At 65.7% G+C, this 55,928-nt stretch carries 55 protein-coding genes and 2 tRNA genes (1 of these 57 running past the window's edge); 36 read left to right on the top strand and 21 right to left on the bottom strand.

From position 1 onward, the window contains the following. Positions 1-765 carry the 3' portion of a methyl-accepting chemotaxis protein gene (locus ACX17K_RS15880; protein WP_493775576.1) on the top strand. The gene continues 1,113 nt to the left of window position 1, outside the view, so 765 of the gene's 1,878 nt are visible here — the last part of the coding sequence; its start codon lies off the left edge, out of view; its stop codon occupies positions 763-765. A 174-nt stretch (positions 766-939) separates the two neighbouring features. Further along, positions 940-2,583, top strand: a complete 1,644-nt coding sequence (locus ACX17K_RS15875; RefSeq protein WP_493775575.1) for a methyl-accepting chemotaxis protein — start codon at positions 940-942, stop codon at positions 2,581-2,583. Positions 2,584-2,667: 84 nt separating this feature from the next. Here ACX17K_RS15875 and lnt read toward each other — a convergent pair whose 3' ends face one another. The 12 genes from lnt to ACX17K_RS15815 form a co-directional block, all read right to left on the bottom strand. Beyond that, positions 2,668-4,158, bottom strand: a complete 1,491-nt coding sequence (lnt, locus tag ACX17K_RS15870) for an apolipoprotein N-acyltransferase (protein WP_493775574.1) — start codon at positions 4,156-4,158, stop codon at positions 2,668-2,670. A gap of 64 nt (positions 4,159-4,222) precedes the next feature. Beyond that, entirely contained in the window at positions 4,223-5,074 is an 852-nt protein-coding gene (locus ACX17K_RS15865; RefSeq protein ID WP_021477432.1) for a CorC family transporter, read from the bottom strand. A gap of 3 nt (positions 5,075-5,077) precedes the next feature. Then, positions 5,078-5,584, bottom strand: a complete 507-nt coding sequence (gene ybeY, locus ACX17K_RS15860; protein ID WP_493775573.1) for an rRNA maturation RNase YbeY — start codon at positions 5,582-5,584, stop codon at positions 5,078-5,080. Continuing rightward, on the bottom strand, positions 5,571-6,530 hold the full coding sequence (locus tag ACX17K_RS15855) for a PhoH family protein (RefSeq protein ID WP_493775572.1): 960 nt from the start codon (positions 6,528-6,530) through the stop codon (positions 5,571-5,573). Before ACX17K_RS15855 ends, ybeY begins: the two co-directional genes overlap by 14 nt. Continuing rightward, positions 6,520-7,197 (bottom strand): HAD family hydrolase, encoded by a 678-nt coding sequence (locus ACX17K_RS15850; RefSeq protein ID WP_493775571.1) that lies wholly within the window; start codon positions 7,195-7,197, stop codon positions 6,520-6,522. The genes ACX17K_RS15855 and ACX17K_RS15850 overlap by 11 nt, the downstream gene beginning before the upstream one ends. Then, on the bottom strand, positions 7,194-7,481 hold the full coding sequence (locus tag ACX17K_RS15845; RefSeq protein WP_231154866.1) for a YciI family protein: 288 nt from the start codon (positions 7,479-7,481) through the stop codon (positions 7,194-7,196). Before ACX17K_RS15845 ends, ACX17K_RS15850 begins: the two co-directional genes overlap by 4 nt. Positions 7,482-7,560: 79 nt before the next feature. Next, complete coding sequence (gene miaB, locus ACX17K_RS15840) at positions 7,561-8,895, bottom strand: tRNA (N6-isopentenyl adenosine(37)-C2)-methylthiotransferase MiaB (protein WP_231161348.1); 1,335 nt, start codon at positions 8,893-8,895, stop codon at positions 7,561-7,563. A gap of 30 nt (positions 8,896-8,925) precedes the next feature. Continuing rightward, the gene (locus ACX17K_RS15835; RefSeq protein ID WP_231154868.1) at positions 8,926-9,306 is read right to left on the bottom strand and encodes a hypothetical protein; all 381 of its coding nucleotides are present in this window, start codon (positions 9,304-9,306) and stop codon (positions 8,926-8,928) included. A gap of 108 nt (positions 9,307-9,414) precedes the next feature. Then, entirely contained in the window at positions 9,415-10,617 is a 1,203-nt protein-coding gene (locus ACX17K_RS15830) for a cation:proton antiporter domain-containing protein (protein WP_493775570.1), read from the bottom strand. A 235-nt stretch (positions 10,618-10,852) separates the two neighbouring features. After that, positions 10,853-11,554: a S4 domain-containing protein gene (locus tag ACX17K_RS15825; protein WP_493775569.1), complete on the bottom strand. Its 702-nt coding sequence runs from the start codon at positions 11,552-11,554 to the stop codon at positions 10,853-10,855. 69 nt (positions 11,555-11,623) lie between these two features. Next, positions 11,624-12,568: a DMT family transporter gene (locus ACX17K_RS15820; protein ID WP_493775568.1), complete on the bottom strand. Its 945-nt coding sequence runs from the start codon at positions 12,566-12,568 to the stop codon at positions 11,624-11,626. Beyond that, positions 12,555-13,772, bottom strand: coding sequence for a tetratricopeptide repeat protein (locus ACX17K_RS15815; protein ID WP_493775567.1), 1,218 nt, complete (start codon positions 13,770-13,772; stop codon positions 12,555-12,557). The genes ACX17K_RS15820 and ACX17K_RS15815 overlap by 14 nt, the downstream gene beginning before the upstream one ends. Before the next feature lie 106 nt (positions 13,773-13,878). Between ACX17K_RS15815 and ACX17K_RS15810 the strand changes: the two genes are divergently transcribed. From ACX17K_RS15810 to ACX17K_RS15795, 4 genes are all read left to right on the top strand, one after another. Next, positions 13,879-14,796, top strand: a complete 918-nt coding sequence (locus ACX17K_RS15810) for a LysR family transcriptional regulator (RefSeq protein WP_493775566.1) — start codon at positions 13,879-13,881, stop codon at positions 14,794-14,796. 115 nt (positions 14,797-14,911) lie between these two features. After that, positions 14,912-16,609: a hydrogenase maturation protein gene (locus ACX17K_RS15805; RefSeq protein ID WP_493775565.1), complete on the top strand. Its 1,698-nt coding sequence runs from the start codon at positions 14,912-14,914 to the stop codon at positions 16,607-16,609. A gap of 132 nt (positions 16,610-16,741) precedes the next feature. Further along, complete coding sequence (locus tag ACX17K_RS15800) at positions 16,742-17,602, top strand: AraC family transcriptional regulator (protein WP_493775564.1); 861 nt, start codon at positions 16,742-16,744, stop codon at positions 17,600-17,602. Between the two features lie 112 nt (positions 17,603-17,714). Then, positions 17,715-19,358 carry an acyl-CoA dehydrogenase family protein gene (locus tag ACX17K_RS15795; RefSeq protein WP_493775563.1) on the top strand — a complete coding sequence of 548 codons (1,644 nt, stop codon included), beginning with the start codon at positions 17,715-17,717 and terminating at the stop codon, positions 19,356-19,358. Positions 19,359-19,434: 76 nt separating this feature from the next. Here the strand turns inward: ACX17K_RS15795 and ACX17K_RS15790 are convergent, their stop codons facing one another. From ACX17K_RS15790 to ACX17K_RS15775, 4 genes are all read right to left on the bottom strand, one after another. Then, complete coding sequence (locus tag ACX17K_RS15790) at positions 19,435-21,135, bottom strand: sensor domain-containing diguanylate cyclase (RefSeq protein WP_493775562.1); 1,701 nt, start codon at positions 21,133-21,135, stop codon at positions 19,435-19,437. A gap of 185 nt (positions 21,136-21,320) precedes the next feature. After that, a tRNA-Met gene (locus tag ACX17K_RS15785) sits at positions 21,321-21,397 on the bottom strand. Between the two features lie 36 nt (positions 21,398-21,433). Next, positions 21,434-21,510 (bottom strand) — tRNA-Met (locus ACX17K_RS15780). An 87-nt stretch (positions 21,511-21,597) separates the two neighbouring features. Next, entirely contained in the window at positions 21,598-22,755 is a 1,158-nt protein-coding gene (locus ACX17K_RS15775) for a class I SAM-dependent methyltransferase (protein WP_493775561.1), read from the bottom strand. Positions 22,756-22,840: 85 nt separating this feature from the next. Between ACX17K_RS15775 and ACX17K_RS15770 the strand changes: the two genes are divergently transcribed. The 17 genes from ACX17K_RS15770 (at position 22,841) to ACX17K_RS15690 (ending at position 40,016) form a co-directional block, all read left to right on the top strand. Next, on the top strand, positions 22,841-23,599 hold the full coding sequence (locus ACX17K_RS15770) for a pteridine reductase (protein ID WP_493775560.1): 759 nt from the start codon (positions 22,841-22,843) through the stop codon (positions 23,597-23,599). A 75-nt stretch (positions 23,600-23,674) separates the two neighbouring features. Then, positions 23,675-24,640: a tRNA 2-thiocytidine(32) synthetase TtcA gene (gene ttcA / locus ACX17K_RS15765; RefSeq protein WP_231154880.1), complete on the top strand. Its 966-nt coding sequence runs from the start codon at positions 23,675-23,677 to the stop codon at positions 24,638-24,640. Next, on the top strand, positions 24,630-25,430 hold the full coding sequence (locus ACX17K_RS15760; protein WP_021477413.1) for a polyamine aminopropyltransferase: 801 nt from the start codon (positions 24,630-24,632) through the stop codon (positions 25,428-25,430). Before ttcA ends, ACX17K_RS15760 begins: the two co-directional genes overlap by 11 nt. A 219-nt stretch (positions 25,431-25,649) precedes the next feature. After that, positions 25,650-26,960, top strand: coding sequence for a nucleotide sugar dehydrogenase (locus ACX17K_RS15755; RefSeq protein WP_493775742.1), 1,311 nt, complete (start codon positions 25,650-25,652; stop codon positions 26,958-26,960). Between the two features lie 3 nt (positions 26,961-26,963). Beyond that, on the top strand, positions 26,964-27,548 hold the full coding sequence (locus ACX17K_RS15750) for a YdcF family protein (protein WP_493775559.1): 585 nt from the start codon (positions 26,964-26,966) through the stop codon (positions 27,546-27,548). Further along, complete coding sequence (locus ACX17K_RS15745; protein ID WP_493775558.1) at positions 27,545-28,603, top strand: Gfo/Idh/MocA family protein; 1,059 nt, start codon at positions 27,545-27,547, stop codon at positions 28,601-28,603. The genes ACX17K_RS15750 and ACX17K_RS15745 overlap by 4 nt, the downstream gene beginning before the upstream one ends. A 22-nt stretch (positions 28,604-28,625) precedes the next feature. Beyond that, on the top strand, positions 28,626-29,204 hold the full coding sequence (locus ACX17K_RS15740; RefSeq protein ID WP_493775557.1) for an acyltransferase: 579 nt from the start codon (positions 28,626-28,628) through the stop codon (positions 29,202-29,204). Positions 29,205-29,302: 98 nt separating this feature from the next. Then, positions 29,303-30,400, top strand: a complete 1,098-nt coding sequence (locus ACX17K_RS15735) for a DegT/DnrJ/EryC1/StrS family aminotransferase (protein WP_493775556.1) — start codon at positions 29,303-29,305, stop codon at positions 30,398-30,400. Positions 30,401-30,404: 4 nt separating this feature from the next. Next, positions 30,405-31,676, top strand: coding sequence for a lipopolysaccharide biosynthesis protein (locus tag ACX17K_RS15730; protein ID WP_493775555.1), 1,272 nt, complete (start codon positions 30,405-30,407; stop codon positions 31,674-31,676). Beyond that, the gene (locus ACX17K_RS15725) at positions 31,673-32,254 is read left to right on the top strand and encodes an acyltransferase (RefSeq protein WP_493775554.1); all 582 of its coding nucleotides are present in this window, start codon (positions 31,673-31,675) and stop codon (positions 32,252-32,254) included. Before ACX17K_RS15730 ends, ACX17K_RS15725 begins: the two co-directional genes overlap by 4 nt. Continuing rightward, on the top strand, positions 32,247-33,329 hold the full coding sequence (locus ACX17K_RS15720; RefSeq protein WP_493775553.1) for a glycosyltransferase: 1,083 nt from the start codon (positions 32,247-32,249) through the stop codon (positions 33,327-33,329). The genes ACX17K_RS15725 and ACX17K_RS15720 overlap by 8 nt, the downstream gene beginning before the upstream one ends. Positions 33,330-33,334: 5 nt before the next feature. Then, positions 33,335-34,429 carry a glycosyltransferase family 4 protein gene (locus ACX17K_RS15715; RefSeq protein ID WP_046157461.1) on the top strand — a complete coding sequence of 365 codons (1,095 nt, stop codon included), beginning with the start codon at positions 33,335-33,337 and terminating at the stop codon, positions 34,427-34,429. Between the two features lie 3 nt (positions 34,430-34,432). Then, positions 34,433-35,668, top strand: a complete 1,236-nt coding sequence (locus tag ACX17K_RS15710; protein ID WP_493775552.1) for a glycosyltransferase family 4 protein — start codon at positions 34,433-34,435, stop codon at positions 35,666-35,668. 172 nt (positions 35,669-35,840) lie between these two features. After that, complete coding sequence (locus ACX17K_RS15705) at positions 35,841-37,004, top strand: DegT/DnrJ/EryC1/StrS family aminotransferase (RefSeq protein WP_493775551.1); 1,164 nt, start codon at positions 35,841-35,843, stop codon at positions 37,002-37,004. Continuing rightward, positions 37,001-37,669, top strand: coding sequence for a sugar transferase (locus ACX17K_RS15700; RefSeq protein ID WP_493775550.1), 669 nt, complete (start codon positions 37,001-37,003; stop codon positions 37,667-37,669). The genes ACX17K_RS15705 and ACX17K_RS15700 overlap by 4 nt, the downstream gene beginning before the upstream one ends. Continuing rightward, positions 37,666-38,133, top strand: coding sequence for a GNAT family N-acetyltransferase (locus tag ACX17K_RS15695; protein WP_493775549.1), 468 nt, complete (start codon positions 37,666-37,668; stop codon positions 38,131-38,133). The genes ACX17K_RS15700 and ACX17K_RS15695 overlap by 4 nt, the downstream gene beginning before the upstream one ends. A gap of 2 nt (positions 38,134-38,135) precedes the next feature. Beyond that, complete coding sequence (locus tag ACX17K_RS15690) at positions 38,136-40,016, top strand: polysaccharide biosynthesis protein (RefSeq protein ID WP_231154891.1); 1,881 nt, start codon at positions 38,136-38,138, stop codon at positions 40,014-40,016. Between the two features lie 35 nt (positions 40,017-40,051). Here the strand turns inward: ACX17K_RS15690 and ACX17K_RS15685 are convergent, their stop codons facing one another. Next, on the bottom strand, positions 40,052-40,606 hold the full coding sequence (locus ACX17K_RS15685) for a hypothetical protein (RefSeq protein ID WP_493775548.1): 555 nt from the start codon (positions 40,604-40,606) through the stop codon (positions 40,052-40,054). A 126-nt stretch (positions 40,607-40,732) separates the two neighbouring features. On the opposite strand from ACX17K_RS15685, the gene ACX17K_RS15680 reads away from it, so the two are divergent. The 5 genes from ACX17K_RS15680 to ACX17K_RS15660 all read left to right on the top strand — a co-directional run bounded on the left by ACX17K_RS15680 (position 40,733) and on the right by ACX17K_RS15660 (position 44,825). Next, the gene (locus ACX17K_RS15680; protein ID WP_493775547.1) at positions 40,733-41,641 is read left to right on the top strand and encodes a LysR substrate-binding domain-containing protein; all 909 of its coding nucleotides are present in this window, start codon (positions 40,733-40,735) and stop codon (positions 41,639-41,641) included. Positions 41,642-41,933: 292 nt separating this feature from the next. Then, positions 41,934-43,337: an aspartate ammonia-lyase gene (aspA, locus tag ACX17K_RS15675; protein ID WP_493775546.1), complete on the top strand. Its 1,404-nt coding sequence runs from the start codon at positions 41,934-41,936 to the stop codon at positions 43,335-43,337. A 143-nt stretch (positions 43,338-43,480) separates the two neighbouring features. Then, positions 43,481-43,843: a hypothetical protein gene (locus ACX17K_RS15670; protein ID WP_493775545.1), complete on the top strand. Its 363-nt coding sequence runs from the start codon at positions 43,481-43,483 to the stop codon at positions 43,841-43,843. Between the two features lie 71 nt (positions 43,844-43,914). After that, positions 43,915-44,154, top strand: a complete 240-nt coding sequence (locus tag ACX17K_RS15665; RefSeq protein ID WP_493775544.1) for a DUF2164 family protein — start codon at positions 43,915-43,917, stop codon at positions 44,152-44,154. Between the two features lie 71 nt (positions 44,155-44,225). Next, positions 44,226-44,825, top strand: a complete 600-nt coding sequence (locus tag ACX17K_RS15660; protein ID WP_231154896.1) for a YdcF family protein — start codon at positions 44,226-44,228, stop codon at positions 44,823-44,825. A 100-nt stretch (positions 44,826-44,925) separates the two neighbouring features. Here ACX17K_RS15660 and ACX17K_RS15655 read toward each other — a convergent pair whose 3' ends face one another. Further along, positions 44,926-45,285 (bottom strand): 50S ribosome-binding protein YggL, encoded by a 360-nt coding sequence (locus ACX17K_RS15655; RefSeq protein WP_231154897.1) that lies wholly within the window; start codon positions 45,283-45,285, stop codon positions 44,926-44,928. Positions 45,286-45,470: 185 nt separating this feature from the next. Between ACX17K_RS15655 and ACX17K_RS15650 the strand changes: the two genes are divergently transcribed. The 3 genes from ACX17K_RS15650 (at position 45,471) to ACX17K_RS15640 (ending at position 48,162) form a co-directional block, all read left to right on the top strand. Beyond that, the gene (locus ACX17K_RS15650) at positions 45,471-47,219 is read left to right on the top strand and encodes a M30 family zinc metallopeptidase (protein ID WP_493775543.1); all 1,749 of its coding nucleotides are present in this window, start codon (positions 45,471-45,473) and stop codon (positions 47,217-47,219) included. After that, positions 47,216-47,524 (top strand): hypothetical protein, encoded by a 309-nt coding sequence (locus ACX17K_RS15645; protein ID WP_231154899.1) that lies wholly within the window; start codon positions 47,216-47,218, stop codon positions 47,522-47,524. Before ACX17K_RS15650 ends, ACX17K_RS15645 begins: the two co-directional genes overlap by 4 nt. 68 nt (positions 47,525-47,592) lie before the next feature. Next, entirely contained in the window at positions 47,593-48,162 is a 570-nt protein-coding gene (locus ACX17K_RS15640) for a HutD/Ves family protein (protein ID WP_493775542.1), read from the top strand. 60 nt (positions 48,163-48,222) lie between these two features. Here ACX17K_RS15640 and ubiD read toward each other — a convergent pair whose 3' ends face one another. Continuing rightward, positions 48,223-49,698 carry a 4-hydroxy-3-polyprenylbenzoate decarboxylase gene (ubiD, locus tag ACX17K_RS15635; RefSeq protein ID WP_493775541.1) on the bottom strand — a complete coding sequence of 492 codons (1,476 nt, stop codon included), beginning with the start codon at positions 49,696-49,698 and terminating at the stop codon, positions 48,223-48,225. A 142-nt stretch (positions 49,699-49,840) separates the two neighbouring features. On the opposite strand from ubiD, the gene ACX17K_RS15630 reads away from it, so the two are divergent. The 5 genes from ACX17K_RS15630 (at position 49,841) to ACX17K_RS15610 (ending at position 54,907) form a co-directional block, all read left to right on the top strand. Next, complete coding sequence (locus ACX17K_RS15630) at positions 49,841-50,452, top strand: OmpW/AlkL family protein (RefSeq protein WP_493775540.1); 612 nt, start codon at positions 49,841-49,843, stop codon at positions 50,450-50,452. 458 nt (positions 50,453-50,910) lie between these two features. Beyond that, positions 50,911-51,996 carry an ABC transporter ATP-binding protein gene (locus ACX17K_RS15625; RefSeq protein ID WP_493775539.1) on the top strand — a complete coding sequence of 362 codons (1,086 nt, stop codon included), beginning with the start codon at positions 50,911-50,913 and terminating at the stop codon, positions 51,994-51,996. A 3-nt stretch (positions 51,997-51,999) separates the two neighbouring features. Further along, on the top strand, positions 52,000-52,893 hold the full coding sequence (locus tag ACX17K_RS15620; RefSeq protein WP_493775538.1) for an ABC transporter permease: 894 nt from the start codon (positions 52,000-52,002) through the stop codon (positions 52,891-52,893). Beyond that, positions 52,886-53,680, top strand: a complete 795-nt coding sequence (locus ACX17K_RS15615; protein WP_021477382.1) for an ABC transporter permease — start codon at positions 52,886-52,888, stop codon at positions 53,678-53,680. Before ACX17K_RS15620 ends, ACX17K_RS15615 begins: the two co-directional genes overlap by 8 nt. 162 nt (positions 53,681-53,842) lie before the next feature. After that, the gene (locus tag ACX17K_RS15610; RefSeq protein ID WP_493775537.1) at positions 53,843-54,907 is read left to right on the top strand and encodes an ABC transporter substrate-binding protein; all 1,065 of its coding nucleotides are present in this window, start codon (positions 53,843-53,845) and stop codon (positions 54,905-54,907) included. A 70-nt stretch (positions 54,908-54,977) separates the two neighbouring features. On the opposite strand, the gene ACX17K_RS15605 is transcribed toward ACX17K_RS15610, so the two are convergent. Both ACX17K_RS15605 and ACX17K_RS15600 read right to left on the bottom strand, forming a co-directional pair. Then, positions 54,978-55,613, bottom strand: a complete 636-nt coding sequence (locus tag ACX17K_RS15605) for a pyrimidine 5'-nucleotidase (protein ID WP_493775536.1) — start codon at positions 55,611-55,613, stop codon at positions 54,978-54,980. Positions 55,614-55,718: 105 nt separating this feature from the next. Then, positions 55,719-55,928, bottom strand: a 210-nt coding sequence (locus tag ACX17K_RS15600) for a hypothetical protein (protein ID WP_493775535.1), incomplete at its 5' end; no start/stop codon positions are given.

Here is a 55,928-nt window from a genome sequence, read left to right as displayed (position 1 = left end):
GCGCACGATTCGCGGCAGATTTCCGACGTGTCCAGCTCCAATGCGGCCACGCTGGAGGAGATCACCGTCAGCATCTCGCACATCGCCGACGCGGCGCGCGAGGCGGACAGCCTGGTCAACCATACCGGCCAGGTCTCCAGCGAGAGCGCGCACGGCATGCAGCAGATCTCGCAGGAGATGAACAGCACCGTCGAGGCGGTGAAGGGGTTGTCCACGATGCTGGGCTCGCTCGATCAGCGCTCGCAGCAGATCAGCGGCATCACCAATGTGATCAAGGACATCGCCGACCAGACCAATCTGCTGGCGTTGAACGCGGCGATCGAGGCGGCGCGCGCCGGCGAGATGGGCCGCGGCTTCGCGGTGGTGGCCGACGAAGTGCGCAAGCTGGCCGAGCGCACCGGCCAGGCCACGGTGGAGATTTCCGGCATGGTCAGCACCATCCGCGAGGAAACCAGCCAGGCGGTCAGCAATATGCAGCGCACCGTCAGCTCGGTCGACGGCGGCGTGGAGTTGACGCTGGGCGCGGTGCAGCGCATCGAGCAGATCCAGCAGGCGATGCAGGAAGTGATGGCCAAGATGAACGAGATCACCTTGTCCACCAGCGAGCAGCACAAGGCCACCACGATGATCGCCCAGAGCACCGAGCAGATCAACGGCCGCATCGTCGACAGCGACGACGCCTTGCAGACCGTGCGCGACACGCTGTCCGAACTGTCGCACTCGGCCAGCAGCATGCGGCAGCTGTTCTCCAGCTTCCGCGTCTGACCGACGCTCAATCCTCCCGCCCGGCATGCCCGGGCTTTTTCATGCCCGCAGCTTGCCGGACACCGCGTTTGGCAAAACGGCGTGGCGGCGGGAGGCATCCGTTTCTAGAATAATTTTGTAATCGAACTATCAAAACAAGCACGAATACGTGCGGGGTTGGGGAAGGAGCGGGAAATGGCAAACGCAGGCATGAGCCTTAAGGCCCGGCTGGTCGGGTTGATGGCATTGGTGGTGGTGGTGGTGTGCAGCCTGGGCGTGGTGTCGGTGTACAACCAGCGCCAGGTGATGTTGCAGGACAGGCAGGACAAGGTGCGCAATCTGGTGCAGAGCGCAGTGGGCCTGGTCTCCAGCTACGAGAAACTGGTGGAAAGCGGCAAGATCGGCGAGGCCGACGCCAAGCGCATGCTGTCCAAGGCGCTGAGTTCGATGCATTACGAGAAGGCGGATTATTTCTTCGCCTATGACTCGGACTGGAATTACGTCGCCCACGGCGCCAAACCGGAGCTGATCGGCAAGAACCTGGCCGGAGTGAAGGACCCGAACGGCGTCGAGTTGAAGACGCTGTTCCAGAACGCGATTTCATCGCCGGGCGGCGGAGGCTATGGCGAGTATGTGTGGAGCAAGCCCGGCTTCGACCAGCCCCAGCCCAAGATTTCCTATGTCACCACCACGCCGAAGTGGCATTGGATCGTCGGCACCGGCATTTATCTGGACGACGTTTCCGCCGCCTTCCATCGGGAGCTGCTGTGGTTGGCCGGGGTGCTGGCGGCGGCGCTGCTGGTGCTGCTGGGAATGGGCGGTATGATCCTGCGCAATGTGCTGGGGCAGCTGGGCGCCGATCCGCAGGAGACGGTGGCGGTGGTCAAGCGCATCGCCGCCGGCCAGCTGGACCAGGAGGTGGCGGTGAAGGAGGGCGATCAGGACAGCCTGATGTCCGCGGTGGGCGCGATGCAGCGCGAACTGGAGCGTCTGGTGCGCGACATCATAGACGGCGCCAACCAGCTGTCCCAGGTCAGCAGCAAGGTGACTGGCGAGGCCGAGGCGGTGGGGCGCGGCTCCGAGCAGCAAAGCGCGGCGGCCACCGCGATGGCGGCGTCGATCGAGCAGCTCACCGTCAGCGTCAACCACATTTCCGACCGCTCGCAGGATGCGCGAAACCTGGCCAACGAGTCCGGCACGTTGTCCAAGAGCGGCGGCGCGGTGATCGCCGAGGCGGTCAGCGAAATGCGGCGCATCAACGACGCGGTGGACCAGACCTCGGGCATCATCACCAGCCTGGCGGACAAGACCCAGACCATTTCCAGCATCATGCAAGTGATCAAGGACATCGCCGACCAGACCAATCTGCTGGCCTTGAACGCGGCGATCGAGGCGGCGCGCGCCGGCGAGATGGGCCGCGGCTTCGCGGTGGTGGCCGACGAGGTGCGCAAGCTGTCCGAGCGCACGGCGCAGGCGACGCAGGAAATCGCCTCCATGATCCAGGATGTGCAGCAGGGAGCCGAGCATTCCCGCCACAGCATGGAGGAGGCGGTGGGGCGGGTGAAGGCCGGCTTGGATCTGGCCGAGCAAGCCGGTTCCGAAATCGCGCGGATCCAGGACAGCGCCAGCGGCGTGGTGGCGGTGATAGGCGACATTTCCCACGCGCTGCGGGAGCAGAGCGCGGCCAGCCAGGCCATCGCCCAGCACGTGGAGCAGATCGCCCACAGCGCCACCAGCAACGCCTCGGCGTCGCAGTCGGCGTCGCAGGCCATCCACAATATGCATCAATTGGCGGCCAATCTGCGGCAACTGGTGTCGCGCTTCTCAGTCAGGGGCTGAGCGGCGCGGCGGCCGTGCTGGATTGGATGGAAAAAGCCCGGTGGCGGACACCGGGCTTTTTGTTTGAGGCGCGCGGATTGGTTCTTAGTGCTGGCCGCGGCGGCGCCAGCCCAGCAGCAGGGCCAGCAGCAGCAGCGCGCCGCAGCCGATGATGACCGGCAGATTGCCGACGCGCATGTAAGGCGTCAGACCCTCGCGGCTTTGGGCGAAGCCGGTCAGCACCTGGGCGGTGAACGGCGCCGCCACCGCGGAAATCTCGCCGTCCGGGCGGATGATGGCGGTCATGCCGTTATTGGTGGCGCGCAGCATGTAGCGGCCGGTTTCCAGCGACCGGGCCTGCGATAGCTGCAGATGCTGGCTCATCGCCTCGCTCTTGCCGAACCAGGCCAGATTGCTGACATTGGCGAGCATGCCGGCGCGGGAGGCCGGGCCGATCAGCTCTTCGCCGAAGCTGTCCTCGTAACAGACGTTGAACGCCACCTGATGCCCGGCCAGCGTCAGCGGCGGCTGGTCCGCGCCGCCGCGGCTGAAGCCGGACAGCGGCATGTCCATGTGCTGGTAGATCCAGCCGATCAGTCCCGGCAGCGGCACGAACTCGCCGAAGGGCACCAGATGATCCTTGGCGTAGTAGGGCATTTTCGGGTCGGACAGCGCCACCACCGAGTTTAGATAGCCGCGGCCGTCGTTGGTGCGGCGGGGGATGCCAGTGGCCAGCGCCATGCCGGAGCGGGACGCTTCGCCGCGGATCATCGACAGGTAGCCGGACGGCAGGTCGTCGAGGAACAAGGGCAGCGCGGTTTCCGGCAGGATCATCAGGTCGGCGCGGGTCATCGCCACCTGGCGGTAATAGGTGAGCAGCGAGTTTTCCAGGTTCTCCGGCGACCACTTCAATTCCTGGGCGATATTGCCCTGGCCCAGCGCCACCGTGATCGGCTTGCCGACCGGATGGGTCCATTCGATGTCGCGCAGCCACACGCCGCTGCCCCAGACCAGCGCCGCGGCGATCAGGATGCCGATGCGTTGCCGCATGCCGGCGCGCGCGAGCATGGCCAGCGCGCCGGCGGACAGCGCCACCAGATAGCTGACCAGGTGAATGCCGCCGACCGGCGCGTAGCCGGCCAGCGGGCTTTCGGTGATCTGCGAGTAGCCGGCCGCGCCCCAGGGAAAGCCGGTCATCACCCAGCCGCGCAGCCATTCTCCCAGCTCCCAGGCGGCCGGGAAGGCCAGCAGCCAGCGCACGCCCGGCCGCGGGTCGATGCGGCAGGCCAGCCAGGACGCCAGGCCGGGATACAGCGCCAGGTAGGCCGGCAGCAGCAGCACCAGCGGCGCGGCGATCCAGGCCGGCAGGCCGGCCACGTCGTGCAGGCTGTCGTAGATCCAGCGGAAGTTGCTGACATAGGCGCCCAGGCCCCAGGCGTAGCCTATCCAGAACGCGCGGCGCGGCTCGCGCTGCAAGAGTTCGATCAGCGCGGCCAGCGCGATCGGCATCAGCCAGAACAGCCGATAGGGGGCGAAGGCAAACAGGGTGAAGGCGCCGGCCAGCGCGGCGGCCAATAGCAGGATCAGGATTCGCATGGGGCTTGTTGCAGTTGAAGACGAGAGTTGCAGCCGGCGGCTACCGGCTGCATTCAGCATAGCCTTATTCGGCCATGTCGAGGGAGGCCTGGATGCGTTCCACCAGCAGGGTGTCCAGGCGGCGGCTGTCGGCGCGCAGCACGGTGAAGCGCAGGCCGGCGGCTTCGATCTTTTCGCCGCGCTTGGGCAGGTGGCCGGTCAGCGAGATCACCAGGCCGCCGACGGTGTCGACGTCGTCGTCGGCGTAGTCGGTGCCGAAGTAGTGGTTGAAGTCTTCGATCTCGGTCAGCGCCTTGACGCGGTAGCGCTCGTTGCCGCGCACCGGCACGATGTCGTCCTCGTCGTCGTCGATGTCGTACTCGTCCTCGATGTCGCCGACGATCTGTTCGATCACGTCTTCGATGGTCACCAGGCCGCAGACGCCGCCGTATTCGTCGACCACCACCGCCATATGGTTGTGGGTGGCGCGGAAGTCGCGCAGCAGCACGTTCAGCGGCTTGGACTCCGGCACGAACACCGCCGGGCGCAGCACGTTCTTCAGATTGAAGGTGGAGGGCGCATGGAAGTAACGCAGCAACTCCTTGGCCAGCAGGATGCCTTGCACGTCATCCTTGCTTTCGCCTATCACCGGGAAGCGCGAGTGGCCGGAATCGATCACGGTCGGCAGGAAGCGGGCGATGGGGTCGTCGATGTTCAGCACGTGCATCTGGCTGCGCGGAATCATCACGTCGCGCACGGTCAGCTCGCTGACCTCCAGCACGCCTTCGATCATGCCGAGGGCCTCGGCGTCGAGCAGGTTGCGCTCGAAGGCGTTATGCAACAGCTCGATCAACTCCTCGCGGTCTTCCGGCTCGCGCAAGAGCATGGTGGACAGGCGTTCAAGCCAACTGGGCCGCGGTTTACTGGGGTCTTCCATTTCTTAGATGTGCTCCTCGTGGTAGGGATCGGGATATCCTAGCTGTTTAACGATTACGGTTTCAAGCGCTTCCATCGCTTCGGCCTCTTCGTCCTCTTCGTGGTCGAAGCCCTGCAGGTGCAGCATGCCGTGCACCAGCAGGTGGGCGTAGTGGGCCATCAGGTCCTTGTTCTGCTCGGCGGCTTCCTGCTCCACCACCGGCGCGCACAGCACCAGATCGCCGAACAGCGGCAGGCCGGCCACCGGCTCGCCTTCGTTCAGCGCGAAGGACAAAACGTTGGTCGCATAATCCTTGCCGCGGTAATCGTTGTTGAGCTGACGGCCTTCAGCGGCGTCGACGATGACGATGCTGACCTGCGCTTGTTTGATGTCGCGGCGCAGGGCGGCCTGGCAGGCGCGGCGGATCAGCGCGGGCTCGGGCAGGACGCCGGCGTCGCTGCGCACGTCCAGGGTCAGTTCCAGCCGTCCGGCCAGGCGGGCCAGCAGCGGGTTGCGTTTAGCTTTTTTCATCTTGCTTGCTTTGGTAATGGTCGTAGGCGTCGACGATTTTCTGCACCAGCGGATGGCGCACCACGTCGTTGCTGTTGAAATGATGGAAGTGGATGCCGCGCACATGGTCGAGGATGCGCTCCACCTCCACCAGGCCGCTCTTCTGATGGCGGGCTAGGTCGATCTGGGTGACGTCGCCGGTGATCACCGCCTTGGAGCCGAAGCCGATCCGGGTCAGGAACATCTTCATCTGCTCCGGCGTGGTGTTCTGCGCCTCGTCCAGAATGATGAAGGCGTGGTTCAGCGTGCGGCCGCGCATATAGGCCAGCGGCGCGATCTCGATCAGGTTCTTCTCGAACAGCCGGGTGACGCGGTCGAAGCCCATCAGGTCGTACAGCGCGTCGTACAGCGGCCGCAGATACGGGTCCACCTTCTGCGCCAGGTCGCCGGGCAGGAAGCCTAGCTTCTCGCCGGCTTCCACCGCCGGGCGCACCAGCACGATGCGCTTGACCGCGTCGCGCTCCATCGCGTCCACCGCGCAGGCGACGGCGAGGTAGGTCTTGCCGGTGCCGGCCGGGCCGATGCCGAAAGTGACGTCGTGCTGCTGGATGGCTTTGATGTAGCGGGACTGATTGGGCGTGCGGCCTTTCAGGTCGCCGCGGCGGGTGGCCAGCACCGGCGATTCTTCCTGCTCGGTGGCGGATTGCTGCTGGCGCAGCTCCACCAGCGTCAGTTGCACGTCGTCGACCGAGATGTCCTGTTTCTCCGCCAGCAGGTAGAGCCGGGTCAATGCCTCCACCGCCAGCTTGGCGGCCGGGCCTTGGGCGCGGAAGGCTTCGCCGCGGCGCTGGACGACGACGTCCAGACCGGTCTCCACCTGTTTCAGGTTTTCGTCCAGCGGGCCGCACAGGCGGGCCAGACGCTCGTTGTCCACCGGGTTGAAGCTGAGGGATTCGCTAGTGCTCATGCGTGTGCAATTGTTCGCTTAACTGTTGAAAAACGGCGGCGTGGCGGTCGTGTGACACATGGCAGGCCGCCATGCCCAGCCGGCGCGCCGGCTCGATGTCGCGCTCCAGATCGTCTCCCACCATCAGGCAATGTTCGGGCGCGAGGCCTTCCAGCGCCAGTGCGTGGCGGAAGATGCGCGGGTCCGGTTTGGCGGCGCCGGCGTCTTCCACGGTCACCACGTGGCGGAAGTGGTGGGCGATGCCCAGGTGCGCCAGTTTGGCCCGCTGCTGTTCAGCGCCGCCGTTGCTGACGATGATGCGGATCAAATGGCGGGTGGCGTCGAGAAAGTCCGCCGCTCCGGGCGTGAGCCGGCGGTGGCGGCGGTAGGCGTCCATATACGGCTGGAACAGCCGCGCGGCTTCGTCTTCGGCGATATGCGGCAGGCTGAGAAAGTCGCGCAGCCGCTCGTGGCGCTGTTGCGCTATCGTCAGCTCGCCGGCTTCGAAGCGCCGCCAGTGGCGGTCGACGCAGACGCGCCAGCGGCGGAGCAGCTCGGTTTCGGATTCGGCGAAGCGGGCGGCATGCGGCCCGATGAAGGCGGAAAACGCCTGATGGGTGGCGTGGCTGTCGTCGAACAGCGTGTCGTCCAGGTCCAGCAGCAGGGCCTTGATGCCGCTCGCGTTCATGCTTCCTTCAGGCTTTCCAGCCCGGCGGCCGTCATGCCGGGCACGAATTCGATGATGTCATAGCGGGCGACGCCGCCCTGGGCGAACGGATCCTTCGCCAGGCGGGCCTCCAGCGCCGCGCGCTCGCCGCGCGCCAGGATCACGCCGCCCTCGCGCGGCACCTTGCGGCCGGAGGCCAGGAAGGCGCCGTCGGCGTAGGCTTGTTTCAGCCAGGCGACGTGGGCATCCAGTAGCGCGTCGACATCTGACAGCGGGGCGGTATAGGTCAGCGAGACGACGAACATCTTGAAATCCTCCGTATCGGAACCAGCCGAGCATACGCCGCCCGATGCGCATTGCATAGCAAGCCGGCTCCGTTCACGGTCAGGCGATCTCGTTGATCACCACCTCGCCGGCCAGCGAGTGCGGGCGGGCTTCGGTGATTCTGACGTCCACCGTCTGACCCAGCAGGCGCGGATGGCCGGCGAAGTTGACCACGCGGTTGTTGGCGGTGCGCGCCGCCAGCATCGCGGCGTCTTTCTTCGAGACGTTTTCCACCAGCACGCGCTGCACGGAGCCGACCATCGCTTTATTGATCTCGAAGCCCTTGGCTTCGATCACCTCGTTCAGCGCTTCCAGGCGGCGCACTTTCTCGGCGTGCGGCGTGTCGTCCGGCAGGTTGGACGCCGGCGTGCCCGGACGCGGGCTGTAGATGAACACGAAGCTGAAGTCGAACTCGCAGTCGCGCACCAGTTTCAGCGTCTGCTCGAAGTCGGCCTCGGTTTCGCCGGGGAAGCCGACGATGAAGTCCGAGCTCAGGCACAGGTCCGGACGGATCGCGCGCAGCTTGCGGATGATGGACTTGTATTCCAGGCCGGTGTAGCCGCGCTTCATCGCCATCAGCACGCGGTCGGAGCCGCTCTGCACCGGCAGGTGCAGGTGGGAGACCAGCTTGGGCAGCTTGGCGTAGCAGTCGATGATGCGCTGGCTGAACTCGCGCGGGTGGCTGGTGGTGAAGCGGATGCGTTCCACGCCCGGGATTTCGTGCACGTATTCCAGCAGCAGCGCGAAGTCGGCGATTTCGCCGTCGCTCATCAAGCCGCGGTAGGCGTTGACATTCTGGCCCAAGAGCGAGATTTCCTTGACGCCCTGGGCGGCGAGGCCGGCGATTTCGGTCAGCACGTCCTCGAACGGGCGCGATACTTCCTCGCCGCGGGTGTAGGGCACCACGCAGAACGAGCAGTACTTGGAACAGCCTTCCATGATGGAGACGAAGGCCGCGCCGCCGTCCACCTTGGCCGGCGGGATGTGGTCGAACTTTTCGATTTCGGGGAAGGAGATGTCCACCTGCGAGCGGCCGCTCTGCTTGCGGCTCTCGATCAGGTCCGGCAGGCGATGCAGCGTCTGCGGGCCGAACACCACGTCGACGTAGGGCGCGCGCTTGACGATGGCGTCGCCTTCCTGGCTGGCCACGCAGCCGCCGACGCCGATGATCAGGTTGGGGTTGGCTTCCTTCAGGGGGCGGATGCGGCCCAGGTCGGAGAACACTTTCTCCTGAGCCTTTTCCCGCACGCTACAGGTGTTGAACAGGATGACGTCGGCTTCTTCCGGGTTGTCCGTCTTGACCATGCCTTCGGCGCTGCCCAGCACGTCCGCCATCTTGTCGGAGTCGTACTCGTTCATCTGGCAGCCGAAGGTCTTGATGTATACCTTCTTCATTGCTACTCGGTTTCCAGCTCGTATTCGGTTTCAGGGTTGGATCTGGGCCTGGCGCTGTTTCAGCGCCTCGATCTCGTCGTCGCCCAGCGCCCAGATGCGGTTGATATTGCCTTGCTGATCGAAGGTCACGCCGATGGCGCGGCCTTTCAGAGCGTTCAGTTGCCCGCTCAGCAGGAAGCGGTTGTGCTCATCGAATACGCGCAGGCCGGTGGCGAGCGCGAAATGCTGCGGTTCGATGGCGATCAGCGCCGACAGTCTCTGCAGCAGCGTGCGGTCGGAGCGGACGAACTCGATGCCCGAGTCGTCGACGCCGGCCAGCTTGCCCATGACCAAGCCATCGGGCAGCAAGCGGCCTGCCGATGACGGCAGGGCGAGGCAGAGCAGGCACAGCGTGGCGATGAGTTTTTTCATAGCAAATTGAACGCGTTGCGCGCGATTCTATCATAGCCGGCGTCAGAGCCGGCCAAATGTTAGGCGTCCGGACGGGGTCTGGTCCCGGGCGGGCGCTTGCGATCTGGCTCAGGCCGCGGCTTCCGCGCGGCGGCTGTAGCGCTCCGCCAGCGCGAACATCATCGGGTTGAACAGGATGGACACGATGGAGCCGGCCAGGATCAGCGCCTGGCCGCGCGCGCTGAGCAAGCCCAGCGACATGCCCAGCCCGGCCAGAATGAAGGAGAACTCGCCGATCTGCGACAGGCTGGCGGCGATGCGCAGGCTGGTGTGGTGGCTGCGGCGGAACAGGCGGACGATGCCGTAGGCCGCCGCCGATTTGCCGACCACGATGATCAGCACGGTGGCCAGCAGCACCGGTGTGTCCTTCAGCAGCACTTCCGGATCCAGCAGCATGCCCACGGATACGAAGAACAGCACGGCGAACGCCTCGCGCAGAGGCAGCGACTCCTCGGCGGCGCGATGGCTGAACGGCGATTCGGCCATCACCATGCCGGCGAAGAAGGCGCCCAGCGCGAACGAGATCTGGAACAGCTGGGTGGCGCCGTAGGCCACGCCCAGCGCGGTGGCCAGCACGCCCAGCCGGAACAGCTCGCGGCTGCCGGTGTGGACGATGAGCTCCAGCATCCACGGAATGAAGCGGCGGCCGACGATCAGCATCAGCGCGACGAAAGCCGCCACCTTGGCCACGGTCAGCGCCAGCGTCCAGCCCAGCTGGGCCAGCGACGGCGCAGCCTGGCCGCCGCCCAGCGCGCCGGCGAAGGCCGGCAACAGCACCAGGGTGAGCACCATCACCAGGTCCTCCACCACCAGCCAGCCCACCGCCACCTTGCCGTCCTCGCTGTCCAGCCAGCCGTATTCCTCCAGCGCGCGCAACAGCACCACGGTGCTGGCCACCGACAGCGCCAGGCCGAACACCACGCCTTCGCCCAAGGGCCAGCCGAGGAAATGGGACAGGCCCATGCCCAGCAGCGTCGCCACTGCGATCTGCACCAGCGCGCCGGGGACAGCGATGGCCTTCACCGCCATCAAGTCCTTGATCGAGAAATGCTGGCCGACGCCGAACATCAGCAGGATCACCCCCAGTTCCGCCAGCTCCGGCGCCAGCGCGGTATCCGCTTGGAAGCCCGGCGTGAATGGGCCGACCAGGATGCCGGCGCAGAGATAGCCCACCAGCGGCGGCAGCCTGAGGCGCAAGGCCAGCGCGCCGAGCGCGAAGGCGAAGACCAGGCCGCCGACGATGGTGGTGATCAAGGGGGTGTCGTGGGGCATGGGCGGAATTCCGGTTGAATGGCTGGATGGTATAAAGACGGAATATCGGGAACCGAGTTCCGATAAATTTATTATTTTTATTCAACTTTCATTTTGGCACGAAGCCGTGCCGCGCGCCTTGATCTATGCGGTATGAAGCGCCCGCGCCGGCGGGGCAATGCGCATCGCCGTCGAATGGAAAACCGGAGGCGGGCAACCCGCGCGGAGGAGTCCGGCGGGCTGGCGCGGGCAAGGGTCAGAAGCGTTCGAACGGCTGCAGATAGCGCCATTGTCCCGGCTGCAGCCCGGCCAGGGCCAGGCGGCCGATGCGGATGCAGCGCGCGCTTTGCAGATTGACGCCGAGCTGGCGGCTGATTTCGGCGAAGAAGCCGGCGCGCGGCGCGTAAACCGCGCAGCGCAGCTGGTGGTCGCTCTGGCGGCTGATCTTGCACTGGCGCAAGGGCTTGCCGTCCAGGCGGATGGCGGCGACGCGGGCTTTCAACTCGTCGGCCGCCGGCGCCCGCTCCACTTGCAGCAGGAATTCCATCTCGCACTCGGCCAGATGGCGCGGCAGTTTTTTATCCTGAGTCAGGACCATCAGGCCGTGGCAGCGCTCATCCACGGCGCCGAGGACGCTCAGGTGCTGGCGGTGGCGCGCGAGCCAGACTTGTTCCGCGCCGTCCTGCGGCGAGCGGCTGTCCGGCCCCAGCAGCTGCGCCGGCGGCGCGTCCTCGCCCGCCGGGCGGTTCAATAGCATCGTCACCGGCAGCGTCGCCAGAGCCTGGGGCGTTCCGGCCAGCGTGATTTGCTGTTCCGGCCGCACCCGCGCCCCCAGCGTATTGACCACTTTGCCGTCTACTTTCACCAAGCCCTGTTCGATGCAGGCATCGGCCTCGCGCCGCGAGCACAGGCCCAGCTCCACCATGCGCTTGGACAGGCGCACGCTCGTCTCATCCATTTGTTCACACCTTGTAAAACGGACGGCGATTATCCGTTGCCGCCCGCGGGCTGGCAACGGAAACGGCGCTCAGGCGGAACGGGAGGGCCGCAGTCCGCGCCAGCCGGGGCCGGAGGCGCGGTTGCCGAGCACGATGCCGGCGATGGCGAGCGCGCCGCCGACCGCCATTTCCAGCGACAGGCGCTCTCCCAGCAGGCCGGCGCCCAGCAGCACCGCGCTGAGCGGATTGAGGGCGATGAACACGCCGGCGCGGGTGGCGCCGATCCGGCGGATGCCGTCGTAGTACCAGATATAGGCCAGCGCCGAGCCCAGCGCGCCCAGATAGAGCAATCCGCCCCATTGCGCGGCGTCCAGCTTGCCGATGGCGGCGAGGCTGGCGTCGCCGTGCAGCCATGCGGCCAGCCACAGCATCGCCGTGCCCAGCAGAATGGACCAGGTGACCGTCTGCAGCGGCCCCAGCGCCTGCGACAGGCCGCGCGAGCCTACGCTGTACGCCACCCAGCAGCCGACGCAGCCCAGAATCAGCAGATCGCCGCCGGCGCCGGCCGCGGCGGTCAGCGCGTCGGGGTTCTTGCCGACGATGACCAGCCCCGCCCCAGCCAGGCACAAGGCGACGCCGGCCAGCTTGAGCGGCGGCAAGGCTTCCTTCAGCAGCAGGAAGGAGGCGAGCGCGATCATGGCGGGATTGAGCGCGACGATCAGCGAAGCGCGGGCGGCGCCGATGTGCTGCAGGCCATAGAAGAAGAACAGGTTGTAGCCAAACACGCCGAACAGGCCCAGCAGCGCCAGCCTGAGCATTTGCCCGGGCGCAGGGCGGACCAGCGGCGTTCGCGTCAGCGCCAGGCAGCCCAGCAGCGTGGCGCTGGCGATGGTGAAGCGCAGGCAGGCGGCCAGCAGCGGCGGCAGGCCGCCGGCAAGCTGGCGGCCGGCGATGAAGGTGCCGCCCCATATCACGGCCACCAGCACCAGTTGCAGATACAGCCGGGGAGACGCGTCGCGCTCAGGCTGGCGCATGGTTCGCCTCTAGGCCGGCCTGCCGGCGTTGACAGGCCAGCAGGGTCAGGGGCAGCAGCTCGCGCTGCGCCCGGCTGCCGCCCAGCACGCTCCAATGCGGCTGCGCCGCCTGCAGGGTGCGCAGGCTGTCTGCAACGCGGCCTTCGGCGAAATGCAGGATGCCTTTGAGCACGGTGAGGCCGGTTTGGTGGGTTTGCGGGTCCAGGCCGAAGCCGTCGCTTTCCGCGATCAGTTTCTCGATCAGCACCGGCTGGCCGCTGGCGGCGAAGGCCAGAGCCGCGTGCAGACGGTGGAAGTGGGACATCGACGCGCCTATGCTGCCGCTCCACAAGAAGGCCAGCTGCTGCCAGATGTCGTCGAAGCGGGAGTCGTCCGGATGGTTGAGGCGGTAGCGCCACAGAAAGGCCACGGCGTCGAGATCCTGCTTGGCGAAGCGGCTGTCCTTCAGCGCATACATTTCGTGGAAGGTGCGCACCGACTGCTCGGTCTGCAGGCTCTTCTCGTAGCCTATCGCCAGGTGCCAGTACACATGCATGCGCATGCCGGCGTTGTCTATCCACTGCGCCTTGCATTGTTCGAGGAAGGTGCACAGCTCCTGCCAGCACTCCTGCTCGTGCAGCGCGTGCGCGACGGCGTGGATGCCGTAGATGTTGTCGGCGCGATGGCGCAGCGACTCCAGCCCCAGTTTCAGCGCCTGGCCCGGGTGGCCGGACTCGACGGTGACAAAGGCCTTGATCGCCAGGTAATAGGAGTAAAGCGGATGGTCGGCGCCGATGTGGCGGTCGCAGCGCTCCAGGTCCGGCATCAATTCCGGCGTGTGGCCGGTGCAGAAGTCGAACATGTGGGTGAAGAACAGCGCCACCACGTCGCTGGGATAGGCGTCCAGGTGCTGGCGGAACAGCTGGCGGGCCCGCGGGTAGTCGAAACTCACCCAGGCGCGGAACGCCGCCACCAGCAGGCGAAGCTTGGGACAGTCGGTTTCCTCCGGCGCCAGTCGCTGCAGGCAGAGCGTGAACTTGTACAGGTCCTTCAGTTCGCAGGAGGTGATGGCGTCGAAGCCGACCAGCAACCGGCGGTAGACCGCCCGGATGGGGGTGTCCGCCTGCAGATGGTCCGGGATGCCGCGCAGCGACAGGAAGTGGCCGCTGATTTCCGGCCAGATCTGGGAGGCGCCGTCGGCGGCGGAGTAGACGAATTGGGTCATGGTGTCGGATTCCATGGCGGGCTGGGGAGTTAGTTTTATCAGGCATATTCTTATGCCAAATGCGAGTCATGGTAAAATGAGCGATTGCTCATGATGGAGCGGATCGATGACGCTGACGCAACTGGAGATTTTCGCCCTGGTCGCCGAGATGCAGGGTTTCACCGCGGCGGCGGCCCGGCTGGGGATTTCACAGTCGGGCGTATCGCACGCGGTGCGCGAGCTGGAACGGGAGCTGGGCGTGGAGCTGCTGCAGCGGCGGCAGGGCCGGGCGGAGCTGACCGACATCGGCCGGCAATTGCTGCCCCGGGCCTGCGGCATGCTGGGGCTGGCGGAGGCGATGCGGCAGGAGGCGGCGGACGCGCGCGGTCTGCGCCGGGGCACGCTGCGCATAGGATCGTTCGGCCCCACCTCGTCTATGCGCTTGCTGCCGGGACTGTTGGCCCGTTATCGGGAACAGTACCCGGGCATCGAGGTGCATATCGACGAGGGAACGGACAGCCAGGTGTTGCAATGGCTGTTGGAGCGGCGGGTAGATGTCGGTTTCGCGGTGTTGCCCGAGCCGAGGTTCGCCAGCTGTCCGCTAGTGGAGGACCAGATGGTGGCGGTGCTGCCCGCCGGTCATCGCCTGGCGGACCGGCCGCACCTGACGCTGGACGAACTGTGCGGCGAGCCGTTCGCCCTGACCGGCGCCGGCTCGGCGGAGCTGGTCACCCGGCTGTTCCAGGCCGCCCGGCTGCAGCCGAACATCCGCTACCGCTGCGGACAGCTGCTCAGCACGCTGGAAACCGTGGCGCGCGGCGAGGCGGTCACCGTCGTCGCCGAGCTGTCGCTGCCGCTGCGCCCCTATGTGATCGGCTATGTCAGCAAGCCGCTGCATCCGGCGGTGCTGCGCCAGGTGGGCTTGGTGATGCTGGACGAGGAGCAGGCCAGTCCGGCGGCGCGAGCGTTTCTGCAGTTGGCCGGCCGGCTGAGGCGGGAAGGCGGCTTACAGGCCATGCTGGCCGAAGCGGGGCGCTCGGCCTGACCAATGGGTCAGGTTTGTTATGCGATAATCATTTAAATTGTTCCCAGTCAAATTGTATTGAATTTCCTCTGCGTAGCATGCGGCGCTTGTCCGAGCCCATACGCGGGAGAATGCAGTGCAAGCCTTGAGAATCGTTTTGCTGTCCACGGCCTTCAACGGCCTGACCCAACGCGCCTGGCTGGAGTTGCGCGAATCCGGCCACAAGCCGAGCGTGGTGCTGTTCACCGACGCCGACGAGGTGGCGCGCCAAGTGAGGGAGGCGCGGCCGCAGCTGGTGATCTGCCCCTTTCTGAAGGACAGGGTGCCGGCCGAGCTGTGGCGGGACAGCCCGTTTCCGGTGGTGATCGTCCATCCCGGCATTGTCGGCGACCGCGGCGCGTCGGCGCTGGACTGGGCGATCATGAAGGGCGAGAAGCGCTGGGGCGTGACCGCGCTGCAGGCGGTGGAAGAGATGGATGCCGGGCCGGTGTGGTCCAGCCGCGAGTTCGACCTGCCGCCGGGCATCCGCAAGTCCGAACTCTACAACGGGCCGGTCAGCGACGCCGCGATGTACTGCATTCGCGACGTGGTGGAGAAATTCGCCGGCGGCTACCAGCCGCAGGACGTCGACTACGCTGATCCGCAGGTGGCCGGCCGGCTGCAGCCGAACATGAAACAGGCCGACCGCGCCTTCGACTGGCGCCAGCCGGCGGCGGAGATCAAGCGCCGCATCGACGCCGCCGACGGCCAGCCCGGCGTGTTGGCCGATCTGGCCGGCGGCCGCTACTTCCTGTGCGACGCCCATCTCGACCACCGGACCGGCGAGCCGGGCCGCATCCTGGCGGTGCACGACGACGCGGTGCTGGTGGCCTGCGGCGACGCCAGCCTGTGGATAGGGTCGGTGCGGCGGCAGCCGGCACCGGGCGAGGAAAGCTTCAAGCGGCCGGCCCGCCACGAACTGGGCCGCCTGCTGGACGGCGCGCCCCGGCTGGAGTGGGCGGTGGACACCCACCCTCACTGCGAGGAAAGCTATCAACCCATCCGTTACCGCGAAGTGGGCCGGGTCGGCGAGCTGACCTTCGAGTTCTACAACGGCGCGCTCAGCACCGAGCACTGCCAGCGCCTGGTGCGGGCCTTGCAATGGGCGAAGCGGCAGGACACCCGGGTGTTGCTGATACGCAGCGGCTGCGGCAGTTTCTGCAACGGGGTCCATCTCAACGTGATCCAGGCGGCGGAGCATCCGGGCGAGGAAGCGTGGCGCAACATCCAGGCGATAGACGACGTCTGCCTGGAAATCCTCACCGCGCCGCAGCTGACGGTGGCCGGCGTGGCCGGCAACGCCGGCGCCGGCGGCGTGATGATGGCGCTGGCGGCCGACGTGGTGCTGGCGCGCCAGGGCGTGGTGCTGAATCCGCATTATGCGACCATGGGTCTGTACGGCTCCGAATACTGGACCTATACCCTGCCGCGCGCGGTGGGCGGCGAGACGGCGGCCAAGCTAAGCGGCGACTGCCTGCCCATCGGCGCGCGCCAGGCCTGGCGGCTGGGCATGGTGCAGGACATCGGCCCGCGCGATCCGGAAACCTTCGGCAGCTGGCTGCTGAGCATGGCCGCGGCGGCGGAGCGCAACTGGCCGGAGCTGGCCCGGCGCAAACAGGAGCTGGACCCGGCCCGGCTGCAGCAGTGCCGGCGCGCGGAGCTGGACGAGATGCGGCAGGACATGCTGGAAAACCGCCGCGGCTTCGCCGAGCGCTGCCAGGGTTTCGTGTTGAAGCGCCGCGCCTGCCGCACGCCGGAGCGCCTGATCGAGGATTGGGCGCGCGCGGTAGACTGAGGCGCATCCGGCGCCGGGCGTATTGTATGCTGGCATGCCCGGCGCCGGTTCCGGACGCGGCGTGAAATAGAGCAAGCCGCGTCAAGAAGGTTTTCGCGCATTCCCGCATAGTGGCCGCCATGGAGGACGAGCATGGACAAGGCGGACCGCTACGCGCGGCGTTTCGAAAAAGTATTGGATCACATCGCCAGCCATCTGGACCAGCCGCTCGACGTCGAGCGCCTGAGCCAGCTGGCCCATTTCTCGCGCTTCCATTTCCACCGACAGTTTTCAGCGTATCTGGGCGTGGGCGTGGCCCGCTACATCCTGATGCAGCGGCTGCGCCGGGCGTCGTACTGGCTGGCGTTTCAGCCGCGGCGCAAGATCACCTCCATCGCGCTGGACTGCGGTTTTGACAATCCCGAATCGTTTTCGCGCGCTTTCCGGCAAGCGCTGGGTTGTTCGCCCAGCGAGTTCCGGCGCCGTCCGGATTGGCCGGATTGGCATGCGCGGATGACGCCTCCCGTCAGAGAGAGAATGGACAGCATGGAAATCAACATCATCACCGTAGAGCCTGCCATGGTGGCGGCGCTGGAACACCTGGGGCCGCCGGAGCGGGTCAACGACAGCGCGCTGCGCTTCATCGAGTGGCGCAAGGCGAGCGGCTTGTCGCCGGTCGCCAGCAGCCAGACCTACGGCATCGCCTACGATAATCCGGAAACTACGGAGCCGGAACGGTTCCGCTTCGACATCTGCGGCAGCGTCGCAGGGCCGGTGCCGGCCAATCCGCAAGGCGTGATCGTTAAACAGATTCCGGGCGGGCGCTGCGCGGTGGCCCGCCACCATGGATCGCACCACAATCTGAGCGACACGATCTGGTACCTGTACCGGGAGTGGCTGCCGGCCAGCGGCGAGGCGCTGCGGGATTTCCCGGTGTATTTCCACTACCTGAACCTGGCCAGCGACACGCCGGAGCATTTGCTGCTGACCGACGTGCATCTGCCGCTGCGCTGATGCGCTTTGGGCCGGCTGCGGCCGGCGGCCCGGTCCGCTAAGCTGAAGCGATGGAGCAAACGTTCATTTGAGCGCCGCCGCGAGGCGGCGCAGTCATTCGGGAGCGGCGCGCATGAACTGGCAGACCCACGAGGTGAGCAATCAGTACGACGAGTTGCAGGATTATAGTCTGTTCGACACCGATGTCGCGCTGAAGGAGGCGCTGCATCGCGCCGGTGCGGACTGGGCGACGCCCTGGCTGGCCGATTACGGCGAGCGATTGGGCCGCGCGGAGACCTTCGAGCTGGCCGAGCAGGCCAACCGCTGCGCGCCGCAGCTGCAGGCCTTCGACCGCCGGGGCCGGCGCGTCGACCGCGTCGATTTCCACCCATCCTGGCATGAGCTGCTGGCCTTGTACCGGGCGCAGGGGCTGGTGTCGCTGCCGTTCGATAGCGAGCGCCCCGGGCGCTGGACCGCCTTTCTGGCCGGGTTCTACCTGCACGGCCAGGTGGAGGCCGGCACCCTGTGCCCCGCCACCATGACCCAGGCGGCGATTCCGCTGTTGAGGCGGGAGCTGGCGCTGTGGGCGCAACTGGGCGACAAGCTGCTCTGCCGCGAATACGACGCGCGCGACCTGCCGGCCGAGCGCAAAGCGTCGGTCTGGCTGGGCATGGGCATGACCGAGAAGCAGGGCGGCTCCGACGTGCGCGCCAACGCCACGGCGGCGACGCCGCTGGGCGCCGGCGGGCGCGGCGGCGAGTACGCGCTGCGCGGCCACAAGTGGTTCTATTCCGCGCCGATGAGCGACGCCCACCTGGTGGTGGCGCAGTTGCGCGACGGCGGCCCGTCCTGCTTCTACGTGCCGCGCTGGCGGCCGGACGGCAGCCGCAACGCGGTGGCGATCCAGCGCTTGAAGGACAAGGTGGGCAACCGCAGCAACTCCAGCAGCGAGGTGGAGTTCCAGGACGCCTGGGGCGTGCTGATCGGCGATCCCGGCCGCGGCATTCCCACCATCATCGAGATGGCCGCCTATACCCGGCTCAATTGCGTGATCGGCAGCGCGGCCCTGATACGCCAGGGGCTGGTCCAGTCCATCGCCTACGCCCGCCGGCGCGCCGCCTTCGGCAAGCGCCTGGCCGAGCAGCCGTTGATGCGCGCGGTGCTGGCCGATCTGGCGCTGGAGAGCGAGGCGGCGCTGCGGCTGGCGGCGCGGTTGGCCGAGGGCTTTGAAAACGACGAGCCGGCCTGGAAGCGCATCGTCGCGCCGGCGGCCAAGTTCTGGGTATGCAAGCGCGCGGTGGAGCTGGCCGGCGAGACCATGGAAGTGTTCGGCGGCAACGGTTACGTCGATGCCGGGCCGATGGCGCGGCTGTTCCGCGAGGCGCCGGTCAATTCGATCTGGGAAGGCTCGGGCAATGTGATGTGCCTGGACGTGATGCGGGCGCTGCGGCGCGAGCCGGAGGCCTGGCAGCGGCTGCTGGACGAGTTGGCCGGGCTGGCCGGAGACGATCGCCGCCTGCGCGCCGCGCTGGCGGATCTGCAGGCGATGGCGGCCTTGTCCGCGCCGGAGCTGGAGGCGCTAGGCCGCCGCTTCGCCCAGCAACTGGCGCTGACCGTCCAGGGTTGCCTGCTGCGGGTATGCGCGCCGGCGGCGGTGGCCGACGGCTTCATCGCCAGCAGGCTGGCGGATGGGCACTGGGGGCGGGTGGCGGGCGCGCTGGACGCGCGGGCGGTGGATGTCGGCTATCTGCTGGAGCGGGCGCTGCCGGGCGGCTGATCGCTCATCCGGACGCCGCGCGCTGGATTGTGGATAAATCGCGCGGCGCGGCCGGGCTGTGGATAAGCTGGCCGGATCAGGCCGTCGCCTCGGCTTCGACCCGGTTGCGGCCGCCGGCCTTGGCGCGGTACAGCGCCAGATCGGCGCGCTTCACCGCCGCTTCCGGCTGCGCGTCCGCGGCGTCGGCGGTGGCCAGGCCTATGCTGAGCGTGATCCGGCCGACATCCGGCGCCTGCGATTGCTCGACGGCGGCGCGGATCTTTTCGGCCAGCACCGCCGCGCCTGTGGCGTCGGTTTCCGGCAGCAGCAGCAGGAACTCCTCCCCGCCGAAGCGCGCGACGAAGTCGGTGGCGCGCGCCGAATTCAGCAGGGTGTCGGCGATGTGAATCAGCACGCGGTCGCCGGCATCGTGGCCGAAGGTGTCGTTGACGCGCTTGAAGTGGTCGACATCCAGCAGCAGCACCGCATACGGCGCGCCGGTGCGGCCATAGCGCAGGTGTTCCTCCTGCAGCTGCTCGTTGGCGGCCATGCGATTGTGCAGGCGGGTCAGCGCGTCATGGCGCGCCTGCTGCGCCAGTTCCGCGGCCTTCCGCAATAGCAGGTGGTTGGACTCGCGCAGCTGCTCGGTGCGGTCGGCCACGATTTGCTCCAGATTGGCGTTGACGTCGGCCAACTGCTGTTTGCGGGCGAGCAGCGAGCTGGTCATGTTGCGCATCGCCTCCGACAGCTGGTTCAACTCCTGGGCGCCGCCCCGGATTTCCCAGTCGGGATTCTCATCGCCTTGGCCGACTCGCTCGGCGACCCCGGCCAGTTGTTCCAGCGGGCGGCTGAACGAGGTGGCTAGCCGGTAAACCGCCGCCATCAGCAGGAGGCTGGCGATCAGGCCCAGCAGCATCAAGGCGCCGCGCAGGCGGTTGAGCGCGGCCAGCGCCTGTTGTTTGGGTTGACGGATGATCACGCGCCAGCCCAGCCCCGCTTCCTGGGCTTTGGATTCGCTGTACAGGTAGTCGCCGCCGCCGCCGGGCCAGGGGCCGAGGCGAAAGAGTTGTCCTGCGGGCATGGGCGCCGGCGCCTGCACGCGGCCCACCGCGTCGAATGGCGACAGCAAGTTGTTTTGCCTATCGACGATGAAGGTTTCCAGGCTGGATTTGGCCGGCAGCCGCTCGCGTATGATGTCTTCAACCCAATCCCACAGCGCATGGGTGGCCAGCACGCCGCGCAGCTTGCCGGCGGCGTCGTAGATCGGAGAGGCGAAGTCGACGAAGCGCAGCGGCTCGCCGCCCTGAGCTGCGGGGTTGGGCATCAGCTTGGCCAGCAGCACAGCCTGGTGGATGTCGCCGACGAAGGGCGCGCGCTGGCCGTGGATGAACCAGGGGCGCTTGGCGGCGCTCTGGCCGACCAGCATGCCGCCGGCGGCGGAGACGATCATGCCGCTGGTGTCGGCGACGCCGATCCAGGCGTAATACTTGTAAGCTTGCTTGGTGCGCTCCAGGCTCTGGCGTAGGTCATCGCCGTCCAGCGGCGCTCGGACGTAAGTGGGCGTCTGCGCCAGCAGGATCACCTCGCGGTGTCTTTCCTTTAGATTGCTCTCGATGGCTTTGGCGATGTTGCCGGCCAAGCTGTTCATGGCCTCGCCCTGGTCCCGGATGATGCGGTCGGACAGCATCCGATCCAGGCTCAGCGCGGCCAGCAGCGCTGAGGCGAGGAACAGCCCGCCAAACAAGGCGGCCAGCCGCAATCGGAAGCTGCCGGGCAGGGCGTGGAATGTGCGGATCATGGCGGCCTTGGCGGATGGGGGTATTGCTGAATTATAGATTCGCGGCGGACTGGATTGTCCACTCTCAGCCGGCTGGGCATGCGGCTGCGCGAAGCGGGCCTGGCGGATGGGGCGTTTTGTGGTTTTCGGATGGGCATCCGCTAGGAAAGCAAAAAAGGCCAGCTTGCGCTGGCCTTTTTTGTATTTGGTGGCGAATCAGGGACTCGAACCCCGGACCTGCGGATTATGATTCCGTCGCTCTAACCGACTGAGCTAATTCGCCGTGGAGAAACCGCTTGCGCGTCTTCTCGTCAAACTGTGGTGGCGAATCAGGGACTCGAACCCCGGACCTGCGGATTATGATTCCGTCGCTCTAACCGACTGAGCTAATTCGCCACATTTCGATGCTGTCGCACCGAGACGCGAACTATACGCAGCGCCCCGGGAGCTGTCAAGCGCCTTTTGCGGGATTGTGGCGGGGGCTCACAGCGTGTAGCAGCGGTCGCCGCGGGCGAAGCCCAGCCAGTCTATGGAAACGCCCTTGCCGAAGCCCATCGCCTTGAAGGTTTCGCCCATTTCCTGCGGCGACAGCAAGCGCTGTGCCGCCTTGGCCACCGGCAGATAGCTTTTGACGTCGCTGGCGTCCAGCGACTGCAGCCGGTCCACCAGGCCGCAGTTGACCAGGAACTGCGCCTGGCTGGTATAGCCTATCAGGTCGAGGCCGGCGTCGATGCCGCTTTGGGCGACGGCGCTGAAGTCGACGTGGCAGGTCAGGTCCATCAGGCCAGGCAGGTAGAACGGGTCCTGCACCGTGTGGTGGCGGTAGTGGCCCAGCAGCGTGCCCATGCTGCGCTCCGGGTGATAGTACTCTGACGCGGCGTGGCCGTAATCGATCATCAGGATGGCGCCGCGGGTCAGCGCGCCGGCGACGGTGGCGATGAAGCCGCGGTTGGCCAGGCTGATCTCGGTCTCGTAGCGCGGAATGTCCGGCACCAGCTGCGCGGCCAGCTCGGCCAGCCGGGCATCGGCGAAATCGCGGTCTTCATAGGCGAGGGCGCCGTCGCGGATGGTGACGCCGCGCTGGCGCAGCGCGCGGTTTTCGTCGCGGAACACCATCTCGCAGGGCATGGCGTCCAGCAATTCATTGCCGATGACGATGCCGTCGATGGCGTCCGGCAGCCGATCGGCCCATTCGACGCGGCCGGCCAGGTGCGGCAGCGCGGCGCGGATGTTTTGCCGCTGCCGGTCGATCAGGTCCGGCGACAGGTCCAGGATCATGTATTTTTGCGGCAAGCAGCCCAGCGCTTCCAGTTCGGCCAGCAGGTCTATCGCCAGCTTGCCGGTGCCGGCGCCGAATTCGTAGATGGCGCCGGCGGTCTGCGGCAGCAACTCGGTCAGCTGGCGGGCCAGCGACTGGCCGAACAGCGGCGTCAGCTCAGGCGCGGTGATGAAATCGCCGCTCTCGCCCAGCTTGCTGCTGCCGGCCGCGTAATAGCCCATGCCAGGCGCGTAGAGCGCCAATTCCATATAATGCGAAAAGGGTATCCAGCCGCCGGCGTCGGCGACGGCCTGGCTGATGCGGCCGCATAAGGCCTGGCTGGTGGCCAGCGCTTCTGGACTGGCGGCGGGTAAGGTGGTCATGGCTGTCGTCCTGCTACAATGTGGCGCGATTGTGGTGCAAAGCGCAGCGCCCGTGAAGGGGCGAGGAATTCGATTCGAGGAAGCAATGCTAACAGAGCGACAACAAGATGAGCGCGTGGTCCTGATCACCGGCGCCGCGCGCCGGGTGGGAGCGGGCATCGCCCGGCTGCTGCACGCGCGCGGGCTGAGGCTGGTGTTGCACTACCGCGGCTCGCGCGCCGAGGCCGAGGCGCTGGCGGCGGAATTGAACGCGATTCGGCCGGACAGCGCCAAACTGGCCCAGGCCGATCTGCTGGACGCGGCGGCGCTGCCGGAGCTGGCGGCGCGAGCGGTGGCGGCCTTTGGCCGGCTGGACGGCCTGGTCAACAACGCGTCCAGTTTCTTTCCGACGGAAGTGGGGAAGATCGACGAAGCGGCCTGGCATGATCTGATGGGCAGCAATCTGAAGGCGCCGCTGTTCCTGAGCCAGGCGCTGGCGCCGGAGCTGACGAGGCGCGGCGGCGCCATCGTCGGCATCGCCGACATCCATGTCGACAGGCCGATGGCGCGGCATGTGGTGTACAACCTGGCCAAGGCCGGCCACGCCCAGCTGATCCGCAGCCTGGCGATCGAGCTGGCGCCGGCGGTGCGGGTCAACGGCGTGGCGCCGGGCGTCAATTTGTGGCCGGAGAGCGAGGCTTCGTTCGACACGGCGGGGCGCGAAGCGATCGAGGCGAGCATACCGCTGCGGCGCACCGGCGTGCCGGAAGACATCGCCCGCGCGGTGGCTTTCCTGCTGCTGGACGCGACTTACGTCACCGGCCAGATACTGGCGGTGGATGGCGGCCGCGGCATCGTGTTGTGACGGTTTTCCGCCGCCATGGATTTTGGCGGCGGGAAACGGTAAAATCGCCTGTTTTTCAATTTCTTAGCCGTACCCATGTCCGAACTGAACGCCGCGCTCGACGACAAGGCCAAGAAGGCCGCGTTTGAAGGCAACAAACTGGCCAAGCGCCTGCGCCACCATGTCGGTGACGCCATCAATGATTTCAACATGATCGAAGAGGGCGACCGCGTGATGGTCTGCCTGTCGGGCGGCAAGGACAGCTATACCTTGCTGGACATCCTGCTGGGCCTGCAGAAGTCCGCGCCGATCGACTTCTCCATCGTCGCGGTCAATCTGGACCAGAAGCAGCCGGGCTTCCCCGAGCACGTGCTGCCGCAATACCTGGAATCCATCGGCGTCGAGTACCGCATCGTCGAGGAAGACACCTACTCCATCGTCAAGCGGCTGGTGCCGGAAGGCAAGACCACCTGCAGCCTGTGCTCGCGCCTGCGCCGCGGCATCCTGTACCGCGTGGCCGACGAGCTGGGCGCCACCAAGATCGCGCTGGGCCACCACCGCGACGACATCCTGCACACGCTGTTCCTGAACATGTTCTACGGCGGCAAGATGAAGGCGATGCCGCCGAAGCTGGTGTCCGACGACGGCCGCCACATGGTGATCCGCCCGCTGGCCTATTGCCGCGAGAAGGACATCATCCGCTACGCCGATTTGAAAGAATTTCCGATCATCCCGTGCAATCTGTGCGGCTCGCAGCCCAATCTGCAGCGCCAGGTGGTCAAGGAGATGGTCAACGACTGGGACAAGCGTTTCCCCGGCCGCGTCGAGAGCATGTTCCGCGCGCTGCAAAACGTCGTCCCGTCGCATCTGGCCGACACCAAGCTGTACGATTTCGCGTCGCTGAAAACCGGCGACGCGCCGTTCGCCGACGGCGACACCGCTTTCGACAAGGAAGAATTCCGCGATCCGGCGCCGGATGCGGACGACGCGGCCGAGGCGGCGCCGAAGCGCACCATCAGCATCCTGGACTCCCGCGCCAAGGAGTCCGGCTGTGGCGCGTAGAGCGCTGCACCCGTTCCGCCGCCGCGTGCGGCCGGCGGTGGAGGCGATGCCGGAGGTGGAGATCTCGGAAGAGGGCAATATCCGTTCGCTGCACCTGGGCTCGGAAACGATACAGAGCTCGATGGATCTGGACGATCCGCCGGATCTGGTGCTGTCCTACAGCCGGGCGATGATGGGCTTCCTGCTGTGGAACGACGATCCCAAGCACATCCTGCAGATCGGCCTGGGCGGCGGCTCTTTCGCCCGCTTCATCGATGAGTACCTGCCGGACGCCGTCAGCGTGGCGGTGGATATCAACCCGCAGGTGATCGCGGTGGCGCGCGCCTTTTTCCAGCTGCCGGAGGAGGGCGATTTCTTCGAGATCGTCGAGGCCGACGGCGCCGACTACGTGAAGATCTTCCGCGGCTCCACCGACGCCATCCTGGTGGATGGCTTCGACGGCCTGCAGATCGTCGACGCGCTGACGACGGAAGACTTCTTCGAGGACTGCAAGCGCGCGCTGAGCCCCAAGGGCGTGTTCGTCACCAATTGGTGGAGCGGCGACAAGCGCTACCAGGCTTTCATCGAACGCTTGTTGAACGTTTTCGAGGGGCGGGTGATCGAACTGCCTGCCGCTACCCACGGCAACGTCGCGGTGATCGCCTTCCGCCAGAGCCCGACGCTGACGCAGTGGGAGGCGCTGAAAAAGCGCGCCGACGAGCTGGAGGGGCGCTTCGGGTTGGAGTTCGGCGAGTTCGTCAACCGGCTGAAGCAGACCAACCAGCAGACCGCCGGGCACCTGTTGATCTGAGCCAGGACAAATCCGCCGCGAAAAGCGCGCGGTGGTTACGTTTGCTTACCCAAAAGCCGGCGCAACGCGGCGTATAATGCCAAGTTGCGCGCGCATCGAGCGCCGGTTTCGGGCCCGAGGCCCGGGTCAGACGTGGCAGTACCTTATACCTGAGTACCGAATGACCGGGCGGCAGACGGGCGTCTGCCGCTCAAGCTTTTACATCCTGTTGGGACTTTCATCGTGATCAAGCAGCAACTGCTCAATCGTATCGCGGACAAATCCGCTGTGATCGGCATCGTGGGTCTGGGCTATGTCGGCCTGCCGCTGATGCTGCGTTTCGCCGAGGTCGGCTACAAGGTTCTGGGCTTCGACATCGACAAGAGCAAGGTCGATGCCCTGATGGCCGGCAACAGCTACATCGAGCACATTTCCGCCGACAGCATCGCCACCGCCCTGACCCGCGGCTTCGAAGCCACCACCGACTTCTCCCGCGCCGGCGAAGCCGACACGCTGATCCTGTGCGTGCCGACGCCGCTGAACAAGTACCGCGAGCCGGACCTGTCCTTCGTGCTGAACACCATCGACAGCCTGGTGCCTTATCTGCGCGAAGGCCATCTGGTGTCGCTGGAGTCCACCACCTATCCGGGCACCACCGACGAAGAACTGCTGCCGCGCATGGAATCGCGCGGCCTGAAGGTGGGCGACAACGCCTTCCTGGTGTTCTCGCCGGAGCGCGAAGATCCGGGCAATCCCGACTTCACCACCCGCACCATTCCCAAGGTGTGCGGCGGCGTCACCGAAGCCTGCCAGGAAATCGGCGTCGCGCTGTACAGCGCGGTGATCGACAAGGTGGTGCCGGTGTCGTCCACCCGCGCCGCCGAAATGACCAAGCTGCTGGAGAACATCCACCGCGCGGTCAACATCGGCCTGGTCAACGAGATGAAGATCGTCGCCGACCGGATGGGCATCGACATCCACGAAGTGATCCGCGCCGCGGCCACCAAGCCCTTCGGCTTCGTGCCCTACTATCCGGGCCCGGGTCTGGGCGGCCACTGCATCCCGATCGACCCGTTCTACCTGACCTGGAAGGCGCGCGAGTACGGCGTCAACACCCGCTTCATCGAACTGGCCGGCGAAGTGAACAGCAATATGCCGGACTACGTGGTGTCCAAGGTGGCCTCCGCGCTGAACCTGCGCAAGAAATCCATCAACGGCAGCCGCGTGCTGGTGCTGGGCATCGCCTACAAGAAGAACGTCGACGACATGCGCGAAAGCCCGTCGGTGTTCCTGATGGAAAAACTGCGCGACCTGGGCGCCGAAGTGGCGTACAGCGATCCGCACGTGCCGGTGTTCCCGAAGATGCGCGAACATGCGTTCGATCTGAAGAGCGTGCCGCTGAGCGCCGAGTCCATCGCCGGCTACGACTGCGTGCTGCTGGCCACCGACCACGACAAGTTCGACTACGAGCTGATCAAGGCCAAGGCCCAACTGGTGGTCGACAGCCGCGGCAAGTACCTGGAGCCTGCCGAGCACATCGTCAAGGCTTAAGGCGTGCAAGGGCGCTTTCCCCGGGCGGGAGCGTGGCTGGCGGCGCTGGGCGCGCTCGCGCTGCTGGCCGTGCTGGCGATGACGCCGCTGATCCGCTATTCCAAGAGCTGGCTGGTGGCCGAGGCGCCCCAGCCGCGCGCGGACTGGATCGTGGTGCTGGGCGGGGAAAGCGGCGAGCGAGTGATAGGCGCGGCGGAACTGTACCATCAGGGCCGCGCGCCTTTCGTCTTCGTCAGCGGCGAAGGCGATTGCCTGTTGATTGTGAAGCGGCTGCAGATGGCCGGCGTGCCGCGCGGGAAGATAGGCTATGAGTGCCAGTCCAGGAACACGCGGCAGAACGCCGAGTTCACCCGGCAGGCGCTGGCCTCCCACCAGCCCAAGCGGATCACGCTGGTGACCTCGTGGTTTCATTCGCGGCGGGCGCTGGAAACCTTCCGCCAGGCCTGGCCGGAAGTGGACTGGGGCATGCACATCGTGTACCCGGGCAACGACCTGTACCACAGCCTGGCCTGGTATGAAGCCGGCGCGGTGCTGACCGAATATTTGAAGATACTGGTGTATTCAGTACGTTACTGGACGTTCAGATGATAGTGATTCCTCCGATTGCCGATCGCAAGATCCGCTTCGCCCTGGTCGGCTGCGGCCGCATCGCCAACAACCACTTCGGCGCGCTGGAGAAGCACGCCGACCGCGCCGAGCTGGTCGACGTCTGCGACATCGACCCGGCCGCGCTGAAGGCGGCCGTCGAGCGCACCGGCGCCCGCGGCCACGCCAGCCTGACCGACATGCTGGCGCAGACCAACGCCGACATCGTCATCCTGACCACGCCGTCCGGCCTGCATCCGAGCCAGAGCATCCAATGTTCCGAAGCCGGCTTCCACGTGATGACCGAGAAGCCGATGGCCACCCGCTGGGAAGACGGCCTGGAGATGGTCAAGGCCGCCGACAAGGCGAACCGACACCTGTTCGTGGTCAAGCAGAACCGCCGCAACGACACACTGCAGCTGTTGAAGCGCGCGATGACGGAGAAGCGCTTCGGCCGCATCTACATGGTCAACGTCAATGTGTTCTGGACCCGTCCGCAGGAGTACTACGACGCGGCCGGCTGGCGCGGCACCTGGGAATTCGACGGCGGCGCCTTCATGAATCAGGCCAGCCATTACGTCGACCTGCTGGACTGGCTGATCGGCCCGGTGGAAAGCGTGCAGGCCTACACCGCCACGCTGGCGCGCAACATCGAGGTGGAAGACACCGGCACCGTCAGCGTCAAATGGCGCTCCGGCGCGCTGGGCAGCATGAACGTCACCATGCTGACTTATCCGAAGAATCTGGAAGGCAGCATCACCATCCTGGGCGAAAAGGGCTCGGTGCGCGTCGGCGGCATGGCCGTCAACGAAATCCAGCACTGGGAATTCGCCGAGCCGCACGCGATGGACGAAGACATCAAGAAAGCCAGCTACGCGACCACCAGCGTCTACGGCTTCGGCCACCCGCTGTACTACGACAACGTGATCAAGACCATGCGCGGCGAAGCCACGCCGGAAACCGACGGCCGCGAGGGCTTGAAGTCGCTGGAGCTGTTGATCGCGATGTATCTGTCGGCCCGCGACGGCCGCCGCGTCAGCCTGCCGCTGGATTACTGATTTGACGAACGAGGTTCCGCACATGACTGCCACCATCCACCCCAGCGCCATCGTCGACGAAGGCGCCACCCTGGGCGAGGGCACCCGCGTCTGGCACTGGGTGCACATTTGCGGCGGCGCGAAGATCGGCAAGGGCTGCTCCTTCGGCCAGAACGTGTTCGTCGGCAACGACGTGCTGATCGGCGACAACGTCAAGGTGCAGAACAATGTGTCGATCTACGACGCGGTGACGCTGGAGGATGACGTGTTCTGCGGCCCGTCCATGGTGTTCACCAACGTCAACAATCCGCGCAGCCACGTCAACCGCAAGAACGAATACCGCCGCACGGTGGTGAAGAAGGGTGCGTCCATCGGCGCTAACGCCACCATCGTCTGCGGCCACACGGTGGGCGAGTACGCCTTCATCGGCGCCGGCGCGGTGGTCACCCGCGACGTGCCGGCCTACGCGCTGATGGTGGGCACGCCGGCCAAGCGCATCGGCTGGATGTGCTCGTGCGGCGAGCGCCTGTCCAACGACATCGGCACCCACTCCTGCCCGGTGTGCGGCATTCATTACGAGGTCGGCGGCAATCACTGCACGCCGATCAAGAGCGGCGAGTAAGCGCCGCCCGCGCGGCTTGTCCAGGGCGGCTCCCCATCGTTGGGGATGGGCCGCCGCCGCGCGATTTTCCAAAATATTGATTCGGGGTTGATCCTCTTATGTCCATCCAGTTCATCGATCTGAAAGCGCAATACCAGCATCTGAAAGCCGACATCGACGCCCGCATCCATGCGGTGCTGGATCACGGCCAGTACATCATGGGGCCGGAAGTGAAGGAGGTGGAGGAGCAGCTGGCGGCCTACACCGGCGCCAAGCACGCCATCGGCGTTTGCGACGGCACCAAGGCGCTGCTGATCGCGATGATGGCTTTGGGCATCGGCCCCGGCGACGAGGTGATCACCACGCCGTTCACCTTCATCGCCACCGGCGAGATGATCGCCCTCTTGGGCGCCAAGCCGGTGTTCGTCGACATCGACCCGATCAGCTACAACCTGGACCCGAACCTGCTGGAGGCGGCGATCACGCCGCGCACCCGCGCCATCATGCCGGTCAGCCTGTACGGCCAGGCGGCCGACTTCGCCGCGATCAACGCCATCGCCGACAAGCACGGCATCCCAGTGATCGAGGACGGCGCGCAGAGCTTCGGCTCCAGCCAGAACGGCAAGCAATCCGGCAACCTGTCCACCATCGGCTGCACCAGCTTCTTCCCCAGCAAGCCCTTGGGCTGCTACGGCGACGGCGGCGCGGTGTTCACCAGCGACGACGCGCTGGCGAAGAAGATCCGCGAGATCCGTGTGCACGGCCAGGATCGCCGCTACCATCATCCGGTCATCGGCCTGAACGGCCGCCTGGACACCATCCAGGCCGCGGTGCTGCTGGCCAAGCTGCCCAGCTTCGCCGACGAAGTCGCCGCCCGCGAGCGCATCGGCGCCCGCTACAGCGACTTGCTGAAGGATGTGGCCCGGGTGCCGGTGATCGGCGCCGGCAACACCCACGTCTACGCGCAGTACACCATCGAGGTGGACGAGCGCGAGGCGGTGCAGGCTAAGCTCAAGGAGCTGGGCGTGCCGACCGCCGTCCACTACCCGATCCCGCTGCACCTGCAGCCGGCTTTCGCCCACCTGGGCCATGGCGAGGGCAGCTTCCCGCTGTCCGAGGCCGCCGGCCGCCGCGTGATGAGCTTGCCGATGCATCCCTTCCTGAGGGAAGAGGCGCAGGACGCCATCGTCGCCGCGGTGAAGAAGGCGCTGGGCTGAGCGGATGGTGTCATTGTCGTCGCTGCGCGTGCCTAAAAGCGGTTTCATCCGCCACATCATCACCCTGGTGACCGGGGCGGCGGTGGCCCAGGTGGTGCCGCTGCTGGCCTCGCCGCTGATCACCCGGCTGTACGACCCGCACGAGGTGGGCATCCAGGCGGTGTACGTGTCGTGGATGTCGACGCTGGCGGTGCTGGCCACCGCCCGCTACGAGATGGCCATCGTGCTGCCCGCCGACGAGCGGCGCGCCGACAATCTGATGGGCTTGTCGTTGCTGTGCTCCAGCGCGCTGGCTTTGTTGATCGGCCTGGTGGTGCTGATGGGCGGCCACTCCCATATCGCCGCCCATCTGGGTGCGCCGGAGCTGGAGTCCTGGCTGGTGCTGCTGCCGCTGTCGGTGTGGCTGGCCGGCCTGATGCAGGCCTGGACCAACTGGAACAACCGCCACCGCCGCTACCAGGCCAACGCCAACGGCCGCATGACCCAGTCCTTCGGCATGGCCGGCACCCAGGTGCTGGCCGGCTGGCTGGGCGCCGGCGCCGGCGGCCTGATCCTGGGCCAGTTGGCCGGCCAGATCGGCTCGCTGCTGGCGCAGAGCTGGCAGGATCTGAAAAGCCGGCTGGGCTGGCGGCGCGGCGTCAGCCGCCAGGGCATGCGCGAGGCGGCGATCGCCTATATCGAGTTTCCCAAGATCAACGCGCCGCATGCCTTGAGCACGGCGCTGCTGGACTCCGCCACCCTGGCGGTGCTGACCGTGCTGGCCAGCACCTCCGCCGTCGGCTTCTACGGCCTGATGATGCGGGTGCTGAAGCTGCCGGCGGCCTTGATCGGCCAGGCAGTGGCCCAGGTGGCCTACCGCGAGCTGGCCGAGGCGCGCAATCTGGGCAAGCCGCTGCGTCCCATTCTGCGCAAGATGATGCTGACGCTGTTCGGCATGTCGCTGTTTCCCTTCCTGGTGATCCAGATTTTCGGCGAGCCCTTGTTCACGCTGGTGTTCGGCCATAACTGGGCCGAGGCCGGCCGCTACGCCGAGGCGATGTCGCTGTACATCCTGTTCCATTTCGTCGCCTCGCCGCTGGGCATGGTGCCGCCGGTGATCAATCGCCAGCGCTTCGCGTTTTTCCTGTCCCTGGTGCAGGCCGTGCTGTTCCTCGGGTCGTTGTGGCTTGGCTTCCATCTCTGGCAGGATGCGGTGGCCACGTTCCAACTGGTGTCGGTCGTGATGGCCGGCTATTTCCTTGCTTACTTCACCTGGCTTTATAAGGCGGCACGATGAACTTGCACGGAATTCTCAGCCGTATCCGTTTCCGGTTGTCGGCATGGGTGCGTCCGCGGATGGTGTACGGCTTCCATCGCGGCGATGGCGTATTCCTCAAACGCACCCGCGTCTCCAACATGACGCGCATCGAACACATCGACAAACTGATGGTCGAGGACAATGTCTACATCGGCCATTTCAACCTGGTCGACGCTTCCGGCGGCCTGTACATAGGCGAGGGCTGCCAGATCACCAACTACGTGTCGGTATTGACCCACTCCAGCCATGTGGCGATCCGTTTGTACGGCCGCGAATACCTGACGCGCGACAACCACGTCGGCTATCTGAAGAAATCCACCCGGCTGGGGGCGTACAGCTTCATCGGCCCGCACTCGGTGCTGATGCCGGGCGTCGAGCTGGGCAAGGGCAGCATCGTGTCGGCCTACAGCTTCGTGCCGGCCGGCGAGTATCCGGATTTCGCCATCCTGGCCGGCAATCCGGCGCGGGTAGTCGGCGACACCCGCGACGGCGATGCAGAGTGGCTGGCGCAGAGTCCGGAGCTGCACCGCCTGTACGAGGCCTGGGCCAATGACTGACAAGATCGCCCGCCTGCTGGTGGCGGGCTCTGCCTCGATCCACACCTGGCGTTTTCTGGCTGGCATCGCGCCGCATGTGGATGAGCTGTATCTGGCCTGCAACGGAGATGTGCCGGCGGAGCGCCGTCCGGCCAACCTGAAAGGCGAGTTGCGCGTCGATTTCAGCCTGAAGGCCTGGTCCACCGCCGGCCGGCTCCAGGACTGGATCGCCGAGGTGAAGCCCGGCGTGGTCCACGTCCACCAGGCCAACAGCGTGGCCTGGCACGCCCGCCGCGCGCTGGCCGGTTCGAAGATTCCGATGTTGCTGACCGCCTGGGGCTCGGACGTGCTGCTGCTGCCCGACCAGAACCAGCTGCTGCGGGCGATGGTGCGCGGCAATCTCAAGGCCGCCGCCGCGATCACGTCGGATTCCTTGTACATGGCGGCGAAGATCCGCGAGCTGGCCGGCGATTGCCGCATCAGCCTGCTGAGTTACGGCATCGACGGGCTGCCGCCGGAGCCTGTTGTCCAGGCCAAGAAGAAGCAGGTGCTGTCATGCCGGCTGCACAAGCCGCTGTACCGCATAGACGCCATCCTCAAGGGTTGGGCCGAGGTGGAGAAGAGCGGCTGCTGCGCCGACTGGAATCTGGTCGTCGCCGCCAGCGGCGGCGAAACCGATAATTTGAAACGGCTGGCGGCTTCGCTCGGCCTCCAGCGCGTCGAATTCGCCGGCTTCGTCGACAGCGCCGCGTTGGGCAAGCTGTACGCCGAGTCGCGCGTTTTCGTCAGCGTGCCGCGCTCGGACGCTACCAGCGTCAGCCTGATGGAGGCGATGGGCCATGGCTGCCTGCCGCTGCTGTCCAATCTGCCGGCCAATGGCGAATGGGTGATAGACGGCCTCAACGGCATGATCGCCGAGGACGTCGAGCGGCTGGGGCCCGAGCTGTGCCGCGCGATGATCAAGGCCGAGGACGACGCGGCGCTGGGCGCCGCCGCCGAGATCAACCGCGGCCTGGTGGCGGCCAAGGCGCTGCACCAGGCCAATATGGCCGGCTTCGCCGACTTGATCCGCGAACTGGCCGCCAACAAGGTTTGAACCTGATGAAAATAGCCCACCTGACCTCTGCCCATCCGCGCCACGACATCCGCATCTTCGTCAAGGAGTGCAGCTCGCTGGCGGCGGCCGGCCATGAGGTGACGCTGATCGTCGCCGACGGCCAGGGCGAGGAAATCCGCAACGGCGTGCGCATCCACGATGTCGGCCCCAAAACCGGCGGCCGCCTGTCGCGGATGACCGGCACCGTCAAGCGCGTCTACCAGGCCGCGCTGAAGCTGCGGCCGGACGTGGTCCATTTCCACGACCCGGAGCTGATTCCCGCCGGCGTGCGCCTGAAGCAGGCCGGCATCAAGGTGGTGTACGACGTGCACGAGGACGTGCCGCGCCAGATTCTGGCCAAGCACTGGATACCCGGCGCGGTGCGCCCGCTGGTGTCCGGCGGCTTCGAAACGCTGGAAGACTGGGCGGCGCGCCGCTTTGACGCCATCGTCACCTCCACCCCGCACATCCGCAAACGCTTCGAAAAGCTGGGCGCCAACGCGCTGGACGTGTGCAACTTCCCGATTCTGGAAGAGCTGGTGCGCGACACGCCGTGGGAAAGCCGCCGCAACGAGGTGTGCTACATCGGCGGCATCAGCCGCATCCGCGGCATCGAGCCCATCGTCGCCGCGCTGCCGGGCACCTCCACCCGGCTGAACCTGGCCGGGCCGTGGAGCGAGAGCGATCTCCGCGCCAAGGTGACGGCCGAGCCGGGCTGGGCGCGGGTCAACGACCTGGGCGTGCTGGACCGCAAGGGCGTGGCCGAGGTACTGGCCAGGAGCAAGATCGGCCTGGTGACGCTGTTCCCCACGCCGAATTACGTGGACGCGCTGCCGATCAAGCTGTTCGAATACATGGCCGCCGGCATGCCGGTGATCGCCAGCGACTTTCCGGTCTGGCGCGAGATCGTCGACGACGCCGGCTGCGGCGTATTGGTCGATCCGCAGGACGCGGCCGCCATCTCCGCCGCCATCAACGAGCTATTGGGCGACGAGGCGCGCATGCGCGCGCTCGGCGAGTCCGGCAAGCGGGCGGTGCTCAATAAATACAGCTGGGCGGCTGAGGCCGACAAGCTGATCAAGCTGTACGCGACGTTGTAATCCATGAAAATTCTCTACATAAACCACTACGCCGGCAGCCCGCGCCACGGCATGGAATTCCGCCCCTACTACCTAGCGCGGGAATGGGTGCAGGCCGGGCACGAAGTCAACATGCTGGCGGCCGACGTGTCGCACCTGCGCCAGACCCATCCGCAGGTGGATGGCAAGTACCGGGACGAGGACATCGACGGCATCCGCTACACCTGGTGCAAGACCCGTCCTTACGAAGGCAACGGCGTCGGCCGGGTGTTGAACATCTTCAGCTTCCTGGCCAAGGTCATGGGCTTGTCGCGCCGTTATCTGAAAGAGTGGAAGCCGGACGTGGTGATCGCCTCGTCCACCTACCCGCTGGACACCGTGCCGGCGGCGTGGATCGCCGGCAAGACCGGCGCCCGGCTGGTCTACGAGGTGCACGACCTGTGGCCGCTGACGCCGGTGGAGGTGGGCGGCATGTCGCCCAAGCACCCGTTCATCCGCCTGCTGCAGTGGGCCGAGGATTTCGGCTATAGGCGCGCCGATACCGTGGTGTCGATGCTGCCCTGCGCCAGGGATTACATGATGGCGCACGGCATGGCGCCGGAAAAATACGCGGTGATCCCCAATGGCGTGGACGTGGGCGAATGGCAGGGCGAGGCGCAGCCTTTGTCCGCCGAGCACCGGATGCGGCTGGCGGAATTGAAGGCTCGAGGGCGCTTCCTCGTCGGCTACGCTGGCGGCCATGGCTTGGCCAACGCGCTGGATTATTTGCTGGAGGCAGCGGCCTTGATGCGCGACGCGCCGGTGACTTTCGTGCTGGTGGGCGACGGCCCGGACAAGCAGGCGCTGGTGGCGCGCGCCGCCGAGCTGAAGCTGGACAACGTGATGTTTTTGCCGTCCATCGCCAAGCGCAGCGTGCCCGCCTTCCTGGCCGAGTGCGACGCGCTGTACATCGGCTGGCGCAAGCTGCCGATCTACCGCTTCGGCATCAACCCGAACAAGCTGTTCGACTACATGATGGCGGGCAAGCCGGTGATCCACTCGGTGGAGGCCGGCAACGATATGGTGAAGGATGCCGGCGCCGGCCTGAGCATAGGCGTGGAAGACCCGGCGGTGATCGCCGACGCGGTCAAGCGGATGGCGGTGCTGCCGCTGGCCGAGCGCGAGGCGATGGGCGCGGCCGGCAAGGCCTATGTGCTGGCCAATCACGATTACGCGGTGCTGGCGCGCCGTTTTCTGGACGCGGTGCGGCTGCAAGGATAGGGCCGAGGCTCGCGGTGCGGGCGGTCCGCCAGGCATCGCCAGTGAATTGATGGGTATGGCGGAACGCTTTGGCTTCCGCCCGACAAAAGATTTTGCAGGCCGCGGGCGAGGCGCGCGGCGATGGACATGGATGGCGGCCAAGCGCGGCCGCGCAAAGACGAAAGAGAAAACAATGAGCGAAACGAAATTCCTGCCGTTCGCCTTGCCGGATATCGGCGAGGAAGAGATCAACGAAGTGGTCGACGCTTTGAGATCGGGCTGGGTCACCACCGGTCCCAAGACCAAGCAGTTCGAGGCTGACTTCGCGGCCTTCATCGGCGACGGCGTCGAGGCCATCGCGGTGAATTCCGCCACCGCCGGCCTGCACCTGGCGCTGGAAGCCATCGGCGTGACCGAGGGCGACGAAGTGATCGTGCCGTCCTACACCTTCACCGCCACCGCCGAAGTGGTGCGCTACTTGGGCGCGCACCCGGTGTGCGTGGATGTGGACGCCGCGACGTTCAACATCCGCCCGGACGCCATCCGAGCCGCGATCACCGCCAAGACCAAAGCCATTATCCCGGTGCACTTCGCCGGCCTCGCCTGCGAGATGGACGAGATCATCGCCATCGCCCGCGAGCATGGCCTGAAGATCGTCGAGGATGCCGCTCACGCGATGCCCACCTATTACAAGGGCAAGCTGATCGGCACGCTGGATTCCGACGTGACGGTATTCAGCTTCTACGCCAACAAGACCATGACCACCGGCGAAGGCGGCATGGTGGTGTCCAAGCACAAGGACATCATCGCCCGCTGCAAAGTGATGCGCCTGCACGGCATCAGCCGCGACGCTTTCGACCGCTACGTGTCCAAGACCCCGGCCTGGTTCTACGAAGTGGTGGCCCCGGGCTACAAGTACAATATGCCGGACACCGCCGCGGCGATGGGCATCCATCAGCTGAGGAAGATCCGCGGCTTCTACGAAAAACGCGAAGTCATGGCCCAGCGCTTCGACCGCGAGCTGGCCGGCCTGCCGCTGATCCTGCCGGCGCGCGCCAAGGACGAGGGCAGCAACCACGCCTGGCACCTGTACCCGGTGCGGATCAAGCCGGAGGCCGGCGTGTCGCGCGACGATTTCATCGCCAAGATGGCGGAGAAGGGCATCGGCTGCTCGGTGCACTTCATCCCGCTGCACCGCCAGCCGGTATGGCGCGACGGCTACCAGCTGACGCGCGAGCAATTCCCGGTGGCCGACGCCGCTTTTGAAGCCGAAGTGACGCTGCCGCTGTACACCCGGATGACCGATGACGACCAGACCCGCGTCATCGCCGCGGTGCGCGAGATTCTGGGCGCATGAGCGAGCGGTTGGAAAAAAAGGGCGGCGAATTGCTGCCGCCCTGCTGCCGGCCGCGCCGTCATGGTTCGCGGCTGGCAAAGCGCTTGTTCGACATCGCCGCTTCCGGCGCGGGCCTCATCGTACTGGCGTTGCCGCTCGCGGCGGTGGCCTTGTGGGTGAAGCTGGATTCGCCGGGGCCGGTGTTTTTCCGCCAGGTGCGGGTGGGACGGAGCGGCACGCTGTTCCGCATCCACAAGTTCCGCACCATGCAGGTGGACACCGAGCGCCAGGGCCAGCTGACCGTCGGCGCGGACAGCCGCGTCACCGGCGCCGGCCGCCTGCTGCGCAAGACCAAGCTGGACGAGTTGCCGCAGCTGATCGACGTGCTGTTCGGCGACATGAGCCTGGTCGGTCCGCGGCCGGAAGTGCCCAAGTATGTGGCCCACTATCCGGATGAGGCGAAGGACATCGTCTTGTCGGTTCGCCCCGGCATCACCGATTGGGCGTCGATCCGGATGATCGATGAAAACGAGATACTGGGCCGCGCCGCCGATCCGGAGCGCGCCTATATCGACGAGGTGCTGCCGGAGAAGCTGGGCTATTACGTCCGCTACGCCGAGACCCATAATTTGTGGGAAGACATCCGCATCATTATCGCCACCTTGATGAAGATCGTCAGCCGATGACCTTCTGCATCCGCGCCGCGCAAGCCGCCGACGCCGAAGCGCTGGCAGGCATTTATCTGGCCTGCCGCCGCGAGATGCCGTACGCGCCGCTGGCGCATGGCGACGCGGCGGTGCATGCCTGGTTCGCCGATTCGTTGCTGCCGGCGGGCGATGTCTGGCTGGCGGAGCGGGGCGGCGAGATCGCCGGCTTCGCCGCTTGCTCGGAGCAAGATGGCCTGCTGTGGCTGGATCAGCTGTATGTCGCCGCGCGGCATCAAGGCGCGGGCATCGGCGCGGCTTTGTTGCAACGGGTTTTGGCGGGACGGGCACGGGCCTGCCGATTGTACGTGTTTCAGGCCAACGCCGGCGCGCGGCGCTTTTACGAGGCGCATGGCTTCACATTGCTGAGCCTGGGCGACGGCCGGGATAACGAGGAACGCTGTCCGGACGCGCTATACCAATGGCGGCCGGATACGAAAGAATGACCATGTTTGAAAAGCTGTTAGCCTTCTCCCGCCACAACAAGATGGCGATGCTGGCGCTGATGGACGCGCTGCTGCTGCCGCTGGCGCTGTGGAGCGCGGTGTTCCTGCGCCTGGGCGGCTATTGGGACCCCAAGCTCAATCCGCACCTGTGGATCTTCATCGTGCCGCCGCTGTGGGCCATCCCCATCTTCATCAAGCTGGGCCTGTACCGCGCGGTGCTGAAGTATCTGGACGACAAGATCATACTCACCGTGTTCAGTGGCGTGACGCTGTCGGTGCTGGTGTTGCAGGCGGTGATCCAGATGGCCCACGTCTGGGCGATGCCGCGCGCGTCGGTAGTCATCTTCTGGGTGTTCGCGATGGCCTATATCGGCGGCAGCCGTTTCCTGCTGCGCGGCCTGGTGCGGCGCATCGACGCCACCGAGGCGCCGCGCGATCCGGTGATCATCTACGGCGCCGGCCAGGCGGGCCTGCAACTGATGCTGGCCTTGCAGGCCGGCCGCGAATACCGGCCGATGGCCTTCGTCGATGACAATCCCGACCTGCATCGCCGCACCTATCGCGGCGTGGCGGTGCACGCGCCTGAGGAGCTGCCGGCGCTGATCAAGGACACCCAGGCCAAGTGCATCTTGTTGGCGATGCCGTCGGTGGGCCGCGGCCGGCAGCGCGAGGTGCTGGAATCGCTGGAAAAACTCAGGGTGCCGATCAAGCGCCTGCCCGGCATGGCCGACCTGGTGTCCGGCGAAGCGCGGGTGGAGGAGTTGAAGGAAGTCGATATCGAGGACTTGCTGGGCCGCGAACCGGTGCCGCCCAAGGCCGAATTGCTGGCGCGCAATATCCGCGACAAGGTGGTGATGGTCACCGGCGCCGGCGGCTCCATCGGTTCCGAGCTGGCGCGCCAGATCGTCAAGAACCGCCCGGCGCGCATCGTGCTGTTCGAGCTGTCCGAGTTCGCGCTGTACAGCATAGACCAGGAGCTGGCGCAGATCGCGCCGCGCATTCCGCGCACGCCGCTGCTGGGCTCGGTCACCGACTATGCGCGGCTGACCCAGGCGATGCGCGCCTTCCAGGTGGAAACCGTTTACCACGCGGCGGCTTACAAGCACGTGCCGATGGTGGAGCACAACCCGGTGGCCGGCATCGTCAACAACGCCTTCGGCACCGACACCACCGCCCGCGCCGCGGAGGACTGCGGCGTCGACACCTTCGTGCTGATCTCCACCGACAAGGCGGTGCGCCCGACCAATGTGATGGGCGCCACCAAGCGGCTGGCCGAGCTGACGCTGCAAACGCGCCACGCGCGCGGCAGCCGCACCCGCTTCGTGATGGTGCGCTTCGGCAATGTGCTGGGCAGCTCCGGCTCCGTCGTGCCGCTGTTCCGCCGCCAGATCAAGGCCGGTGGCCCGATCACGCTGACTCACGCCGACATTACCCGCTACTTCATGACCATACCGGAAGCGGCGCAGCTGGTGATCCAGGCCGGCGCGATGGGCGACGGCGGCGACGTGTTCGTGCTGGACATGGGCGAGCCGGTGAAGATCATCGAACTGGCGCGGCGCATGGTGCATTTGTCCGGGCTGGAAGTGAAGGATGAAAGCCAGCCGGGCGGCGACATCGAAATCCGCGTCACCGGCCTGCGTCCGGGCGAGAAGCTGTACGAGGAGCTGCTGATCGGCGACAACGTGCTGGCCACCGACCACGCCCGCATCATGCGCGCCCAGGAATACCATTTGTCCGAAGAGGAGATGGTTTCGTTGCTGGCCCGCCTGTCCGATGCCTGCCAAAGGTTGGACGCGCCGGCGGCGTTCGCGCTGATGCGGGAGGCGGTGCACGAGTTCCAGGCGGCCGAAGCCACCCAGGACTGGGTGACGCTGCAGGGCTGATTCCGCGCCTTTCCGCCATTATCGACGGCTGCAAGCTACCACTTGCAGCCGTTGTCTTTATCCAGCGCGTCTTTCAGCAGCATCGGCGCGGCCAACAGGCCCAGGCCGGCGTAGGCATTCTTGCAATCGGCGCGCTCCGCCCGGTCGATGCCGCGCGCGAGACGGGCTTTCTCCGGGTTTTCGGGCAGCGGCTTGGCATTAGGGTTCTCCGGCGCCAGGCGGCGCATCTGCTGGCGCAGCCCCTCGATGGTGACGCGGGCCTCGCCGCTTCCCGCGCTGGCTTCGCGGCGGTCCGGCCGGGAGGGGCGGGAAACTTGGCCGCCCGCCCGCGGATGGGAGGGGGCGGCGATGCGAGGCGCGGCGCGTCCGGCCGTGGCCGCGCGCGCATGGGTTGGCGCGGCGGGCGCTTCGGCGGCGAGGGTGATCGGCAGGATCTTGATCCGCAGCGGCGGTTGGTCGGTCGAAGCGGGAGGATTCTGTTCGGTTTGCAGCCACAGCAGCGCCAGCAGATGCAACAGGCCGCTGGCGCCGACCGCCAGCGCGCGGCCGGTCCAGGGCCGCTGGTGAAGGGGAAGGGCAAAAGAGCGCATGCTTGCAATGTGCACCGATGCGAAGCCTGCGTCAAAGGCGGAAGTGTTGGCATTTTGTGCGTGGCGCGCGAGGACGGCCAGGCCCCGCCGGTGTAACATCGGGCATCCCGAATCTGGACCTCCGCGATGGAAACCCGCTGGCTGGAAGACTTCCTGGTATTGGCCGACACCGGCAGCTTCACTCGCTCGGCCGAGTTGCGCCACCTGACACAGCCGGCGTTCTCGCGCCGCATCCGCGCGCTGGAGAGCTGGCTGGGCGCGGACTTGATCGACCGCACCACTTATCCCACCAAGCTCACCGCCGCCGGCAAGCTGCTGCGCGAGCAGGCGGTGCCGTTGCTGGCCCAGCTCAACACCACCCGCACCATGCTGCGCGGCCTGCAGCCCTTGCCGCAGGGCACGCTGGAATTCGCGGTGCCGCACACGCTGTCGTTCTCCTATTTTCCCAAGTGGCTGACCGAAGTCGAGGCGGGCTTCGGCCAGTTGTCCTGTCGCTTGCAGGCCAGCAACGTCCACGACGCGGTGCTGGCCTTCGTTGAGGGCGGCAGCGATCTGCTGATGTGCTACCACCATCCCAAGCAGCCGGTGGAGCTGCACGACGCGCGTTACGGCGGCCTGCGGCTGGGCGTGGAGCGGCTGCGGCCCTACGCGGCGGCCGATGGCGGCGCGCCGCGTTACGCGCTGCCCGGCTCCGCCGACGCGCCGCTGCCTTTCCTCGGTTACGCCAGCAACGCCTATTTCCGGTTGATGAGCGATCTGCTGCTGGTTGGCGGCCCCGAGCCGGCGCATCTATCGCTGCGCTACGAGACCGATATGGCCGAGGGCCTGAAGCAGATGGCCTTGGCCGGCCATGGCCTGGCCTTCCTGCCGGAGAGCTCGGTGGCTGCCGAATGCGAGGCCGGCCGGCTGGCCGAGGCGGGCGAGGATGCGTGGAGCGTGGAGATGGAGGTCAGGCTGTATTGCGACCACCGCCGCGGCCGCGCGGCGCTGGAAGACTTGTGGGACTATCTGGCCGAGCGTTACCCGGAAGTCTAAGAACCTGTTCAAGGTCTGCTGCGCGTCGGCGATACGGCGTTGAAAACATCTTCAGAATGCTCATGTACCGTATGTACACTCCGCTTCTTCAGCTGTTTTCGCCTTGTCTCGCCTTAGCTCGCTAGCCTTTGAACAGGCTCTAAGGCAAGCCGCGCCGGGCAAGGCTGGCGCAAGGTTATGCATTTACTGCATGACCCCATCGCGATTCGGAATTGGCCAAGCTTCCGGGGCAGGCATACAGTGCGGGGCATTCCAGGCCGCGCATGACGGCCGCCCTGAGGAGACCCTCCAGATGTCCACCCGTATCGAACACGACCTGCTCGGCAACCGCGACGTGCCGGCCGACGCCTACTGGGGCGTGCACACGCTGCGCGCCATCGAGAACTTCCCGATCACCGGCCAGACCATCGCCGGCTACGGCGACCTGATCCGCGCGCTGGCCTGCATCAAGCAAGCCGCCGCCCAGGCCAACCGCGACCTCGGCATTCTCGATCCCAAGCTGGCGCAGGCCATCGTCGACGCCTGCGAGGAAATCCGCGCCGGCAAGCTGCATGATCAGTTCGTCGTCGACGTGATCCAGGGCGGCGCCGGCACCTCCACCAATATGAACGCCAACGAGGTGATCGCCAACCGCGCGCTGGAGCTGCTGGGCCATGCCAAGGGCGAGTACCAGCACCTGCACCCGAACGAGCACGTCAACCTGTGCCAGAGCACTAATGACGTCTACCCGACCGCGCTGCGCCTGGCCGCCTTCTGGGGCGTGCTGAAGCTGGTGTCGCGGATGGAAACGCTGCGTAAGGCTTTCGCGGACAAGGCCGAGGAGTTCAAGGACATCCTGAAGATGGGCCGCACCCAGCTGCAGGACGCGGTGCCGATGACGCTGGGCCAGGAATTCCAGACCTACGCCGTGATGCTGGGCGAGGACGAGCAGCGGCTGAAAGAGGCCAGCGCCCTGATGCTGGAGATCAATCTCGGCGCCACCGCCATCGGCACCGGCATCACCGCCCATCCGGACTACGCCAAGCTGGTGTGCCTGCATCTGTCCGAGCTGATCGGCAGCCAGCTGATCACCGCGCCCAACCTGATCGAAGCCACCCAGGACTGCGGCGCCTTCGTCCAGCTGTCCGGCGTGATCAAACGCGCCGCGGTCAAGCTGTCCAAGACCTGCAACGACCTGCGCCTGCTGTCGTCCGGCCCGCGCGCCGGCTTCGGCGAGATCAATCTGCCGGCGCGCCAGGCCGGCTCGTCCATCATGCCGGGCAAGGTCAATCCGGTGATTCCGGAGGTGGTGAGCCAGGTGGCGTATGAGGTGATCGGCAACGACGTCACCATCACCATGGCCGCCGAGTCCGGCCAGCTGCAGCTGAACGCCTTCGAGCCGGTGATCGCCTACAGCCTGTTCCGCAGCGCCGGCCACCTGGCCAACGCCTGCGACACGCTGACCGAGCACTGCGTCAAGGGCATCACCGCCAACCGCGAACGTCTGCGCCTGAGCGTGGAAAGCTCGATCGGCCTGGTGACCGCGCTGAACCCGGTGATCGGCTACGAGGCCGCCACCCGCGTCGCCGCCGAAGCCCACGCCAACGGCTGCAGCGTCGCCGAGGTGGTGCTGGCCCATGGCCTGCTGACCCGCGAACAGCTGGACGACATCCTGCAGCCGGACATGCTGACCCGGCCGCGCTGGGTGACGTTGTAAATCGGATTCGTTTTCTCCTTTGTTTGACTCGTGATTCCCGGCGCCTGGTGCGCCGGTTTTTTTTTGCGCGCTCACATGCGGCTGGCGGTGGCGTCCAACAGCGGGTATAAATTTATTGTGCACTGCACAAATCGGAGCGCGCGATGAATCATCCCGTCTGGTGGTGGAGTATCGAGTTTCCTGCCCGGACCTGGTCCTGCCTGCTGGACGACTGGCGTTGCCAGCAGCGCTTCTGGCGTTCCAGCTTGTTCCACGGCGCCCGGGTTTGCCTGAGCCAGGCGCCGTTGCCGGACAAGCTGGCGCGCCTGGCCAGGAGGAGCTGCGCCGACGGCATCGCGCTGTGTTACGACAGCTGTCCGCCGCATTTCGAGCTGCTCGAGCAGGCCTGCCGGCACTGGCCGCGGTGGAGAGGCGAGCGCGAGCCGTGGCGGGATTGCCTGCAGCGCAGCCAGTGCGCGGTGCAGCAAGGCTTGTTGCGATTGGGACGGGAGTGGTCGCGGCTGTAGCCGGACGCGCATCGATATCGATGCGCCCGCCATGCCATAATCTCCTCCTTTACTCTTGCGCGGATGAGACGATGGCTACCCAATTCCTCCTCAGCGAGCAGCAGCTGCAACAGCTGGCGCCGCAATTGCAGCAATACCTGTCCGACCAGCTGGGGCTGGAGATCGGCAGTTTCGACGCCCGCTTCCTGCTGGATTTCCTGGCGGACAAGATGGGACGGGATATCTACAACAAGGCCTTGCAGGATGCCCAGACCGCGCTGGCGGCGCGGATGGAAACCCTGCAGGCGGCGATCTGGGAACTGGAACGTTAGCCTGGGGCTGCCCGCGGCGGCGGCATTGAGGTTACAATCGCTTATCCCTTTCCTTTTGACTTGCGGTGCCGATGCTCTACTTGCGCTTGATGATAAGAGGCTTCCTGCTGGCGGTTCTGCTGGTGGTGCTGGGCTTCGCCTATGTCGCGTGGAGCATTGTTGACTACGGCAGCGGCGATGATGTGCCGGCTGCCGACGCCGCGCTGGTGCTGGGCGCCGCCGCCTGGGGCAGCAAGCCTTCCCCGGTGTTCCGCGAGCGCATCAATCATGCGGTCAAGTTGTACCAGAGCGGCAAGGTGCGCTGGATCGTCTTCACCGGCGGCACGCCGGAGCCGGGCTATCCGGCCGAGGCGGACGTCGGGCGCGAGTTCGCAGCCAGGCAGGGCGTGCCGATGACGGCGATGCTGGTGGAGAACCAGTCGCGCACCACCTGGCAGAACCTGTCCAACGCCCGGGATCTGGGCAGCCAGTTCGGCATCCGCTCCTATCTCTTGGTCAGCGATCCGCTGCACATGCGGCGCGCGGTGCTGATGGCCGGCGACCTGGGCCTGCGCGCTTATCCGGCGCCCACCCAGTCCAGCCGTTTCCGCACGCTGGCCAGCTGGTCTCGCTTTCTCGCGCGCGAGACCTGGCTTTATGTCGGCTACCGGGTATTCCGGCAGCTGTCATGAATCCTGTGGATAAAAACGATTTCCGCCTGATCCTGTGAATAAGCCGGGCGGGCAAGAAAAAAGCCGGCAATCACCGGCTTTTTCACATCTGGAGCAAGCCTCAGGCGGCGTGCCACAGATCGATCAGTTCGCTGGCTTCCAGCGACTTCACTTCGGCGCGGGCCTGCAGCCAGGTCACCAGATCGCCGCGCAGCGCTTCGTCGATCTGCACGCCGCTGATCGGGAAGGCCACGCCTTCCAGGCGGTTCTTGCCGTCGAAATGGCCGCCGAAGCTGATGCCGGCTTCGTCGAAGCGGGTCAGCCAGCCGTCCAGCAGCGCGTCGGCATCCGCGCCGTCGTGCAGTTCGGCCACCAGGTGGAAACCCAGCTCGCGGAACTCGCCTACGCGCATTTTCTTGCGCTGGCGGGCGTTCAACCGTTTCAGACGTTGAGCGGAGTTGGGGTTGCGCAGGAATGCCATGGTAGATCCTTGTTCGGAAAATGCGCTGAATGATAGCAGGTTTGCCGGATGGAGACGCTTCGGCCTCCTAGGCGACGGCATTTGTCTGACGATTAATTGTAATAAATTGACATTGTGCTGATTTATGTCGTGTGGCTAATATCAAGATTGTATTTAGAAATTAACCACAAAAAGACGACAAAGTGATGAAAGAGATCAAAAAGACAGTCCTGGCTTCCGTGATTCTGAGCGCGATGGTGACCGCATGCGGCGGCGGCGGGAGCTCGTCCGCCGACAACGGATCGGGCGGCGCGCCTTCGGTCGCTTTTTCCCAGCGCAGCGCCAGCGGCGTCGAGGTCGGCGCGCTGGATTGCTCGGGCGGCAGTTGCAAGTTGCCGGCCAGCGCAAGCGGCGCGGCATCGGGATCGGTCTACCGTTACAGCAATACCACCGGCCGCGACCAGACGCTGCAAGTCGCCGGCCCGGTGACCTCGGCCTGGCAGGCCGAGCTGGTCCGCGTCAGCGGCGGCGATACCTCCACCCAGTTCAAGCTTTCCGGCAGCGGCCTGCGCGGCGCCGACCGCGCCGTGGCGGACCGTCTGGAAGCGGAGAGCCAGGCGGTGCTGAACGCGGTGGCGAAGAACAGCCGCAACGGCGCGTTGCAACGGCTGCAATTGCAGCATTCGGCCAAATTGAGCGGCGCTCAGGCCGCGTTGCAGCAGCAAGCCTACGCCTTGGGCGACGCGCGCACCTGGCATGACATGGACGGCGACAGCCCCACCACGCTGAAAGCGGTGCGGGATCTGCCCAACGGCGGCGGCAAGGTCTATGTCTGGGGCCAGGGCGGCCTGGATGTGAGCGTCGACAATGCCCAGGCTGACGCCTTGGCCGAGCGCTTCGCCAACAGCGTCTATCCGCTGGAAGCCAGCGTGGTCAGCGAGCCCTGGGGCAAGGACATCCACCCGAGCTGGCGCAGCCTGGCCCTGCCCGGCGACACCAAGGACGTGCACCTGGTGCTGAGCCGGCTCAACGATCCGGCCAAGACCAGCGGCGGCCGCCTGCTCGGCTACGTGCGCTGGACCAACGCGCTGCTGGCTTCAGCCGCGGCCAGCATGTGCCAGGGCGATGCCGACTGCGCCGACGTGATCGGCAAGAGCAACCAGGCGTTGGTGACCTTCATCGATCTGGATACCTTCGCCAAGGCCGACAGCCCGGGCAACTGGTCGATGAAGGACAACGGTCCGAGCCTGGCGCTGTCGACGATGGCGCACGAGTACCTGCACGTGCTGTACGCTTACAACAAGATTTTGCGCCAAAAGCCGGGCTCGGCGCCGACCACGGTGTGGGAGAACGAGCTGGCGGCCCAGACCATGGGCTACCTGGTCTCGGCCGACACCTACACCGGCGGCCGCGGCCGCGACCGCGACGCCAACTCGCATCCGGATCTGCGTCCGCGCGGCGACTTCGAGCAGTTCCTGGCTAATCCGGCGTGCAATCTGAAGGGCTGGAGCGTCGCCGCCGACGATTACACTTGCTATCCGAAGGCGCTGGCGCTGGGCATGCAGATGCTGCACCAGTTCGGCCCCGGCGTGATGAAGCCGTGGGTGACCGGCCCCAGCAAGGGAGAGAGCGCATTGAACGACGGATTGCGCGCGGTGGGCGGCGGCGATTACAGCAGCCTGCTGCAGCGGCTGACCACCACGCTGGGTCTGGGTGCCTATAGCCAGGATGTGGCGGGCTTCGGCTTCCCGGCCAAGACCATCACCCTGCCGGCCAACCAGTATTTCCCGACCGGCAAGACGCTGGCGCTGCCGGCGGTGCGCTTCCAGGCATCCGATGTGGGTTGGCGCAACGACAGCAGCAAGGAAACCTGGCGCCAGGCCTTGTCGGTATCGCGCGGCGCGGCCCGGATCACCGTGCCGGCGAATAGCCATCTGTTGTTGGTGAAGCCGTGACGCGGCGCGCGCTGTGGCTGCTGGCCCTGCTGCCCTCGCTGCTGGCGATGGGTGGCCAGCCGTGGGAGCGCGGCGTGCTGGTGGAAGTGGGCGCCTATCCGCTGGTGAAACTGGGGATAGAGCGCAGCGACGGCGCGGTGCTGGCGATACGGCCGGCGGAGCCGGGCAAGGGTCTGGACCAGGCGGCGCTGAAACAGCTGCGCCGCCAGCTGGGGCATCCCATCCGCTACCGGGCGGCCGGCTACGCCGAAAGCCCGGTGTACGGCAGGGAAGTGATTTTGCAAGGCGCTGAAGCCGAGCGCTGAGCGCGGCTGTTCAGCGGAACGCCCATCCGGCATCATGCCGGGTGGGCGTTCATTTTTCAGGAGTCGGCATGCGCGTATTGACCCCGCAGAGTTTTCTGGACATGCCGTGGGCCAATGGCGGCGGCCGCACCCGCGAGTTGTTCCGGCTGCCGCACCCGCAGCGGCGCGACGCGTTCGCGCTGCGGATGTCCGTCGCCGAGGTGGCGGAGGGCGGGCCGTTTTCCCATTTCGCCGGGGTGGACCGCCAGCTGGGCCTGCTGGAAGGCGAGGGCATGGAGCTGAGCCTGGCCGACGGCCGCCGGCTGACGCTGGACGCGCCGGGCCAGGTGGTGGCTTTCACCGGCGAGATCGGCATCCAGTGCAGGCTGCTGGGCGGGGCCTTGCGCGATTGCAATCTGATGTTGGCGCGCGACTGGGGGCGCGGCGATCTGGAGCGGTTGTCGCCGCCAGACGGGGAAACGGTGGGGCTGGAGGCCGCCGACCTGGTCCTGCTGTATCTGCAGCGCGGCGAGTGGCGCTGCGGCGGCGAAGTGCTGCCGGATGGCGGCCTGTTGCTGCTGGAGAACGAGGCGGTCGCTTTGAGCGCCAGCGGAGGAGCCGTCGGCTGGCTGGCCATCGTCCATCGCCTGCCGGCATGACGCCGGCGCGGGCATGAAAAAAGCCGGGCGCGCGCCCGGCTTTTTGTTCGCCGCGGGCCGCTACAGCCCCAGCTCGCTCCACAGCGAGTCGACGCGCGCCTTGACCGCATCGTCCATCACGATGGGCGTGCCCCACTCGCGGTTGGTTTCGCCCGGCATCTTGTTGGTGGCGTCAAGACCCATCTTGCCGCCCAGGCCGGAGATCGGGCTGGCGAAGTCCAGATAGTCGATCGGCGTGTGGTCGATCAGCGTGGTGTCGCGCACCGGATCCATCCGGGTGGTGATCGCCCAGATCACTTCCTTCCAGTCGCGGGTGTTCACGTCGTCGTCCACCACCACGATGAACTTGGTGTACATGAACTGGCGCAGGAAGCTCCAGCAACCCATCATCACCCGCTTGGCATGGCCGGGGTACTGCTTCTTGATGCTGACGATGGCCATGCGGTAGCTGCAGCCTTCCGGCGGCAGGTAGAAATCGACGATTTCCGGAAACTGCTTCTGCAGGATGGGCACGAACACCTCGTTCAGCGCCACGCCCAGGATAGCCGGCTCGTCCGGCGGCTTGCCGGTGTAGGTGCTGTGGTAGATCGGATTCTCGCGCATCGTGATCCGGTCTATGGTCAGCACCGGGAAGCTGTCCTGCTCGTTGTAGTAGCCGGTGTGGTCGCCGTAGGGGCCTTCCATCGCCATGTCGTCGGGGTGGATGTGGCCTTCCAGCACGATCTCGGCGCGGGCCGGCACCTGCAGGTCCGAGCCGATGCACTGGACCAGCTCGGTGCGGCTGCCGCGCAGGAGGCCGGCGAACTGGTATTCGGACAGCGTGTCCGGCACCGGCGTCACCGCGCCCAGTATCGTCGCCGGGTCGCAGCCCAGCACCACCGCTACCGGATAGGGCTTATCCGGGTTTTGCTGGCGGAACTCGCGATAGTCCAGCGCGCCGCCGCGGTGGGCCAGCCAGCGCATGATCACGCGGTTCTTGCCGATGACTTGCTGACGGTAGATGCCCAGGTTCTGCCGCTTCTTGTTGGGGCCGCGAGTGACGGTCAGGCCCCAGGTGATCAGCGGCGCGACGTCGCCGGGCCAGCAATGCTGGATCGGTAGTTTGCCGAGATCGACCGCCTCGCCTTCCCAGACGATGTCCTGGCACGGCGCCTTCTTCACTTCCTTGGGCGCCATCGACAGCACCTGCTTCAACAGCGGCAGCTTGTCCCAGGCGTCCTTCAGGCCCTTGGGCGGCTCCGGCTCCTTCAGATAGGCCAGCGTCTTGCCTATCTCCCTGAGCTGCATCACGTCGTCGGCGCCCATGCCCATCGCGACGCGCTCGGGCGTGCCGAACAGATTGGCCAGCACCGGGAAGTCGTAGCGGCGGCCGTCATGGACCGGTTGTTCGAACAGCAGCGCGGGGCCGCCGGCCTTCAGCACCCGGTCGCCGATTTCGGTCATTTCCAGGTGGGGCGATACCGGCGTGTTGATGCGCTTCAGCAGCTGTTTTTGTTCAAGTTGGGCGATGAATTCCCGTAGATCGGCATATTTCATGACTGTTTCATGATCTGACGCAAAGTGTGAGAGGTAGGGCTTGGATAATCTGCCTGCGGACGTCGCACGCTACTGCCGGCGCGCATGGCTGTCAACGCCGGCATGGTTTCAGGCGGCATTACCTAGTCATTGGAGAACAGAAATGAAGAAGCTCGCACTCGCCGCCATGATCGGCATGCTGTCCGCCGGCGCGTTCGCCGCCCAAGGCGATATTTTGGCACGTTTCCGCGTGATCAATGTCGATCCGTCCACTAGTTGGAGCAACTCCGGCGTGGTGCAGGGCCTGAACGTGGATGCCAAGAACGCCACCGTGCCGGAAATCGACTTTACCTACATGATCACCAACAACATCGGCGCCGAACTGATTCTGGGCACTTCCCGCCACAAGATCACCGCCAACGGCGCCGACATCGGCAAAGCGTCCGTGGTGCCGCCGACACTGACCGCGCAATACCACTTCGCGCCGGACGCGACCTTCCGTCCGTATGTCGGTGCCGGCATCAACTACACCCGCTTCTACAGCACGGGCCTGAATGCCTTGGGCACGCCGCTGAGCGTGAAGAACAATAGCTTCGGCCCGGCGCTGCAGATCGGCGCCGACTACGCGATCAACAAGAGCTGGTTCGTCAACGTCGACGTGAAGAAGTTGTGGATTCAAACCGACGTGACTGCCGACAAGCTTGGCGGCGCCAAGCTGGGCACGCTGCATATCGATCCGTGGGTGTTCGGCATCGGCGTCGGCACCAAGTTCTGATCCAGCCAGACCATCGGCCATGCGAGGACGCCTGAGGGCGTCCTTTTGCTTTGTGGGCGATTGTAAATGATTGATGATATTGACATCGCAGGGGAAGTCGCCAATGCTGGCCGCTGGCTGAGCCGTAAAATCAGTGGGTTCCGCTGGAAAAGCGCAGCGTGTTTGTCGCGGTGGCGACATGAAAAGCGGCGCTAGGCGACATGAATCGCTCGTTTCAGACAAGTTTGTTGTCAAAATGCATCATTTCAATGAGAACCATTCGAAGTTTTCAGCGTCATCCGGAATAAGGGGTGGTCAGGTTTTTTTCAGTGAAAAGAGCAACTTATCCCGCCAGCCTGACTTGTCGGGCGCGCTAGGTAGGAAAGTGCGCTGAGGTCTTGAATTTACAAGGGATTTTCGCGGCCCCGAAAACCGATTTTTTGTTAAAATGGCGCCCTTTTTCGTGGCGGGGAAGATAGATGGCTCTCCTGGAAATCAAAAACGTGGTCAAACGCTTCGGCGACTACACGGCTGTCAATGACGTCAGCCTGTCGGTCGAGGCGGGCGAGTTCTTTACCCTGCTGGGACCCTCCGGCTGCGGCAAGACCACCTTGCTGCGCATGCTGGCCGGCTTCGAACAACCGGACGCGGGCCAGATTCTGCTGGATGGCCAGGACATGTCGCAGGTGGCGCCGGAGAAGCGCCCGGTGCATACCGTGTTCCAGAGCTATGCGCTGTTCCCGCACATGACGGTGCGCGAGAACATCGCCTTCCCGCTGAAAATGGCCAAATGGGACAAGCGCAAGATCGCCGCCCAGGTGGACGAATTGCTGGAAGACGTGCGCCTGACCCAGTTCGGCGACCGCTACCCGCACGAAATGTCCGGTGGCCAGCGCCAGCGCGTGGCTATCGCCCGCGCGTTGGTGGACCGCCCGCGCCTGCTGTTGCTGGACGAGCCGTTGTCCGCGCTCGACGCCAAGCTGCGCGAGGAAATGCAGATCGAGCTGATCAATCTGCAGAAGGAAGTGGGCATCACCTTCGTCTACGTCACCCACGATCAGGGCGAGGCGCTGGCGCTGTCGCACCGCATCGCGGTGATGAGCCACGGCAAGGTGGAGCAGCTGGACGCGCCGGAAAAGCTGTACAGCTATCCGAAGAACCGTTTCGTCGCCGACTTCCTCGGCCAGTGCAATGTGCTGGAAGGCACAGTCAAGGCCTTGCACGGCGACGCCATGACCGTGGCGCTGAAGGGCTGCGGCGACGTCAAGTGCCAGGCCGTGCCGGGCGTGAAAGAGGGCCAGCAGGGTTGGCTGGCGCTGCGGCCGGAGAAGGTCAAGCTCGACAAAGAGCTGCCGGAGCTGCCGGACGAGGCCTACTTCAAGGGCCGCGTCCATGATTGCCTGTACCTGGGCGACGTCACCCTCTATGTGGTGGAAGTGGCCGACGGCGTGATGGTGGAGGCGATGCAGCCCAACAACATCCCCGGCGTCGCCAAGTTCTTCGACGACGGCGACGTGGTCGAAGTGGCCTGGCGTTTCGACGCCGGCAGTTTCCTGACGGAGTAAGCGATGGCGATGCGTGATCGTTTCGGCAAGTGGGCGCTGTCCTGGCCCCCCTTGCTGTATCTGGTATTGTTCTTCCTGATCCCGTCGCTGATCATGCTGGTGGCCGCGTTCCGCCAGCCCGGCGACTACGGCGGCCTGGCGCCGCTGTTCACCATCGAGGACGGCCAGCGCGTCTGGGAACTGACGCTCGATAATTTCCACCGTCTGGTGGAGGAGCCGCTGTACATCGAGCTGTTCATCAAGTCGGCCGGCTACGCGCTGACCACCACCGTGGTCTGCCTGTTGATGGCCTATCCGCTGGCCTGGCTGATCGCCCGTTCCGGCAAGAAGTACCGCGACCTGATGCTGTTGTTGGTGATTCTGCCGTTCTGGTCCAACTTCCTGATCCGCATTTACGCGTGGATGATCATCCTCGGCCCGCAGTCGGCGTTCACCAAGGCGCTGAACCTGGTGCTGACCACGCTGGGCTTCGAGCCGGTGCGGCTGTTGTTCACCTCGTTCGCGGTGATCGTCGGCCTGGTGTACGTGCATCTGCCTTTCATGGTGCTGCCGCTGTACGCCAATCTGGAAAAGCACGACATGGCGTTGCTGGACGCCGCGCAGGATCTGGGCGCCAACGCCTGGCAGCGCTTCTGGCGCGTGACCTGGCCGTTGAGCCTGCCGGGCGTGTTCGCCGGCTCGGCGCTGGTATTCATCCCGGCGCTGGGCATGTTCGCCATCCCGGATATTTTGGGCGGCACCGAATCGATCATGATAGGCAATCTGATCAAGCAGCAGATCCTGGACACCCGCGATTGGCCGTTCGGCTCCGTGTTGTCCATCATGCTGACCGGCGGCGTGCTGCTGATCGCCGTGCTGGGGGCCGCGGTGGCCAGAAAGGGGAAGGCGCGTGGCTAAGAAACAATCCAAATGGCTGTGGGCTTCGGCCGGCCTGACCTATCTGTTCCTGTACCTGCCGCTGGTGATCGTGGTGCTGTATTCGTTCAACGATTCGCGCCTGAACGCCGAGTGGGTGGGCTTCACGCTGAAGTGGTACCAGAAGCTGTTCCACAACGAGAAGATGCTGACCGCGGCCGGCAACTCGCTGCTGATCGGCATCATCGCCAGCTTCTTCGCCACCATTCTGGGCACGCTGGCCGGCATCGCGCTGCATAAGTACAAGCTCAGGCTGCTGCCCTTTCTGGTGCTGACGCCGATCGCCATCCCCGAGCTGCTGATGGGGGTGTCGCTGGTGATCTTCTTCGTCATCGTCAACCAGCTGATCGGCATCCTGGAGCTGGGCTTCGTCACCATCCTGCTGTCGCACATCGCCTTCTGCATCGGCTTCGTCGCCATCGTGGTGCGGGCGCGGATGCAGGGCATGGACGATAGCCTGGTGGAGGCGGCGCGCGATTTGGGCGCCACGCCGTTCCAGGCCTTCCGCTTGATCACGCTGCCGGTGATCAAGCCCGGCATCATCGCCGGCGCGCTGATGGCGTTCACGTTGTCGATCGACGACTTCGTGATCACCTTCTTCACCGCCGGCGCCGGCGCCAGCATGCTGCCGCTGGAGATCTACTCGATGATCAAGATCGCGGTGACGCCGGAAGTGAACGCGGTGTCATCCTTGTTGATGCTGCTGACGCTGGCGTTGATCGTCATCGCGTCCAAGGTTTCGCCGAGCGCCTTGCGCGCCAACGGCTGAGCCGGGCGGCCGGGGCCGCCAGGCCGAAAGGCAGATCCGGCGGCAGGGCGTTTTGCGTTGCAGCATAATGCCTTGCCGTCGCCGCCTCATCCGGGCGACGCGAGGGGGTGTCTCCCGGTTAACTCGTAGTACCACCAAGCTGTGCAATACAAAGGAAACGAAATGAAGAAGATCCTCGCGCTGCTGGCGCTGGCTGCCTCCACCCAGGCGTTCGCCGCCGAAGAGCTGCATCTGTACAACTGGAACAACTACCTGTCCGAGAGCGCGGCCAAGAGTTTCGAGGCCTACTGCAAGTGCAAGCTGGTGCAGGATTATTACGGCGACAACGAAGAGCTGCTGGCCAAGCTGGCCGCCGGCGCCAAGGGCTACGACATCGTGGTGCCGACCGGCTTCGCCGTCGACGCGCTGATCAAGCAGGGCAAGGCCCAGCCGCTGGACAAGGCCCTGCTGCCCAATTTCAAGAACCTGAATCCGGGCTATCTGAACAGCTTCTTCGACAAGGGCAACAAGTACTCCGCCCCGTACGCGTTCACCACCACGCTGATCGGCTACAACGAGACCAAGCTGAAGCAATTGGGCCTGAGCGACAAGGTCAACAGCTGGGCGCTGATCTTCGATCCGGCGCTGCTGTCCAAGATCAAGGGCAAGGTCACCGTGCTGGATTCGCAGCGCGAGCTGATTTCCGCCGCGCTGATGTACCTGGGCAAACCGGCCAACTCCACCAATCCGGCCGATTGGAAAGCCGCTCGCGACGTGATCCTGAAAGCCAAGCCGTACTGGGCCGCCTTCAACAACCAGTCCTATATCAAGGAGCTGACCGTCGGCAACATCTATGTCGCCTTCGGCTACTCCAACGATATGTTCCAGGCCCAGCAGGACGCCAAGAAGGCCAAGCGCGCTTTCGCGCTGAACTTCAGCCTGCAGAAGGAAGGCAACACGCTGTCGCTGGATAACTTCGTGGTATTGAAGGACGCGCCGCGCAAGGATCTGGCCTACAAGTTCATCAACTTCATGCTGGACGGCAAGAACGCCGCCGGCCTGACCAATGAGATGGGCAACGGCAATCCGAACGCCGCCGCCGGCAAGTTCGTCAAGACCGAGCTGACCAAGATCCCGGCGATCTTCCCGACCACCACCGACCTGCCGCGTCTGCAGCAGCTGCACGATCTGAATGCCAAGGATCGCCGCGAGTTGAACAAGGTGTGGTCCGAGGTCAAGCTGAAGTAAGCGTATCCGTGTTGTCCAATAAAAAGGCCGGGAAGTTTCCCGGCCTTTTTCTATATATATGTGCGCTGGTTTAATCCAGGCGCAGCCGCAGCAGCTGGCTGATCTTCTCGACGCGGTGATCAACGTGGGCCGGTTTGCGCGGTTCTTTGCTGACCCAGATGGTGGTCATGCCCAGCTCCTTCGCCGTCAGCAGATTGGGCAGGGAGTCTTCCACCATGATGCAATGCGCGGGATTCAGGCCTTCGCGGGCCAGCACGGTGTGGAAGGCGTCAAGGTGCGGCTTGGGGATATAGTTCAGGCGCTCCACGCCGTATACCGATTCGAAATGATGCTGAATCCGCATCCGCTGCAGGATGCCTTCCACATAGTGCTGCGGGCCATTGGACAGGATGATCTTGCGGCCGGGCAGGGCGCTGAGGTTTTCCGCCAGCCGGTCTTCGAATTGCAGCCATTGTTCCAGCACTTCCACCGGGTGGGTTTCGATCAGGAATTGCTGCGGGTCGATGCCGTGATGGGTGGACAGGCCGTGCATGGTGGCGCCGTATTGCGCCCAGTAGCGGGAGCGCAGCGCGCAGGCCTCCGTCTCGTCCACGCCGAGGTGGCGCATCATGTATTCGGTCATCAGCTTGTTGATATGGTCGAAGATGCCGCCGCTGGCGTGGTGGAGGGTGTCGTCGAGGTCGAAGATCCAGGTCTTGTGGTTCACGTTCGAAACTGCATGAAAAGGAGGGACCGAAGATTATCCATTCATGGCGGCCGGCAGGCTAGTGGAAGCGGTTCAGAAAGCTTGCGAAGCCCGTTTCTATTGTTATCAGTGGCTTACAGTGTTTTGACCAGATTTTTTCAATTTCTTTGCAGAAAGGTGTTGACGGGTGTGGGGCCCGGGCGTATAGTTCGCCTCCTCAGCTGACGCAGCGAACGAAACAGCGGAAACGAAACGGTTCCGGTGAAGACGACGCAGCGGATGGCACTGCTCTTTAACAGAACGAATAACCGATAGGTGTAAGTGCTTGGCGAAAGC

Source organism: Chromobacterium sp. INPA-IVC, assembly GCF_059047085.1.
Note: the sequence above shows the minus strand (reverse complement) of the source record. Positions and strands in the feature narration are given on the sequence as shown.

Excerpts from the sequence above, each read along its gene's own strand:
- ACX17K_RS15665 (WP_493775544.1), top strand. The coding sequence starts at position 43,915 with ATGGCTACCCAATTCCTCCTCAGCGAGCAGCAGCTGCAACAGCTGGCG.
- ACX17K_RS15770 (WP_493775560.1), top strand. The coding sequence starts at position 22,841 with ATGCTAACAGAGCGACAACAAGATGAGCGCGTGGTCCTGATCACCGGC.
- ACX17K_RS15830 (WP_493775570.1), bottom strand. The coding sequence starts at position 10,617 with ATGCCCCACGACACCCCCTTGATCACCACCATCGTCGGCGGCCTGGTC.
- ACX17K_RS15710 (WP_493775552.1), top strand. The coding sequence starts at position 34,433 with ATGAAAATTCTCTACATAAACCACTACGCCGGCAGCCCGCGCCACGGC.
- ACX17K_RS15640 (WP_493775542.1), top strand. The coding sequence starts at position 47,593 with ATGCGCGTATTGACCCCGCAGAGTTTTCTGGACATGCCGTGGGCCAAT.
- ACX17K_RS15715 (WP_046157461.1), top strand. The coding sequence starts at position 33,335 with ATGAAAATAGCCCACCTGACCTCTGCCCATCCGCGCCACGACATCCGC.
- ACX17K_RS15720 (WP_493775553.1), top strand. The coding sequence starts at position 32,247 with ATGACTGACAAGATCGCCCGCCTGCTGGTGGCGGGCTCTGCCTCGATC.
- ACX17K_RS15795 (WP_493775563.1), top strand. The coding sequence starts at position 17,715 with ATGAACTGGCAGACCCACGAGGTGAGCAATCAGTACGACGAGTTGCAG.
- ACX17K_RS15740 (WP_493775557.1), top strand. The coding sequence starts at position 28,626 with ATGACTGCCACCATCCACCCCAGCGCCATCGTCGACGAAGGCGCCACC.
- miaB (WP_231161348.1), bottom strand. The coding sequence starts at position 8,895 with ATGAAGAAGGTATACATCAAGACCTTCGGCTGCCAGATGAACGAGTAC.
- ubiD (WP_493775541.1), bottom strand. The coding sequence starts at position 49,698 with ATGAAATATGCCGATCTACGGGAATTCATCGCCCAACTTGAACAAAAA.
- ACX17K_RS15690 (WP_231154891.1), top strand. The coding sequence starts at position 38,136 with ATGTTTGAAAAGCTGTTAGCCTTCTCCCGCCACAACAAGATGGCGATG.
- ACX17K_RS15875 (WP_493775575.1), top strand. The coding sequence starts at position 940 with ATGGCAAACGCAGGCATGAGCCTTAAGGCCCGGCTGGTCGGGTTGATG.
- ACX17K_RS15610 (WP_493775537.1), top strand. The coding sequence starts at position 53,843 with ATGAAGAAGATCCTCGCGCTGCTGGCGCTGGCTGCCTCCACCCAGGCG.
- lnt (WP_493775574.1), bottom strand. The coding sequence starts at position 4,158 with ATGCGAATCCTGATCCTGCTATTGGCCGCCGCGCTGGCCGGCGCCTTC.
- ACX17K_RS15695 (WP_493775549.1), top strand. The coding sequence starts at position 37,666 with ATGACCTTCTGCATCCGCGCCGCGCAAGCCGCCGACGCCGAAGCGCTG.
- ACX17K_RS15660 (WP_231154896.1), top strand. The coding sequence starts at position 44,226 with ATGCTCTACTTGCGCTTGATGATAAGAGGCTTCCTGCTGGCGGTTCTG.
- ybeY (WP_493775573.1), bottom strand. The coding sequence starts at position 5,584 with ATGAAAAAAGCTAAACGCAACCCGCTGCTGGCCCGCCTGGCCGGACGG.
- ACX17K_RS15735 (WP_493775556.1), top strand. The coding sequence starts at position 29,303 with ATGTCCATCCAGTTCATCGATCTGAAAGCGCAATACCAGCATCTGAAA.
- ACX17K_RS15835 (WP_231154868.1), bottom strand. The coding sequence starts at position 9,306 with ATGAAAAAACTCATCGCCACGCTGTGCCTGCTCTGCCTCGCCCTGCCG.
- ACX17K_RS15725 (WP_493775554.1), top strand. The coding sequence starts at position 31,673 with ATGAACTTGCACGGAATTCTCAGCCGTATCCGTTTCCGGTTGTCGGCA.
- ACX17K_RS15775 (WP_493775561.1), bottom strand. The coding sequence starts at position 22,755 with ATGACCACCTTACCCGCCGCCAGTCCAGAAGCGCTGGCCACCAGCCAG.
- ACX17K_RS15630 (WP_493775540.1), top strand. The coding sequence starts at position 49,841 with ATGAAGAAGCTCGCACTCGCCGCCATGATCGGCATGCTGTCCGCCGGC.
- ACX17K_RS15685 (WP_493775548.1), bottom strand. The coding sequence starts at position 40,606 with ATGCGCTCTTTTGCCCTTCCCCTTCACCAGCGGCCCTGGACCGGCCGC.
- ACX17K_RS15865 (WP_021477432.1), bottom strand. The coding sequence starts at position 5,074 with ATGGAAGACCCCAGTAAACCGCGGCCCAGTTGGCTTGAACGCCTGTCC.
- ACX17K_RS15815 (WP_493775567.1), bottom strand. The coding sequence starts at position 13,772 with ATGACCCAATTCGTCTACTCCGCCGCCGACGGCGCCTCCCAGATCTGG.
- ACX17K_RS15730 (WP_493775555.1), top strand. The coding sequence starts at position 30,405 with ATGGTGTCATTGTCGTCGCTGCGCGTGCCTAAAAGCGGTTTCATCCGC.
- ACX17K_RS15825 (WP_493775569.1), bottom strand. The coding sequence starts at position 11,554 with ATGGATGAGACGAGCGTGCGCCTGTCCAAGCGCATGGTGGAGCTGGGC.
- ACX17K_RS15620 (WP_493775538.1), top strand. The coding sequence starts at position 52,000 with ATGGCGATGCGTGATCGTTTCGGCAAGTGGGCGCTGTCCTGGCCCCCC.
- ACX17K_RS15845 (WP_231154866.1), bottom strand. The coding sequence starts at position 7,481 with ATGTTCGTCGTCTCGCTGACCTATACCGCCCCGCTGTCAGATGTCGAC.
- ACX17K_RS15800 (WP_493775564.1), top strand. The coding sequence starts at position 16,742 with ATGGACAAGGCGGACCGCTACGCGCGGCGTTTCGAAAAAGTATTGGAT.
- ACX17K_RS15810 (WP_493775566.1), top strand. The coding sequence starts at position 13,879 with ATGACGCTGACGCAACTGGAGATTTTCGCCCTGGTCGCCGAGATGCAG.
- ACX17K_RS15700 (WP_493775550.1), top strand. The coding sequence starts at position 37,001 with ATGAGCGAGCGGTTGGAAAAAAAGGGCGGCGAATTGCTGCCGCCCTGC.
- ACX17K_RS15855 (WP_493775572.1), bottom strand. The coding sequence starts at position 6,530 with ATGAGCACTAGCGAATCCCTCAGCTTCAACCCGGTGGACAACGAGCGT.
- ACX17K_RS15790 (WP_493775562.1), bottom strand. The coding sequence starts at position 21,135 with ATGATCCGCACATTCCACGCCCTGCCCGGCAGCTTCCGATTGCGGCTG.
- ACX17K_RS15670 (WP_493775545.1), top strand. The coding sequence starts at position 43,481 with ATGAATCATCCCGTCTGGTGGTGGAGTATCGAGTTTCCTGCCCGGACC.
- ACX17K_RS15680 (WP_493775547.1), top strand. The coding sequence starts at position 40,733 with ATGGAAACCCGCTGGCTGGAAGACTTCCTGGTATTGGCCGACACCGGC.
- ACX17K_RS15745 (WP_493775558.1), top strand. The coding sequence starts at position 27,545 with ATGATAGTGATTCCTCCGATTGCCGATCGCAAGATCCGCTTCGCCCTG.
- ACX17K_RS15655 (WP_231154897.1), bottom strand. The coding sequence starts at position 45,285 with ATGGCATTCCTGCGCAACCCCAACTCCGCTCAACGTCTGAAACGGTTG.
- ACX17K_RS15705 (WP_493775551.1), top strand. The coding sequence starts at position 35,841 with ATGAGCGAAACGAAATTCCTGCCGTTCGCCTTGCCGGATATCGGCGAG.
- ttcA (WP_231154880.1), top strand. The coding sequence starts at position 23,675 with ATGTCCGAACTGAACGCCGCGCTCGACGACAAGGCCAAGAAGGCCGCG.
- ACX17K_RS15650 (WP_493775543.1), top strand. The coding sequence starts at position 45,471 with ATGAAAGAGATCAAAAAGACAGTCCTGGCTTCCGTGATTCTGAGCGCG.
- ACX17K_RS15625 (WP_493775539.1), top strand. The coding sequence starts at position 50,911 with ATGGCTCTCCTGGAAATCAAAAACGTGGTCAAACGCTTCGGCGACTAC.
- ACX17K_RS15850 (WP_493775571.1), bottom strand. The coding sequence starts at position 7,197 with ATGAACGCGAGCGGCATCAAGGCCCTGCTGCTGGACCTGGACGACACG.
- ACX17K_RS15820 (WP_493775568.1), bottom strand. The coding sequence starts at position 12,568 with ATGCGCCAGCCTGAGCGCGACGCGTCTCCCCGGCTGTATCTGCAACTG.
- aspA (WP_493775546.1), top strand. The coding sequence starts at position 41,934 with ATGTCCACCCGTATCGAACACGACCTGCTCGGCAACCGCGACGTGCCG.